The organism is Microbispora sp. ZYX-F-249 (assembly GCF_039649665.1).
Lineage (GTDB): Bacteria > Actinomycetota > Actinomycetes > Streptosporangiales > Streptosporangiaceae > Microbispora > Microbispora maris.
On sequence record NZ_JBDJAW010000004.1, the window covers coordinates 1 to 55,436 of the forward strand.

The window sequence follows — 55,436 nt, forward strand, 5'->3', positions numbered from 1 at the left end:
TGCGGGCCCTGCACCCGTAGTCTGATCACTGAACCCGGTACTCCCCGGTTTTCCGGGAGTGCCGGGTCTGATCACGCTTAGCCGGCAGTGAGAACAGGAGCACAGATGCCCGACGTGACGGGTCCCGAGCATCCCGAGCAGGTCCTGAAGCGGATCAACACCAAGGTCCCGCACCCCGCGCGCATCTACGACTACCTGCTCGGCGGCAAGGACAACTACGCGGCCGACCGCGAGGCGGCCGAGCAACTCGTCAAGGTCTCGCCGGGCACGCGCGAGGGCGTCCGCGCCCATCGCGCCTTCCTCCGCCGGGCGGTGCGTCATCTCGCCGTCGAAGCGGGGATGACGCAGTTCCTCGACCTCGGCACCGGCATCCCCACGCAGGGCAACACCCACGAGATCGCGCAGCAGGCCAACCCCGAGGCCCGGGTGGCGTACGTGGACAACGACCCCATCGTCCTGGTGCACGGTCGCGCCCTGCTGACCGGCACCGGGGTGACCACCGTGATCGAGGCCGACATCCGGGAGCCGGAGAAGATCCTCACCCATCCCGAGGTGCTGGCCGTGATCGACTTCACCCGTCCGGTGGCCGTCATCCTGGCGGGGGTCATGCACTTCATCACCGACCAGGAGGATCCGTACGGCCTGGTCGAGCGGTTCAAGGCCGCCGTGCCCTCGGGCAGCCATCTGCTGCTGTCGCACATCACGCTCGATTTCGCTCCCCAGGTGGGCGATGAGCTGACCAAGCCGTACGACAAGAGCACCGCGCCCATGGTGCCGCGCAGCCACGCCGAGGTGTCGAAGTTCTTCGAGGGCTGGCAGCCGGTCGACCCCGGCATCGTCGAGGTGGTGCGGTGGCGCCCGGACGCGGCCGAGCGTCAGGAGCACATCCCGGGCGGGGGGCACGCCTGGGCGTACGGCGGCATCGCGGTCAAGCCCTGACCGAGGAGCCCCGCGTTCATCCCTCCGCGACCGGCCGGTACGTGCACACCTGGACGCCGGTGCCGCCGGTGGTCGCGGAGACCAGTTCGAGCCTGCGCCGCAGGCCGTCGCCGGGGAAGATCGACTTCCCGCCGCCGAGGATGACCGGCATGACGATCAGCCGGAGCTCGTCGGCCAGGCCCTCGTGCAGGAGGGTGCGTACGAGGCTCGGGCTCCCCATCACGACCAGGTCGCCCTCGCCGGACTCGCGCAGCTCCCGGACGCGGGCGACGGCCCCCTCCCCGGGGATCCGCGTGGTGTTCCAGGCCAGCTCGTCGCCCAGCGTGTCCGACACCACATACTTCGGCAGCGCGTTCATCCGGTCGGCGAACGGGTCGCCGGCGCGCTCCGGCCACGCCGCCGCCATGTTCTGCCAGGTGCGGCGGCCGTAGAGCAGTCCTTCCGCCTTCTCCACCGTGTCGTCGAACGCGGCGCCGACGGTTTCGGCGTCGAAGAACGGGCCCACCCACCCGCCGTGGGCGAAGCCGCCGTCGGTGTCCTCTTCCGGACCGCCCGGCGCCTGCACGACGCCGTCCAGGCTCATGAACTCGATGACCACGATGCGCATCGCGCTCTCCTTCGCGGGTTTCCTCGATCGGATGGCTCCACCATAGTTACCGACAAATAAAATTGTCAAGGCAGTTAGAATGATCGGATGCTCTTCTGGGCATGCCCTGCTCATGGGGGGCGTACGGGTGGGACTCCTGGTGGACAGCGACGCCTACGGCGGCGCGGAAGTCTACGTACGGCAGCTGCTGCGCCGTCTTCCACCGTCGATCGAGCGTCATCTGGTCGTGGCCGAGCCGGTGGCGCCGCGGTTCCTCGACCTGGCGGACAGATGCGCGTCCCTGACGCGGATGCCGCTCGCGCGCGGCCGGACGCAGGCGTCCGAACTGCCGCCGCTGCTGCGCGGGATCGGCGCGGACGTGTGGTGCGTCAACCTCGTGGACCCGGCCGGCAACCGCGCCGCCCTCGGCGCCGCGTGCGCGGCGGCGCCGACCGTGGCGGTCCTGCACATGCCCGGCGAGGCGGACGGACTGCGGGAGCTGTACGCGAAGGCGGCCGCCGTCGTGACGGTGTCCGAGGAGATCACCGGGCTCCTGCGCGACGACCTGGGCCTGCCGGCCGACCGGGTGGTCCACGTGCGCAGCGGCGTCGACGTGCCCGAACGGGTGGTTCGACCCGCGCGAGACGGCGGGCCGCTCCGCGTCGGCGCGGTGGGCCGGCTGACCGGTCAGAAGGGGTTCGACCTTCTGATCCCGGCGGTGGCCGAACTGGTCCGCGGGGGGCATCGGCTCACCGTGGAGATCGCGGGCGAGGGACGCGACCACGCCGCGCTCGTCCGCGCCGCGGCGGGGCTGCCGATCCGGTTCGCGGGATTCGTCCGGGACGTGCCCGCCATGCTGTCGTGCCTGGACGTCTTCTGCCTGCCGTCCCGCCGGGAGGGTCTGCCGTTGGCCCTGCTGGAGGCCATGGCGCACGGCCTGCCCTGCGTCGCGACGGACGTCGGCGACGTCGCGGCGGCCGTGGGGGACGGCGCCCTCGTCGTGCCGCCGGGGGACGTGCCGGCGCTGACCAGGGCGTTGGAGGCGCTCCTGGCCGACGGGGAGGCACGGCGGCGGCTGGGGACCAGAGCCCGCGCGGTGGCGGTGCGCCGCTTCGACGCCGCCGCCATGGCGGAGACCGTGGCGCGGATCCTGCTCCGGATAGGCGGTGCGCCGTGAGCAGGCCCGCCATCTCCGTGATCATGCCGACGTACCGCCAGGCGGCGTTCCTCCCGCGCGCCGCCGGCAGCCTGCTGGCACAGACGACGCGCGACTGGGAACTGGTGATCGTCGACGACGGGTCGCCGGACGACACCCGGGAGGCCGCCGGGCGGCTTCTCCACGACCCCCGGGTGCGTTACCTGCGGCTGGCGCGCAACCGGGGGCTGGGCGCGGCGCTCAACAGCGGGCTCGCCCTGGCCGCCGCGCCGGTGATCGCCTATCTGCCGTCCGACGACCTGTACGACCCCGGCCACCTGGCGGCGCTGCTCGGCGTGCTGGCCGACCCCGCCGTCCTCATGGCCGTCTCGGGGGCCCGTGGCCGGCGGGACGGCCACCACCTCCAGCTGGTGCAGGTGGCCCACCGGGCCGTACCCGACCGGTGGACCGAACGCGCCGAACTGGAGAGCGACGACCTCGACCGGCTCTACTGGGCGCGGCTGCGCGCCCGGGGCGGCCTGCGCGTCACCGGCCGCGTCACCTGCACCTGGACCGACCACCCCGGCCAGCGGCACAAGGCCATCCGGGAGGCGTACGACGGCGGGCTCAACGTCTTCCGGTCGCGCTACGAGGTGGCGGCCCCGCTGCGCTTCCACTCGACCGACAGCGGCGAGGTCGACGAGGTCGCGTTGTACGACCGGTTCCGGCGCCGGAGCATGCCACCCGCGGCCGACGGCCTGACGATCCTGCTCGTCGGGGAGCTGGCCTACAACCCCGAGCGGGTGCTCGCCCTGGCCGAGCGCGGACACCGCTTGTACGGCCTGTGGACGCGGGACGGCCTCGGCTGCAACACCGTGGGCCCGTGCCGTTCGGGCACGTCACCGACCTGCCGCGGGACGACTGGCGGCGGGCGGCCCGCCGGGTCCGGCCGGATGTGGTCTACGCGCTGCTCAACTGGCGGGCGGTGCCCTTCTGCCACGAGGTCCTGCGCGCGCTGCCCGGGATCCCGTTCGTGTGGCACTTCAAGGAGGCGCCCCAGCACAGCATCCGCCGCGGGGAGTGGCCGCTGCTCGCCGAGCTGGCCACCCGGTCGGCCGCCCAGCTCTACTGCTCGCCGGAGGAGCGGGAGTGGTTCCTCGCGGCACTCCCCGGCGCCGTCGATCCCGGGCGCGCGTACGTCATGGACGGCGACCTGCCCAAGGCCGACTGGTTCGAGGGCGTGCCCGCCGGGCCGGGCGGCGACGGCGAGGTGCACACGGTCGTGCTCGGCCGCCCGCTCGGGCTCGACGCCGAGTCCGTCGCCGCGCTCGCCCGGCGCGGGGTCCACGTCCATCTGCACGGCCTGGTGACCGCGCCCGGCGTGAAGGGCGCCTGGGCGTCGTGGCTGCCGCGGGCCGTCGAGGCCGCCCCCGGCCGGGTCCACGTCCACCCTCATGTGGACCAGCGTGACTGGGTGCGCGTCCTGTCGCGCTACGACGCCGGCTGGCTGCACCGCGTCCGCAGCGCCAACGGCGGTGACCTGCGCGTGGCCACCTGGGACGACCTGAACCTCCCGGCCCGCATCCCGCCCCTGATGGCCGCCGGCGTGCCGCTCCTGCAGCAGCGCAGCCCCGGCTGCCGGGTGGCCGCCGACCGGCTGATCGAGGAGACCGGCGCCGGGCTGCTCTACGACGATCTCGACGGCCTCGCCGACCGGCTGCGGGATGCCGCCGCGCTCCGTCGCGCCCGGGACGCGGTGGCCGCGCACCGGTCCTCGTTCACCTTCGACGCCCACGCCGACCGGCTGGTCGGGCTGTTCCGCGAGGTGTGCCGCTGACGGCCTCGGCGTAGAGTCCGAGCAGCGCGGCCAGGTGACGGGCCGGGTCGTGCCTCCGGGCGACCTCGCGCCGGGCGGCGGCTCCGAGCTCGCGGGCGCGTACGGGATCGGCCGCGAGGCGGAGCATCGCCGCGGCCAGCGCGTCCGCGTCGCCCGGAGGCACGAGCAGGCCGGTACGCCCGTCGTCCACCAGCTCCGGCAGCCCGCCGATCCGCGAGGCCACCACGGGCACCCCGGCGACGGCCGCCTCCAGCACGCTCATCGGGCAGTTCTCGTACCAGAGCGCGGGCAGGAGAGCGGCGGTGGCACCGTCGTACGCCGCCGCCAGGGCACCCGGCCCGGCGAACCCGCGCAGCCGTACGGGCAGCGCCTCGCCGGCCACCCGGCGGCGCAGCGCTCCCTCGGCCCGGCCCGAGCCGTAGACGTCCACGGTCACGCCCGGCGGCAGGCCGCGGGCGGCGGTCAGCAGGACGTCCAGCCCCTTCTCGGGGACGAGCCGGCCGCAGTAGAGGAAGCGCGCGGGCCGGGTGGGCGCGGCCGCCGGGCGCCCGAGCGGCAGCACCGGGTTCGGCAGCACGACCAGGCGGTCCTCGGGCAGTCCCCCCTCGGCCATCCGGTCGCGGAGGAACGCGCTCGGCGCCAGGAACAGCCGCACCGGCCGCCACCAGCCGCACAACCGGCCCAGCCCGGCCTCGACGCCCGCCGCGGCGGCCCGCCAGGCCGAGCCCTCGCCCGCCAGGCAGCCGTGCCGCAGGGCGTTGGTCAGCCTGCCGCCGCGCAGGCACCGCTCACAGGGACGGCCCCCGGTGAACAGCCGGTAGTTCGGGCAGACGGCCTTGTAGTCGTGCAACGTCATCACGACCGGCACGCGGTGGCGGCGCAGCGCGGACAGCACCGACAGCGTCAGGAACTCGTGCACGTGGTGGACGTGCGCCACGTCCGGCCGTGCCACCGCCAGCAGGGACTCCAGCGCCCGGCGGGCGGGCCGGCTGTAGGCGCCCGCGAGCCGCCGCCCCGGCTCCGTACGCGCCGCCGCTCCGGCGGGCGGCGGGAACCAGGCCGCCCAGGGAGTCGCAAGCGTCCCGGGCTCGGCCGTCGCGAACGGCACCACCTCGTGGCCCGCGTCGCGCAGCAGCCGCTCGGTGAGCGCCACCACCGTCTCCGCGCCGCCCGGTCCCGGCGTGTAATGCCCCGTCACCAGCAGCACGCGCATCAGAACGTGAACACCGCCTGGATGACGTGCCGGCGGCGGGCCGCGAGGTCGCGCAGGAAGCCGGGTGCGTCCTCCAGTGGAAGAACGTCGGTCACGAGATGCCGGCGGATGGCGACGGAATGGGCCCGCAGGAGACCGAGGGCCGCGGCGGACAGGTCGGCGCGGGTCCACGGGCATCCGGGCGGCACACGGGAGATCTGCGCGCACCGCAGGGTCAGGCCGTTGTGGTGGAACTCCTCGCCCAGCCGCACCTCGGCCGCGCCGTCCTGGTAGAACGCCAGGTCGACCACGGTCCCCTGCGGCCGGAGCGCACGCAGCGCCGTACGCAGGGCCGCCGCCCGTCCCCGGCACTGGAACACGAGGTCGGCGCCGGGCTCGGGGCGGCGCCACCGCGTCTTGCACCACCGCGCGGCATCGTGCTCACCTTCGTCCACCACGGCGCAGCCCAGCGCCGCGGCGACGGCGAGCCGCCGGGGGTCGGGGTCGGCGACCGCCACGTCGGCCGCGCCGTGGTGCAGCGCGAACAGCGCGGTCAGCAGCCCCACCACACCGGCTCCCGTCACCAGGATCCGGCGGCCCGCGACCCCGGCCGCCGGTTCCCCCGCCCCGGACGCGTGGAGCAGCCCGTTGACGCAGATCGGCCCCATCTGCGCCGCGTAGACGCCGACCATCGGGTCGAGGTCGTCCGGCAGCGGCACGACGTGGTCACGCGCCGGGTGCGCGCGATGCGCGCTGCGGTGCCCGTACGCCATGGCCACCAGCGCCCCCGCCGGGACGGCGGCGCAGCGGCTGCGCCTCACCCGGCCCACCTCCATGTAGCCCAGGGCTCGGATCGGGTAGCGCGCGGTCGGGGCGCCCTCCTCGAACAGCCGCGTCTCCCGGTCGAAGCGGCGGTGCAGGAAGGGGCTCGTCCCTTTGACCGCGGCCAGTTCCGTGCCCGCCGACAGGCCGCTGAACAGGGTCTCCACGTCGAACTCGCCCTCGTGGGGCTCTCCCGGGGGCGCGGGCTCGGTGAAGACGCACGGCTCGCCGGCCGCCCGGACGCCGAGGGAGCGAACCTCATCCATGGCCGGCCTTCCCCGCGGCGGCGCAGGCGAGCCTGTGGGTCTTCAGCGCCTCGTCGTACGGCGCCCGGATGCGGCACGGACCCCCGCGTACCGCCTCGACGAAGTCGGCGTCCTCACGTTCGAACGGGTCGCGCTCGGCCCCGACCGACCAGCGCCGCCTGCCCTCGTCCACGGTCAGCTCCCGCTCGGACAACACACCGTGCGGCCCTGGCAGAAGAACTCGATCCCGATGCGGTAGCCCGCGGCGAGCACGGACGTCGCGGCGATCGCGCCGGTGGCCCCGGACGCGAACCGCAGCGTCGAGGTGACCGCCCGGTGGATCTCACCGGGCTCCGCGCCGGGCCGGTGGGCGCCCGTCGCGTGCGCCACCTCCACCTCTCCCGCCAGGAGCCGGGCCAGGTCGAACAGATGGGTGCCCTGCTCGACCAGCTGCCCGCCCGACTGGTCCTGCCGCGCCCACCAGCCGGTTCCCGGCGTACGGTCCAGCCAGAAGCCGAGCACCAGCAGCGGCGGGGTGTCGGCGAGGAGCCCGGCCGCCCGCTCCACCGTGTCGAGATAGCGCCAGTGGTAGCCGGTCGCCGTGACGACGCCCGCCGCCCGGACCGCCTCCGCGATCTCCTCGGCGGTCCGCAGGTCGCAGGCCACGGGCTTCTCGACGAAGAACGGCAGCCGTCGCGCCAGCACGGCCCGCTCGGGCTCGCCGTGCGCGCCGGGAGGGACGCAGATGTAGACCGCGTCGAGGCTCTCCCGGTCGAGCATCTCGCCGTACGACCCGTAGGGCCGGGCGCCGGTGGCCTCGGCGAACCGCAGCGCGCGGTCGGCTCGGGGGTCGGCGACCGCGCCGATCCGCACGTCCGGCAGCCGGGCGAGCGACCCGGCGTGCCGGCCGGCCACATAGCCCGCGCCGACGAATCCCAGCCTGACGGCCCGGTCTTTCCTCACATTCCGGTACCTACCCGAACAAAGACCCCAGAGCACGTGAGACGACCGTCTCGGCGGACCGGCCGAGCACCCGTTCCAGGTCGTCGGTCCGCCGCTCCAGCATCCCCGCGCGGATCTGGGCGTTGATCCAGCTCATCGGGCCCGGCCCGGCGTCGGGCACCTCGCGATAGGGGACGCCGAGCGCCTCGGCCACCTCGGGATAGCTCCACAGGGGCCCGGTGAAGTCGTAGGCCCGGCCCAGGTGTCCCTCACCGGTCAGCACGTTGGCCGCCGCCTCCGCGAGATCCGACCGGAACACCGTGTTCAGGCCGCGCCCGCCGGTGCTGCTGGTGATCTCACCATCGACGACCCGCGGGACGAACGCGTCGCTGTAGAAGGGATGGCGCAGGAACGTGTACGGCAGGCCGCTGCGGAGTATGGCCTGCTCGGTGGCGTGGTATGCCTCCGTCATGCCGGTGGCGGCGACGCCGGCCCCCAGGAAGCTGGTGAAGACGACCGCGCCGACACCGGCCTCCTTGGCCGCGGTCACCGCGTTCAGGTGCTGCCCGATCCTGCGGGCGGTGTCGAGCTCCGGAGAGGAGATCAGGAGCAGACGGGCGGCTCCGTCGAACGCCTCGCGCAGACTCGCCGGCTCGTCGTAGTCACCGCGGCGCGCCGGCACGCCCTCGGGCGCGCGGCCGGGGTCGCGCACCGCGGCCACCACCTCCGTACGGGTGCGTAGATGCTCGATGACGAGGCGGCCGAGCGCGCCGGAGGCGGCCGAAATAACGATCATGAGGCAAGTGAACTCCCGGCCATCGCCACCCTGCCACTGCTTTTCGGGCGGTAACGGGCGCGGTAGTCGTCCCAGTCCCAGGTGGACAGGAAGGCCGCCGCGGCCGTCCGGCCGTTGCGGTAGAGATGCGCCTTCCCCCGCTCGTCGAGGTCGAAGTCGACCACCCCCACGCTCGCGGTGTCGACCTGGATGGTCCTGGCGCTCACCCAGGGCTGGTTCAGATACGTCTGGTCGTGGCCGACGATCGCGGTCCCGACCAGGGACGTCAACAGCCGCAGGGCGGGCAGATGGGGAGTCCCGACGAACGGCAGCCTGAGCGTGTCCTCCCGGACCGCGGGGAGCAGCTTCACCCCGAACGTGGGCCAGCGCGGCTGCTCCCCGTCGGGCCGGTCAAGTGTGTCGATGGGGAAGTTGGACAGCACGCCGCCGTCCACGAGCGTCGACACCAGGCCGGTCTCCGGATTGGTGATCGTGACGGGCTCGAAGAAGAAGGGGATCGACATCGAGGCGCGGACCGCGTCGGCCACCCGCTGCCTGCCCGGCTCCGCCACGCCGTAGACGCTCCGGTAGTCCCACGGCAGGCGCACCAGCCGGCCCAGGGTGACGTCCGTGACCGTCACCACCAGGCTGTAGCGCTGGTCTTCGCCCATCCAGGGCGCCGGGTCGTCGAGCGCCAGGTCGTCGAACGTCTCGACGCCGAGGCCGGCCAGCTCGTCGCCCAGCCACTCCCGCAGGTAGTCGCCCTCGAACACGCCCCGTTCGAACAGCAGGGACAGCAGCGAGAACCCCCTGCCGACCAGCGGGACCCGCTCCGCGGCGGACCCGTCCCTGAACCTGCGGTAGTCGACGTCGAACAGCAGCTCGCGCATGCGCTGCGGCGGCATCCTGGCCGCTGCCAGTGCTCCCACCACCGCCCCCGCGGACGTTCCCGCGACACGGGTGCCGGCGGCCCGCCCGAACCGGTACCCGGCCGCGTGCAGTTCGTCCAGCGCGCCGGCCAGGCCCACGCCCTTGACGCCGCCGCCCTCCAGCACCAGGTCGGCCCGCATGTCTCCCCCGGCCATCGGCCCCGCCTCTCTCCCGTCCGTCCCCGCTGTTCGTGCCCGTCCGCGGGGAAAACGGTGGTCATGAGCCGGCCCGCACTCGCCTCGGTTCCGGCCGGGGGCGGCGCCGTTACGCCTGGTCCTGGGGATACCAGCGCAGCTCGATGACGTTGCCGTCGGGGTCCTTGACGTAGACGGAGGTGGCGACCCCGCGGGCCCCGAATCGGGGGCCGGGTCCGTCGACGACGGTGAGGACGCCGGAGTCGATGACCTCCTGCCAGTCCAGCGGGTCGACGACCATGCAGAAATGGTCGACGTTCGACTCCCCGCGGGAGCCGCGCAGCAGATCGATGATCGTGTCCGGCGACACCCGCACCGAGGGGAACGGCACCTTGCCGGCCCGCCACTCGTCGACGCGCACCGGCTCCAGGCCGAGGACGCCGCAGTAGAACGCCAGCGAGCGCTCGACGTCCTCCACGGTCAGCACCAGATGGTCGAAGCCCTTCACCCGCAAGTTCGCTTTGCTCATGGGCTCCACGATGCCAGGACCGGCCGACAATCCGAGGCCCTCCGCGCGTGACCTATTCGGTATGAGCCCTTCTGCAACACGTTGCGATTGCGGTAGAAGATCACTCGTACCATTTCTCCTCTTTTCGAGGTACATGTGAGAAAGATCCTGCGAGTCGCCGCGGCCCCGATGTTCGCCGCGGCCTTCCTCCTCGCCACCCTGTCCGCTCCCGCGAACGCCGACACGACCACCGGCACGACCACCGGCACGACCGAGAGCGACGCCGAGATCGCCCAGGAGTGGCAGACCGCCTGGGACACCTACAAGTTCTCCGACACCACGCCGCCCGCGCCCGATTCGGGCCGCAGCCGGGTCACGAACAGCATCTCCGTCGACATCGACGCACCGATGCCGGGCACCTTCTACAAGTACTCGGACTTCAACAACCACATGGGCAGGAACCCGTTCCTGAAGCGGGTCATCACCCACAAGCAGTGGACCGAGCCCCCGGCGCTCTATCGCAACCTCACCGCGATCGAGGAGATCCCGTACGAGGGCATGATCGTGGTCAGCAAGACGCACGCACAGCAGCGTCTGCACGCGGACGGGTTCTACTACGAGACCGACAGCTGGTCGGAGCCCAACGTGGTGACGCACCAGAAGATCACCTTCACGCCGATGTCCAACGGGAAGACCAGGGTCACCGAGAACCTCACCTTCGAGGCGGACACCGCGCTGATCGACTTCGTCGCCGCGAACGGCACCGCGTCGCACCAGCAGCTGCAGGCGGCCCTCAAGCAGGCGATCGAGAGCGGCGAGCTCTGATCCCGATCCGGCACCGAGTACCGGCACCGAGTACCGGCACTGAGTACCGGCACTGAGTACCGGCACTGAGAAGGGCGTCCTCCCGGTGGGAGGACGCCCTTTTCAATGTCGCCCGGCTTCATCGTCCGATGCCGCTTCTGCTCTCTTCGGCCCGCAGGGTCTGGTTGATCGAGCAGTTGTCGATCCCGTTCTGGCAGTTGCCGCTGAGGGAGTCGGTGAAGACGCTGACGCTCGACACCTGCTGGGTGCCGGCGAAGTCGACGGCGCTGTTGCCCGCGGGGGCGTTCACGTTCCGCTTGCCGGTGGACAACTGGTAGGGCGGGCTGCTGATCGTCGGCGCGTTGGCGGTGTTGACTCCGGTTGTGCGCTGTGTGCCGCCACCGTCGTCGCCGTCTCCGAACCCGCCGCCGAACCCGCCGCCGAAACCGGCCAGACGGGCACCGAGGCGGGCGCCGTCACCGTGGCCCTTGTTCCCCTTGTTCCCCTTGCCCTTCTTGCCGTTCTTCCCCTTCTTTCCCTTGCTGCCGTTCTTGCCCTTGCCGCCCTGACCGCCCTTGCCGCCCTGGCCGCCCTGGCCGTGCGGGCCGTGGGCGACCGCGGGGGCCGGCGCCGCCAGCACGTGCGGTGCCGGCACGACCGCCGGCACCACGACGAGGATCGCGGCGACGGCCAGACGCCGGGCGGTCACCGCCACCACGCGCGAGTTCCCTGCCCTTTTGTCGCCCATCCGATCCACACCTGCCTTGTCTCGTGTCATTCGCCTCCGGCACGTCCGCTTAGGGACACAAGCGGCGCATCCGCCTCATACCCCTCACTTCGCCTCTCTTTTCCCGCCGAAGGGTCAGGACGTGGCGATGGCGGTGAGCACGTCGAGCCTGGCCGCGCGGCGGGCGGGCAGCAGCCCGGCCAGCAGACCGGCGACGGCGGCCACCGCGACGACGAGCAGGAGCGGACCGACCGGCAGCGTGAGCGTGGCCTCGGTGGTGCGGCCCAGCGCCGTGACCGTGCCCGCGGCGAAGGCGACGCCCAGGCCGACCCCCGCGACGATCGCCAGGGCCGCCACGAGAACCGCCTCACCGCGGATCATCCAGCGCATCTGGGCGCCGGTCATCCCGACCGCCCGCAGCAGCCCGAGCTCCCGGGTCCGCTCGATGATCGAGAGGGCGAGGGTGTTGGTGATGCCCATCAGCGCGATGAGGACGGTGAGCATCAGCAGCGCGGTCACCAGCCCGAGGACCTGGTCGATCATGGCGTTCCGCCCGGCGACCGCCGCGGCCTGGTCGCGCACCTGCGCGGTCGGGGTGTCGGCGAGGGCCCGTTCGATGGCCCTCTTGGCCTCCGCGCTCCTCACGCCACCGGCCACCTTGACGAAGACGCTCGCGTCGACGTGCTCGCGGTAGTTCCGCTCGAAGGTGTCCAGCGAGATGACGTAGCCGGTCGACAGCGCCTGGGCGTCGCGGTCACGCAGCAGGCCGACCACCGGGAGACGCCGGACGCCGGTGCGGGAGAACGTCATCGCCAGGGTGTCGCCGATCTTGAGGTTCCGCTCCTTGGCGACGTTCGCGGCCAGGACGATCCCGCCGTTCGCGACGGCGTCCAGGCGGCCGGCGACCATGTGGAGCGAGGTGACGCGGGGCAGCGTGACCGGGTCGACCGCGGTGAGGGCCTCGGTCGACCGACCGTCCTTCCAGTGGCCGTAGCGCAGGCGGGAGGCCACGGCGACCTGCGGCAGCTCGCTGACGTGGTGGTAGGCGTGCGCGGGCAGACCGCCCAGCATCTCGTTGCGGGCGCTCTCCACCACGAAGTCGGCGGTGATCGCCTCGGTGTACGACCGCGCGGTCGAGTCCTTGATCGAGGTTCCCAGCACTGTCGTGAAGCTGATCAGCGCGAGGCCGAAGGCCAGGGCCAGGGCGGTCGCGGAGGTACGCCGGGGTGCCCGCGCGGCGGACTCGCGCGCCAGCCGTCCGGGGACACCGGCCGCACCGAGCGGCCGTCCGAGCAGCCGGATCAGAGCGGGAGTGACGGCGGGCCCGAGCAGGGCGAGCCCCACGACGGCGCAGACCCCCGCCTCGCCGAGCACGACGACCGACCCCGGCCCGGCCAGGACGATCGACAGCCCGGCCACGCCGAGCGCGGTGAGAACCGCTCCGACGACGGTACGGCCCCAGCCGGCCCGCCCGGGGACGTCGTCGGCCGACGAACGCCGCATCGCCTCGACCGGCGCCACCGAGGCGGCGCGGCGGGCCGGCCCGAGCGCCGACAGGACCGTGACGCCGACCCCGACCACGAACGCGACGACCAGGGTCCGGGACGTGACGACGAGCCCGCCGTCGGGCAGGGTCATCCCGAAGGCCCCGGCCAGGTCGCGCAGCCCCGCCGCGCAGGCGACGCCGAGACCCGCGCCCGCCGCGGAGGCGGCCAGCCCCACCAGCAGGGCCTCGCCGAGCACCGAGCGCATGACCTGGGCTCCGGTGGCCCCGGCCGCGCGCAGGACGGCCAGCTCACGCGTGCGCTGGGTGACGACGATCGAGAAGGTGTTGGCGATGAGGAACGCGCCGACGAGCAGGGCCGCCGCGGCCAGGGCGAACAGCATCACCTGCAGGTAGGAGATCTGCGTCTTGGCCGCCGCCGCGCTGGCCGCCGCGACGTCCCGGCTGGAGGAGACCTCGTACTCGGCGCCGATCGCGGCCGACACCGCCGACCGCAGCCGCTGGACATCCGCTCCGTCCGCGGCGACGACGGCGACCTCCGAGGCGTTCCCGCCGAGTGCGAGCAGACGTTGCGCCGCGGGCCGCGCGACCAGGGCGACCGTGGTCTCGGGCAGTCCCTCGCCCGGCCCGAACCCGGCCAGCCCCACCACGCGCAGCCGCTCCGTGCGCTCGGCCCGTACGGTCACCTCGGAGCCGAGGCCGATGCGGTGCCGCCGGGCGGTCGCCGCGTCGACCACGACCTCGCCCTCGGCGGCCGGGGCGCGCCCGGCGCGCAGGGTGAACGCGCCGACCGGGGCGGGCTCCCACGACAGCAGCAACGACGGGCCCGCGGGGACGATGGTCTTCCCACCGACGCCGATCAGTCCCTGGCCCCGGACGACGGGAGTGGCGGCGGCCACCCCCGGCACTGCGCGGACGCGGTCCACGACCTCGGCGGGCAGCGGGTCGCGCTCGACCTCGACGCCCATGGCCGAGTCGAACGCGGCGGCGTCGCGGACGGTCAGGTCGACCCCCGCGGTGGCCGTACGGAACTGGTCGTCGAGCAGCCGCTGTGAGGTGTCGGTGAGCACCAGGCTGCCGGTGACGAAGGTGACGCCGAGCAGGACGGCGAGCAGGGTCAGCGCCAGCCTGCCCCGGCGGGCGACGGTGTTGCGGACGATCAGGTGCCACATCGCGGTCACTTCTCCTTCGCGCCGAGACCCGTCATGCGGGCCAGGATGTCCGGGACCTCGGGGTTGTACAGCTCGCCGGCCACCCGGCCGTCGGCGAGGAACGCGACCTGGTCGGCGTACGCCGCGGCGTTCGCGTCGTGGGTCACCATGACGATGGTCTGGCCCAGCTCGTGGGCGGCGTGCCGGAGGAAGCCGAGCACCGCCTCCCCCGCCCGGGAGTCGAGGTTGCCGGTCGGCTCGTCGGCGAAGACGATCCGCGGGCGGGCGGCCAGCGCCCGGGCCACGGCGACCCGCTGCTGCTGCCCGCCGGACAGTTCGGCCGGCCGGTGCCGCAGCCGGTCGGCCAGCCCGAGCATCGCGACGATCTCGTCGATCCACGCCTGGTCCGCGCGCCGCCCGGCGAGGGTCAGCGGCAGCACGATGTTCTCGGCCGCGGTCAGCGTCGGAACCAGGTTGAAGCTCTGGAAGACGAAGCCCACGTGCTCGCGGCGCAGCAGCGTGCGCTGCCGCTCGCTCAGCCGGCCGAGGTCGGTGTCCCCGATGAGCACCTGCCCGTCGTCCACGGTGTCGAGGCCGGCCAGGGCGTGCATCAGCGTGGACTTGCCGGACCCGGACGGTCCCATTACGGCGGTGAACCGCCCGGCGGGGATCGACAGGGTCGCGCCGTCGAGGGCCCGGACGGCGGTGTCGCCGCGCCCGTAGATCTTCACGACGTCGCGGGCCAGCGCGGCGACGTCGGTTCGCGAAAGTGCGTGGGTGATGGTCATTTGGAGGGCTCCTGAGATGTCGTGATCAGGCGGGCGGGGACGGCCCGGTTCCGCCGGTGCTGCTCGGCCTGCCGCAGCAGCTCGTGGTGCCTCAGATGGATCAGCTCGGGGAGGACGGGGAGGATGAGGTTCATGACAGGAGCGTCGCGCTCCGGGCTGTCCGGGGGCTGGCCGCCGGCTTTGCCCGCTCCTTGCGGCCTCCCGCGGGCCCGGACAGCGGACGGACAGCGGGCCGCCAGACCGGGACGGCACGCTGGACGGCATGGCAGACCAGAGCCGTCAGGGGGCGGCGGAGGAGACGACCGTGTGGGTGCCGGCACTGCTGTGCCGCCGGTGCGTCCGCCTCCTGAGCAGGCACGTACGAGACGTAACCGGCGTCACCTCGTTCGAGGTCGACGCCGCCCGGGGCCTGCTGCGCGTACGCGGGGACGTGGACGCGGGGCACCTGCGGGCGGCGCTGGCGTCGGCGGGGTTCGCGGGCGACCGGTGCGAGCACCGGCGCCCCTGAGCCGGGACTGAGCTCAGTCCGTGAGCGCAGCGGCCGTCTCGCGGGCGCGGGCGGCCTCGTCGGGAAGTCCCGCCTCGGCGGCGCAGTCGGCCAGGAACGACCACAGGCGGGCCCTGGCCCAGGGGAACTCGCCCTCCTTCAGCAGGGCCACCGCGTCCCGGCATTCCTGGGCGGCGAGGTCGGCCTTCCCGCGCACGCGCGCAATGCGGGCGCGGCCCCACGCGGCCCACGCCTGGCAGCGGGGGTTGCGCGCCCGGCGAGCGACCTGCCGGGCCTCGGCGAGCAGCGCCGTCACGTCGTCGTGCTCGTCCAGGTCCAGCCGGGTGTGGGCCATGTGCACGAGGGCGAAGGCCAGCCCGTGGAGGGAGCCCTGGCCGCGCACGTCGTCCTCGGACTCCCGCAGGACGGCGAGAGCCTCCTCCCGCCGTCCGGACTCCCGCAGGGCGATGGCGAGGTGCGCGAGGATCGCGCTGCCGATGACCCGGTCACCCGTGAGCCGGGTCAGCTCGAGGCAGCGCCGCCACTCGACGGCCGCGGTCGCGAAGTCGCCCAGGCGAAGGGCCAGCAGGGCCTCCAGATACTGGCTCATGCCCAGCCACCAGCCGCCGTCGGCGTCACCCAGGTCGCGGCGGCTCCGCTCGATCATCGCCCGGTAGCGCCCGGCGTCTCCGCCGTACTGGCCGGCCCAGGCCACGACGAGCCGGGAGATCGCGGCATTGCGGACGTCGCCGATCTCCTCGAAGACCGCGAGGCTCTCCTCGGCGGCGGCGACGGATCGCGGGGTCGGGTAGTAGACGTGCAGGAACCCGATCCCCTGCAGCGCGCGGGCCCGTGCGACGGTGGAGCCGCCACCGGTGTCCAGCAACATGGTCAGCGCCCGCGTGCCCTCGTAGCGGATCCCGTAGTTCCAGAACCATACGAGCGCGCAGGCCAGCCGGAAGCCGTTCTCGACGTCGCCGCCGTTCACCGCGTGGTCCACGGCGGCGCGGAAGTTGTCGTGGTCGTCGTTCAGCCGGGCGAAGACGGCGGGGTCGCGGACGCCCAGCCCGTGCTCCTCGGCGAGGCGGACGAAGTGGGCCAGGTGGCGGTCGCGGCACTCCGCGACCTCGCCGGCCTCCTCCAGCCGGGTCCACGCGTAGTCGCGGACGGTGACGAGCAGCCGGAACCGCCCGGTGGCCGGCTCCGGCACCACGAGGGACCGGTCGACCAGCCGGAACAGCAGGTCGAGCACCTCCCCGCGGCTGACGCCGCCGCGTTCTCCGGGGAAGGCGCACACCTCCTCCGCCGCGGCCGGGGTCCAGCCGCCGCGGAACACCGCGAGGCGGCGCAGCAGCCGCCGCTCGGCCTCCGGCAGCAGATCGTGGCTCCAGTCGAGGGTGGCGCGCAGCGTGCGGTGGCGGGCCTCGCCGGTACGGGGTCCCGCCGTCAGCAGCGAGAACCTGTCCGCCAGCCGGGCCTCGATGTCGGCCGGAGACAGCGCCTTGACCCGGGCGGCGGCCAGTTCGATGGCGAGCGGCATGCCGTCGAGCCTGCGGCAGATGGACGCCACCACGGGAGCGGTCTCGGCGTCGAGCGTGAACGAGGGCCGTACGGCACGGGCCCGCTCCGCGAAGAGCCGGACGGCGGGATCGTCTCCGAGCGGGCCGACCGCGACCTGCACCTCGCCGGGTATCGCCAGCGCCTCCCTGCTGGTGGCCAGCACGCGCAGGCTCGGGCAGGCCGCGGCCAGCCGCTCCACGAGAACGGCCACATCGTCCACCACGTGCTCGCAGTTGTCGACCACGAGCAGCGTGCACCCGTCCCGCAGGTGCTCCTCGACCGCGTCGGCCGCGCCGGTGCCCTGTGTCATCACACCCAGCTCGGCGGCGAAGGCGCCGGCGACGTCCGTCCCCGGCTCCAGGGCGGCCAGGCGGACCAGCAGCACCCGGTCGAGCAGCGTTCCGACCGGTGTCTCGTCCGGCGTCTCGTTCACGCGGCGGGCGATCTCGAACGCGAGCGTCGTCTTGCCCATCCCGCCCGGGCCGGTGAGCGTCACCACCCGCGCCTCCGCGAGCCGCTCCAGCGCCGTCGTCACGTCGTCCTGGCGGCCGATCACCGACGTCAGCCGCCGTGGCAGCCGGTCGGCGCTCTCCGGCGCCCGTCCCCGGGCGGGGGCGGCGGGCGGCCCGCCGGCGGACGGGACCTGCTGGCGGAGGATCGCCTCGGCGAGCGCCTGCAGCTCCGGCGACGGGTCGATGCCGAGCTCGTCGGCGAGACCGCGGCGCAGCGCCTGGTAGGCGGCCAGCGCCTCCGCCTGCCGTCCGCCGCGGTACAGCGCGAGCATCAGCAGGCGGTGCAGCCGCTCGCGCAGCGGGTGCCGCGCCACCAGGCGTTCGATGTCGGCGACCGCCTCGTTGTGCCCGCCGGACTCCAGCAGGAGCTCGATCCGGTCCTCGACCGCGCCCAGCCGCAGCTCCTCCAGCCGGGCGCTTTCCGTCGTCGCCCACGTCGTCTGGCCGACGTCCGCCAGCGCGGGCCCCCGCCACAGCCGCAGCGCCTCGTCCAGGCAGCCGATGGCGGCGGTGACGTTCCCTGCGGCCGTCTCCTCGCGTGCGCGGACGAGCAGCCGCTCGAACACGTGCGCGTCGACGGCCTCGGCGGACGCGGCGAGCCGGTATCCGGGGGCCTGCGTGACCAGGACGTCCGTGCCGAGCCCGGCGGCGGCGAGGGCGCGGCGCAGCTTGGACACCCGGATCTGCAGGGCGTTCGCCGCGTCGGCCGGCAGGTCCTCGCCCTCGTCGCCCCACAACGCGTCCGTCAGGGCGTCCACCGGCACCACGCGGCCACGGGACAGGGCCAGCCGGGCCAGCAGCGCCCGCACGGACGGCGGCAGCGCCGCCGGGGAGCCGTCGGACCCCCGCACCTCTGTGGGCCCGAGAACCGCGAACGTCACGGCGGTGTTCGGCATGTCACTCCTCGTCATCCCCGGCCCCGCCGGGACTGCCCCATATTAAGGGGCGATGAGCGTTTTGCCGGGAATATCGGCGGCGGCCGTCAGCCGCTCGGCCAGGGCGTGCGCGTCGCGCCCCACCCATCCCAGCACGGACGAGCCGCGGGCCCGCTGCCAAGGCAGACCGAGGAAATACAGCCCCGGCCAGGCCGTGACGCCCTCGCGGTGCACCGGCGCCCCCTGCTCGTCCAGCACCGGCACGTGCAGCCAGGGATAGTGCGCGCGAAAGCCGGTGGCCCAGACGACGCCGTCGGGGCGGACGCGGCGGCCGTCCGCCAGGACGACGTCCCGCCCCTCGGCGTCCACGGCGCGGTCCACCCGCTCCACCCGCCGCAGCAGCCGCTTCACGTCGGTCCCGATGATCAGCTCCCGGCTTCTGACGCGGCGCCCGATCCGGCTGTCCCCGCGGATGTCCATGAAGCCCAGCTGGGAGAACCACCAGAACAGGTCACGGCCCAGCACGCGCTGCGGCAGCACCCGGCCCATCGACGAGACCGAAAGCCGGACCCGCCGTCCGCTGCCGGCGAGCTCCTCGGCGATCTGCACACCGGTGTTGCCCGCGCCGACGACCAGGATCTCGCCCATGGGGAGCTGCTCCGGACGGCGGTACGCCGTGCTGTGCAGCTGGGGGACGTTCGGGTCGAGGCCCGACGCGAAAGCGGGCGTCCGCGGCGTGTGGAACGCCCCCGCCGCGACCACGACCCGGGACGCCGTATAGGCCCCCGCCGAGGTCTCGACCAGGAACCGCTCCCCCTCGGGCCGCACGGCCGTGACGTGACGGCCGAGGTGCACCGGGAGGGCGAACCGCTCCGCGTACGCCTCCAGATAGCAGGCGACCTCGTCCTTGTCCGGATGGCCGTCCGGGTCTCCGGGGAACGGCAGGCCCGGCAGCCCGTCGTACCGGCGGGGCGTGAACAGCGTGAGCGAGTCCCACCGGTGGCGCCATGCGTCTCCGACCCGTTCGTGCGCGTCGAGGATGGCGAACCGCACACCCGCGCGGCGCAGGTGGTATCCCAGCGCCAGCCCGGCCTGCCCGCCACCGACGACCAGCGTGTCGTAGTCGGTGTGGCCGGTCACGCCGCCACCTCGTAGCCGGCCTCGGCGATGGCCGCGCAGACGGCGTCGCGGCCGGCGGGGCCGGTGACCACGACGGTCTTGGCGGTGAGGTCGACGGCCACCGAGCCGACGCCGGGCACCTCGCCGACGGACTCCGTGATCGCCTTGACGCAGTGGCCGCAGCTGATGGCCGGCACGGACAGCACGAGCTGGTTCATCGTTCGTTCCTTCGCGTCGCGGGCCGCTCCGTACGGCCCGGATGAGAAGACCATGCCGGGCGGCGCTGTCCGGCCCCTGTCCCGAGCCCGACACGGCCGACAGGTGCCGACAGGGGCCGACAGCAGACGGGCAGCGGGGGGAAAGCGCCGGGCGGGACCGTCGCCTCGAAGCATTCAACCAGGAGGTGAAGCGATGACGGTCATGACGACCGTGCGGGCGCTGGACATCGGCGGCATGACGTGCGCGTCCTGCGTCCGCAGGGTGGAGAAGGCCCTCACCCGCGTCGACGGCGTGGAGGCGGCCGAGGTGAACCTCGCCACCGAGGTCGCCACCGTCACCTACGACCCCGCCCGCGTCACTGTCGACATGCTCGCCGAGTCGGTCGTACGAGCCGGATACACCGCCCGGACCACCGAGCCGGAGCCGGGACCGGAACCTGACCCGGAGCCGGACGGCGAGCAGGACGGGGAGCAGGACGGGGAGGTCGTCCGGCTCAAGCGCACCTGGCAGGTCACCCTCGCCGCCGGGCTGTCGATGATGGTGCTGATGTATCTGCCGCTGCCCATCGACGCGATGGACTGGCTGATGCCGCTGCTGCTGGTCGTCGCGACGGTCGCGCAGTTCTGGGCGGGCCGTCCCTTCTACCGCGCCGCCTGGGCGGCCGGCCGGCACGGCGCGGTCAACATGCACACGCTCGTCGCCCTGGGCACGACGGTGGCGTACGGCTACAGCGCCTTCGTCACGCTGTGGCCGGCGGCGGCGGAGCGGCTGGGGCTGCCGCTGCACGTCTACTTCGAGATCTCCGTCGTCGTCATCGCGCTCGTCCTCATGGGCCGGTGGATGGAGGCGAGGGCCAAGAAGCGTACGACGTCGGCCATCAGGGAGCTGCTCGGGCTGCGGCCGAAGACGGCCCGCGTCCTGCGCGGGGACGCCGAGATCGAGGTCCCGGTCGAGGACGTCGCCGTCGGCGACCTCGTCCGGATCCGCCCGGGCGAGAAGATCCCCGTCGACGGCGTCGTCACCGCCGGCGTCTCCACCGTGGACGAGAGCATGATCACCGGCGAGAGCATGCCGGTGCGCCGGGGTGAGGGCGACCCGCTGATCGGCTCCACGATCAACCGGACCGGCTCGGTCGTGATGCGGGCCACCGCCGTCGGGCAGGACACGACGCTGGCGCAGATCGTGCGGCTGGTCGAGCGGGCACAGGGGTCGAAGGCGCCCCTGCAGCGCCTGGCCGACACCGTGTCCGGGTGGTTCGTGCCCGCCGTCATCGGCATCGCCGTGCTCACCTTCGCCGTCTGGGCGGTCTTCGGCCCCGACCAGGGACGGCTCACCTTCGGCATCGGCACCGCCATCGCCGTGCTGATCATCGCCTGTCCGTGCGCGCTCGGCCTGGCCACTCCCACGGCGATCATGGTCGGCACCGGGAAAGCGGCCGAGCTGGGCATCCTGATCTCCGGTGGCGACGCGCTCGAACAGGCCCGCCGCCTCACCACGGTCGTCCTGGACAAGACCGGCACGATCACCCGGGGCCGCCCCGAGGTGACCCACCTCGCCGCCGTCACGGGCGGGGACGCCGACGAGCTTCTCGCGTACGCCGCCGCGGCCGAGACGGGCTCCGAGCACCCTCTCGGCGAGGCGATCGTGACGCGCGCCCGGGACCGCGGGCTCCGCCTGCCCGGGGTTGAGGGGTTCGACGCCGTACCCGGTCACGGCATCGAGGCCCGGGTGGCGGGCCGGGCCGTGCTCATCGGCAACGCCGCGCTCATGCGCCGCCACGACGTGGGCGTCGGCGAGCTGGAGCAGGTGGCCGCCGCGGCGGCGGCCGAGGGAGCGACCCCCGTGTATGTCGCCCTCGACGGCCGCCTCGCCGGACTGATCGGAGTGGCCGACACGATCCGGCCCGAATCGCGCGAGGCCGTCGACCGGCTGCGCGCGCTCGGCCTGGAGGTGTGGATGCTGACCGGCGACAACCGGGTCACCGCCGACGTCGTCGCCCGGCAGGTCGGCATCGACCACGTCATCGCCGACGTACGGCCCGAGGACAAGGCGGTCCGCGTGGCCGCCCTGCGCGAGAACGGCGCGGTCGTCGCCATGGTCGGCGACGGGATCAACGACGCCCCCGCGCTGGCGACGGCCGACCTCGGCATCGCCATCGGCACCGGGACCGACGTCGCCATCGCCGCCTCCGACATCACCCTCGTGGGCGGAGACCTGCGCGGCATCGTCTCGGCCATCGACCTGTCCCGGCGCACCGTGACCACCATCAAGCAAGGCTTGGCCTGGGCGTTCGCGTACAACGTGCTGCTGATCCCGGTCGCCGCCGGTGTGCTGTACCCCTTCAACGGCGTGCTCCTCGACCCCTCCCTCGCCGCCGCCGCGATGGCGATGAGCTCGGTGAGCGTCGTCACCAACGCGCTGCGCCTGCGCCGCTTCCGGCCCGGCTCCGCCGTTTCCCGGCTCGCCGACTGGGGCTACCTCACCGGCATCGCCTGCCTCGCGCTGGCCGTGGGCGCCGGGTTCACCGCGCTCAGCCGTACGGAGGCGGCGCAGCGCGGCATGAACGGCGTGCTCGCCTGGGCGCAGGACACCGGCATGCCCATGCGGCCCGCCATGAGCGTGATGATGACGGCCGAGACCGAACCCGTTCCCGCCGAGGACGCCGGCGTCCGGATGGACATCCGGATCCCCCGGGACGTCACCCCCGGTGTCCCCGCCACCGTCCGCATCCAGCTGACCGATCCCGCGACCCGCCGTCCCGTCGACGACGTCGTACGCAGCCACGAGGCGTGGATGCACTTCATCACCACCCGCTCGGACCTGGGCACCTTCTCCCACGCCCACCCCGAGCCCACGGGCCGGCCCGGCGAGTTCTCCGTCCGGCTGACCTTCCCCACTGCCGGCCGCTACCTCGTCAACGCCGAGTTCCGGCGGCGCGGGGAGATGACCGACGTGCTCGACCACCAGGAGATCACGATCGGCCGCCCGGAGGCCTTCGTCACCTCCGGGATGACGGCTCCGTCTCCCCGCGAGCAGGTCGTCGGCGGCCTCCGGGTCACCCTCGACGGCGAGGCCGAAGCGGGCGGCAGGAGCGACCTCACCTTCCGCTTCGCGGACGCCTCGACCGGTAGGCCCGTCTCCGGCCTGCGCCCCTACCTGGCCGCCGCCGGGCACGTGGTGATCATGCCGCTCGACGGCGAGGGATTCGCCCACGAGCACGCGGAGGTCGAGGACGACCAGGGCCGCCCCGTCTTCGCCCTCCCGGGTCAGACCTTCGGGCCCGAACTCGGCCTGCACGCCCGGTTCCCCCGCCCCGGCCTGTACCGCCTGTGGGGACAGTTCCGCGACGCACAGGGCCGGGTCCTCACCACGACGTTCACCGTCGAGGCCCGCTAGTCGCGTGCACAGCACCTGACAGCACGTGCACAGCTCGCGCACTTTGCAGCCCGCCGGCTCCGCACAACCGTACGGCACCCCGCTCGGATGTGCGGAGCTTCAGCGTGTGCCTCAGCGTCAGGCTCACCGTTCGCGGGCCGCTATATCCGCAGCCGCCTGGTGCGGGCCGGGCGGGCCGGGTGGTAGGTGAAGGCCCAGCGGGCTGTGCCGACCTTGTGGCGGGTGTAGCGGTCGGGATTGTGGTAGCGGTCGCGGTTGTGGAACTGGCAGGCCGGGCCGAGCAATTTGAGGTCGGTCAGGCCGCCGGTGCTCCAGTTGTCGGCGTGGTCGACCTGGCACCTGGTGGCGGGCAGGGGGCAGCCGTCGATCCAGCAGGTGGCGTAGCGGGCGAAGATCGCCCGCCGCTGCGCCGGAGTCGCCAATCTGACCTCGCGGCCCATGTCCAGGACCTGTCCCTCGGCGTCCATGACCAGGCGCACGAGGGTGGAGGTGCGGGCCAGCCGGTGCACGGCGGAGATGGGCAGCACCTGCCCGGTCGCCAGCAGCAACCCCGGCGCCGTTCCCGACAGTGGGCCCGACAGCGCGCCCAGCCTCGCCCCTGGCAGCCCTCCGACCCCCGCAGGCCGAGGCCCGGCGTAGGTGTGAGCAGAGGTGTCTCCGGGAGGATCAGGCGACTGCCACTCGCCCCACCGCGACTGCCCCCACCGCGACTGGCACGACTGCGGCTCCTGCCGCTGTGGCGAGCTTCGCTGTGACTCCCACTGCTTCGGTGAGCTCTGCTGCGGCTCGCTCCGGTGGCTGGTCTCCGCCTGCGCGTCCTCGGCGTGCCGGGAGTCCCGGCTGGCCCCGGCCGCCTCGGCGTCCTGAGTGTTTGCGGCGCTTTCGGGGTGATCGGTGCCGGGGGTGGGACCGGCCACGGGGTCGGTGGGGAGGGATTCGGCGTTGACCAGCACCAGGAGCTCGGCGGCGATCTTCTCCTCCAGCAACGCCATGAACGCATCCGCCTGACGCACCCGCAGCGGACGGTCATCACCCTCCGCCCGCGGTCGGGCGTAGGCATCCAGCAACGCCTGCAACCGGGCGGCATGCTCACGCGGCAGATAGAACTCCCCTTCCAGCCCGCCGCCCTTACCCGGGCGGACCCGCAGGAACCGCCGCCCGTAGTCGGCCCGCTCATCGCGGTCCGCACCATCGGGGTCCAGCACCGCCCGCAGATAACGGCCCGCCTTGGCCACCTCCGCCGCACCCGCCCTGGCCGCCAGCTCCACCAGGACCGGCTCGGCCAGCGCGGCCTGCTCATCCGACAACCCGGAGATCGCCCCGCAGATGGCTTCGGCCGCCCCCGCCGCCAACGCACCCGTAGCGAACTTCTCCCGCACGAGGGGCAGGCGGGCCAGCTCCACCGCCAACGTCAGCAGCCGGCCCGCACCCGCCACCGTCATCCCGCCCGAGGTACGCAGCCAGCTACGGGTGGAGGCATGCCCGTGCTGCTTGGCCTGCCCCGCCCGATGCACCCGACCCACCCGATCCGCAAGAGCAGACGTGATGCGATCCCGGGCGAACAACAGGTCCTCGGCCTCGGCCAGGCAGATGTCCGCATCGTCGGGGACCGGCGCCAGCGCCAACGCCTGCGCCGACTCACGAACCGACCCCACCAGCACCCACGACGACCGGCCCCGGCCATCGGTGGTCCCACTGCCGACGGTCCCACTGCCGGTGGGCGGGTCGTTTTCCACATGCTCGTCGCGGGCCGCCGAGCCGTCGGACGACCATAAAGGAGAATCGGCAGTCAGCCGATCCCACCAGCCGTCATCACCATCATTCGAACGACGAGGAGGGACAGCATCCTGATCGAGCAGATCCATCACGCCTCCTCAATGAATTCGAAAACCTGTATGAATTTTCTCCCAGCCGACGCACCTTGAGCAACCTCACCAGGCGATTTGTTGGAGCTACAAGCTCGCGTCCCGTCACGGCCTCATGGGAAGAGCGGCAGGAGATCGAGCAGGGCGTGGAACACGTAAGAGAGCCCGACCGCGACAAGGATGGGGATCACCACACTGAGAAAGAGGGCCAGGCCGCAGCCGCGACCTCCGCTCATGGGGTTGGCGACCGGTTCCTGCGGCTCCAGCCCATTCCACAGGGATCGGGGTTCGAGGAGGAGGAACAGCATCGCGCCCACCTCGCCGACCGTGAACAGCCAGAACCAGGCCCATGTGTTCCCCAGCCTGCGCCGTCCCATGCCCAGCATGATGAGGAGCGTGGCGATCCAGGCGACGCCGACGGGCCAGGCCGCGCCGCGGACCGGCACCCGGAACGGCCAGCCCGAGAAGAACCCCCAGCGGGACTGAGCCGGCGCGGCCTCCGGGCGGGGAACAGCGGCATCGAGATCGTGAAAGAGGTGACTGCGGGTGTGGGGCTCGGACTGGTCGGCGTGGTACCAGAACAGGGGGCCCGTCGACCAGCGCAGGTCCACCGGGTCCCCCCGGTGGAGCACGTACGTGACCTGCCCGGCTCGCAGCGCCGTGTGGAAGTCCGCGAGGGTGCGCTCGCGCGGCGTCAGACTGAGCACGGTCACCAGAGCGCCCCACAGCAGGACGACGAGCAGCACCACGCGCACCCACAGCCCCGCGATCCGGTACGGCAGTCGCATGATCCGAGCTTCACACGGGCGCGCTCCCGGGAAAAGCGCTACAGCCGGTCCTGGCGGGGCAGCACCACCTCGCGGGCCAGGAGGAGCAGGGCCGCCGCCAGCGGGATGCCGAGCAGGGCTCCGACGATGCCGAGCAGCGCCCCGCCGAGAAGCGCCCCGACGATGGTCGCCACGGGTGGTACGTCGACCGACGACTTGAACACCTTCGGGGAGATCCAGTAGTTCTCGACCTGCTGATAGACGACGAAGAAGACCACGCAGGCGATGCCGACCTGCACCGAGGCGAGGAAGCCCACGCCCGAGGCCACCACCGCCCCGATGACCGCGCCCACCAGCGGGATCAGGTCCGTGACCGCGACGAAGATGGCCAGCGCGAGCGCGTACGGCACCTTCAGCATGGACAGGAACAGGAAGGTCACCACTCCGGCGATCAGCGAGATGATCAGGTTGCCCGCGACGTAGCCGCCGATCTGGTTGATGATCTCGTCCCCGAGCAGGCGGACCCGCGTACGGCGTGAGCGGGGCACGAACCGGTAGGCCGTCTCCTTGATGGAGTTGAGCGACCCCAGGAAGTAGAGCGTGAGCACGAGCACGGTGAAGCCGCTGAACAGCGCGCTGATCACGATGCTCGCCACGCCGAGGAGACCGCCGAACATCTGGGTGGCGAGCCCGCCGCCCGCGACGTACTGCTGGATCTTGTCGAGGATCTGGTAGCGCTCGTCCACCGAGCGGATCACCGGATGGTTCTGGAGCTGCTGCACGTAGTCGGGCAGCTGCCGGACGAACCCGGTGGTCTGCTCCGTGAGCGGCGGCACGACCGCGAGCCCGAAGACCACGAAGAACGCGATGACCGACCCGAACACGATCGTGATCGCGAGACGGCGCGACAGGTTGCGCCGCTGGAGCGCCTCGACCGCGGGATTGAGGCCGATGGCCAGGAACAGGGAGACCACGATCAGCACGATCGCCGAGCCCGCGCTGGCGATCGCCTGGACCAGGAGCCAGGCGGTGAGCACGCCCAGGGCGCCGATCAGGCCGAACATGAACGGGTTGCCACGCAGCGGGCGTCCCGGCAGGCCGAACGGCCGGTCGGCTGGCATGCCGTGGTCGTGGTCCTGCGGGTTCACGCCGTCCCGGGACCGGTCGGGGGCCGCCGGAGAGCCGGCCGGCTCCGGCGTCGTCTCGCTCTGGCCGGGGAGCGAGGGGAACACGCTGGAGATGCCGCTTCCTGGGGAAAGACCGCTGTCGGACACGCCCCCACTGCTGCCCAACCAAGGTCACTTGACACGGATTTATCAGGACAAGTCGCCCTACCCGGCGGGTGAGGCGCGCATGACCCGCGGCGCTCGCGCCATCCGCAGCAGCGCGGCTCCGGCGAGGTAGACCGGGAGCATCGGCGTGGGCAGACGGTCCGAGCCGATGAGCGCCGCGCCGAGGAGGCCCGCGACGACCAGACCGGCGCCCACGACGGTGACGGCCGCGGCGCCCACGCCGACGGGCCGGCCGGGCGCCGGGCAGGGACCCGCGCGCCGTTCGAACCGGCCGAACACGGCGACGAGGACCGCGAGGACCGCCGTCAGGAACGCGAGCCAGGGCACGCGCAGGAGCAGCCAGGCGGCCGATCCCGGCGGTGGCTGCGGCAGCAGGCCGGTGACGTAGAGGGCGGGCACGGCGATCACGACCGCGGTCATGTGCCAGAGGAACACCGTCATGATCACGGAGTTGGTCGCGACGACGGCCGTCCACGGGCGCCTGCGCCGCAGCATGCGCCCGCCGCGCTCGTGCAGCAGCAGGGCGACGCCCGTCTGCGCGACCGCCAGGGTGAGCAGCGCGAGCGTGGGCGGCGAGGTGTTCTGCAGGCGGTCGCCGGGGTCGGCCACCATGCTCACCGGGTACGGCCCCGGGACGGTGAGCAGCACGAGCGCCGCCAGCCCGCCCGCGACCATGGGCGCCGCGACCCGGGGACGGGCGGGCAGCGCCCCCTCCCGCCAGGCGATGCCGAGCTGGTAGACCGCCGCCCAGGCCAGCAGGTAGCCGGCCGCGCCGATCACGGCCGGGCCGCCGAGCAGCCGGGCCGCGTCTCCGAGCGCCACCGGCACCGCGAACACGACGGGCACCGCGAGACCCGCCCTGCGGTGCAGCGCGAGCAGGACAGGCGTGAGCAGGACGACCGTGACGTACGCGGCGAGGAACCACAGCGGCAGGCAGGCGAGCCAGACTCCCCGGCCGGCCGTGGCGGGGTCCGTCCCCAGGAGGACCGCGAGCAGGGCCGCGCCGCTCAGCGTGAGGACGAACGCCGTCGTCGGGCGGATCAACCGGTCGGTGCGGCCCAGGAACCATCCGATCGCGCCGCCGCCGCGGCGCCGGTGGGAGTCGTACGAGGCGGCGTTGGCGAAGCCGCCGACCAGGAAGAACACCGGCATGACCTGGAACAGCCAGGTGAGCGGCCGGGCCCAGGGGGCGAACGCGAGGACCGTGCCGCCGCCGACGCGCTCGCGGTACGTCACCACGACGGCCAGCCAGTGCCCGAGCACCACCAGGGCGATCGCGACGGCGCGCAGCAGGTCGACGTGACGATCGCGGCCGGGCGGCGTGCGCTCCGCCGTACGCCGCAGGGTCGTGAACATCTAGTCGCTCTGCCGCTGCGGTTCGCTGATCTCCTTCACCACGGGTGTGAGCAGGTCAGCCGTGAGCTGGTGCATCTGGAGGAGCAGGTCGTCGATCGTCAGCATGCCGACCACACCCGCCTCGTCGGCCACCGGCAGCCTGCGGAAGGCGTGGTGGCGGAACACGTCGAAGGCCACCTCGACCTCGTCCTCCGGCCGCACCACCACGGGACTTTCCGACATCACCCGGCCGACCGGCGTGTCCCCGTCCCCGCCCTGGGCGAGCACGCGCAGGGCGAGGTCCCGGTCGGTCACGACCCCCGCGACCCCCCGTCCTTCGGACACGACGACGCACCCGACCCCCGAGTAGTCCATGTGCCGCGCGACGTCCCGCACCGGCGTGATCGGCGGCACGACGACCACGGGCGTGGACATCAGATCTTTGATTCTCATGGCGGGCCCTCCCCCTCGTACGGAAGTCCGCCCTGCTTTGTGACCTAATGCCCTATTTATCCCTCTAAGTCCGAATAAACGTGGAGATGGAGGTGATCCGTATGATCACGCTGAGCATCATCAAGGCCGATACAGGGGGGTTCGTCGGCCACACCGCCGTCCATCCCCGGCTGATGGCCGAGGCCAGGCGGGAGATCGAGCGGGCCAAGTCCTCCGGGCTCCTCATCGACGGCCACGTGGACAGCTGCGGCGACGACATCTCGCTCATCATGACCCACACCTACGGCCAGGAGGCGGGGCTGATCCACTCCTTCGCCTGGGACACCTTCCAGGCGACCACCCACCTCGCCAAGGAACTCGGCCTGTACGGCGCCGGCCAGGACCTGCTGTCGGACGCCTTCTCCGGCAACCTGCGCGGCATGGGCCCGGGCTACGCCGAGCTGGAGTTCGAGGAGCGGCCATCCGAACCGGTTCTGTGCTTCCTGGCGGACAAGACCGAGCCGGGCGCCTGGAACCTCCCGCTCTACAAGATGTTCGCCGACCCGTCCAACACCGCCGGACTGGTCATCGACGAGAAGATGCACGCCGGGTTCGCCTTCGAGGTGTACGACCTGCGCGAGGACCGGCGCATCGTCTTCGACTGCCCGGCGGACCTGTACGACATGCTCATGTACATCGGCGCCCCGTCGCGTTACGTCATCCGCGGCGTGCGCTCCAAGACGCTGGGCACGACCGCGGCGGCCACCAGCACCCAGCGGCTGTCGCTGATCGCCGGCCGGTACGTCGGCAAGGACGATCCGGTGCTGATCGTGCGCTGCCAGTCGGGCCTGCCGGCCGTGGGAGAGGCGCTGGAGCCGTTCGCCTTCGCGTACTCGGTGGCCGGGTGCATGCGCGGCTCGCACCACGCGCCGTTCATGCCGGTGTCCGTCGGGCAGGCGCACCCGTCGCGGTTCGACGGCCCGCCGCGGGTGGTCGCGCTCGGCTTCCAGATCAAGGACGGCAGGCTGCTCGGCCCGCGCGACATGTTCGACGACCCGGCCTTCGACGGAGCCCGGCGGCAGGCCGTCGAGGTGATGGACTACCTGCGCCGTCACGGGCCGTTCGAGCCGCACCGGCTGCCGCTGGAGGACCTGGAGTACACCACCATGACCTCCCTCACCGCGCGCCTGGCGCACCGCTGGACGCCGATCACGACCGAGGTCGCGACCCCGGTGGGCGGCTGACGATGAAGGCGTTCGTCGGCGACCACCTGATCGTGGAGAGCATCCGCACGGGCAGGGCGGGCCGCATCGGGATCGTCGTGGCGCTCTACCACACGGACGGCTCGCCGCCCTACCTGGTGCGATGGCTCGACGAGGAGCGGGAGACCCTGTGCTACTACCCCGGGCCCGACGCCCGGGTCGAGCACAGCTGGGAGCGGCTGCCCGAGAGCCCCTGACGAGGCTGCCGATCAGCCCGCCGCCTGCCGCAGGCACTCGATCACGTCCTCGTCCCGCGTCTGGCTGAAGTCGTCGTACCAGGCGCCGATCGCGTAGAAGTGATCGGGCGTGTCGAGGCAGACGACCTCGTCCGCGTCCCTGCGCAGGCTCGCGATCGTCTCCGGGGCGCCGACCGGCACCGCGAGCACCACCCGGGAGGCTCCGTGGGCGCGGGCGACCTGGCAGGCGGCGCGCGCCGTCCCGCCCGTCGCGATGCCGTCGTCCACCACGATCACGGTACGGCCGGCCAGATCCACGGGCGTGCGGTCACCCCGGAAACGTCGTGCCCGGCGCTCCAGTTCGGCCCGCTCACGCCGCTCCACTTCTGCCATCTCGTCGCGGCTGACGTTGGCGAGCCGCAGGACGTCGGGGTTGAGCACCCGCACCCCGCCCTCGCCGATGGCGCCGAAGCCCAGCTCCGGCTGGTACGGCACGCCCAGCTTGCGTACGACGATCACGTCCAGAGGGGCGCCGAGGGCCCTGGCGACATGGAACGCGACCGGCACACCCCCGCGCGGCAGCCCGAGGACGACCGCGTCCTCCGCGCCGGGGAGTCCGCGCAACCGCTCGCCCAGGCGCAGCCCGGCGTCCCGACGATCGACGAACACGACAGTCACCCCTGACCTTCGCCCCTGTTTCTCACGGTCCGTCCCTTCCGGCGTCCGCGGTAGGGCCGAAGGACCCGGGGAAACAGCCCGGGGAAATAGACTGTCGCCGTGACCTCGACCGACCCGGCCCTCGACGGGGAGCTTCCGCGTCAGAGGCTGACCGTGGCCGAGATCGCCCACCTGGCCGGAGTCTCCGCGCCGACCGTCTCCCGGGTGCTCAACGGTCATGCGGGAGTCGCCCTGGCCACCCGGCAGCGGGTGGAGGCGGTGCTGCGGGAGCACGGCTACCGGCGGCGCGACAGCGAACCCGCGGCGATCCTCGAACTCGTCTTCCACGCCCTGGAGAGCCTGTGGGCACTGGAGATCATCCAGGGCGTCGAGCAGGTCGCGCGGGAGCACGAGCTGGCCGTGGTGCTGACCGAGATGGAGGGCAGGCTGACCCCGGGCAGGGCGTGGACCGAGCAGGTGCTCGCCCGCCGTCCCACCGGGGTCGTGGCGGTCTTCTCCGAGCTCACCGTGCAGCAGCAGTCGCAGCTGGCCACCCGCTCGATCCCCCTGGTCGTGCTCGATCCGACCGGTGAGCCGCTGCACCAGACCCCGTCGGTCGGCGCCACCAACTGGAGCGGCGGGATGGCCGCCACCCGCCACCTGCTCGATCTCGGCCACCGCCGCATCGCGATGCTGAGCGGGCCCACCCAGTGGCCGTGCTGCCGTGCGCGGCTCGACGGCTACCGTGCCGCGATGGACGCGGCGGGCGTGCCGGTGGACCCCGCGCTCGTGCGCGTGAGCACGCTCTACGTGGAGGGCGGCCTGCGTGACGGGACCGAGCTGCTGCGCCTGCCCGATCCCCCGACCGCCGTCTTCGCCGCCAACGACCTGCAGGCGCTCGGCGTGTACGAGGCGGCCAGGCGGGCCGGGCTGCGTATCCCGGAGGACCTGAGCGTCGTCGGGTTCGACGACCTGTCGTTCACGCAGTGGACCGGGCCGCCCATGACGACCGTACGGCAGCCGCTCGTGCAGATGGGGGCCGCCGCCGCGCGGATGGTCCTGGCCCTCGCGGACGGCGGGCACCTCGAACAGCACCGGGTCGAGCTCGCGACCACCCTCGTCGTCCGGGAGAGCACCGCGCCGCCGCGCTCCTGAGCGGCGTTCATCGCGCCCCTGCCCAGGTGGCCCGCCGCCACAGCCACTCCAGCGGGCCGTACGGGCGCCGGCGCAGCCAGAGCGTGGACCACAGCCACTGGACGGCGAGGACGGCGGCCGAGGTCAGGGCCACCCGCGCCGAGGACCAGGCGTCCGCCGGGCCGCCGCCGACGCGGGCGATCAGCAGGACGAGGACCGTCGCGGTCAGGTAGTTCGTCAGCGCCATCCGCCCCAGCGGCGCGAACAGGGCCGCCAACACCGGCCGCAGCGGCGTCGCGAGCAGCACCAGCAGGGCGCAGACGTACACCCCGGCGACCAGCAGCCCGCCGAGCGCCAGCACGCGGCTGAAGCCGGGGTCTCCGCCGCCCAGCCGGGTCTGCCACCACAGGACGGGCGCGGCGAGCGCCGCGAAGGTCAGGCCGAGGACGGCCGGCGCCCGGACGGACCGCTCGATCCGGGCGGTCACGCCGTACCGGGTCAGCGTGGACCCCAGCAGGAACAGCCCGGCGACCAGCAGGAACCTCTCGCCTCCGAGGATCAGCGACGCCGTGACGAGCGCGGGGGCGAGCACGGCGACGGCCGGGCGCGGCAGCCACGTTGAGGGCAGCAGCACCAGCAGCCCGACGACGGCGTACGTGCTGAGGATGTCGCCGGGCCACAGCAGGAAGAAGTGCGCCAGCCCGGCCGCGAGCAGCACGAGCAGCCGGCGGGCCAGGACCAGCCGCGGCCGGGCGACCCGGGCCGTGGCCGATTCCAGCAGCAGCGAGAACCCGACCCCGAACAGCAGGGAGAAGATCGGGAAGAAGCGCTGCTCGACCAGCAGCCCCATCCAGGCGTCGTCGGGGGTCGCGGGTTCGCCGGGCGACATGAGGTCGCCGAGGTGGGCGATCGGTTTGACGTTGGCCAGCAGGATCCCGCACAGCGCGAACCCGCGGACCACGTCGAGCGCGACGATGCGTTCACGTTTCATGGGGCCTCATGGTGCGCGGCGACCGCCCGGCTCCGGCACCGGCCGGAAGCGGGAATCAGGCCGGTCGCAACCGTACTTTCGGCCGGTTCTGCGCGAACGGCCGATCTCGTAGCCTCGCATCGTGCGGGTGCGGAGATGGGCGGCCGACATCGGGCTTGGTGTCGTGTTCGCGGTGGTGCTGGCCTTCTGGGCCTCCCGGGTCGCGGACAGCTGGGGCGGCGGCTACTGGCGGTTCGGCTGCGCCGCGGGGGCAGTGGTCTGCGCCGCCGCCCTCGCACGCCGGCTCGACCGCACACGGGCGGCCGTGGCCGGCCTGGCCGTCGCGGCGACCGCCGTCCTGGCCTCCCGGTTCGCCGGGCTGCCGAGCGAGCCCGGCCCCGGCATGGCTTTGGGCCTGTCGGTGCTGGTGGGTTCGGCGGTGCGGGTGCTGCCCGTGCACGTCGCCCGCGCCGTGGCGGGCGGCGGCCTCGCCGTGGCGGTGGGCAGCCTGCTGTCCGCGCACGCGCTCACCGCCGGGGTTCCCTCCGTCACCGCGCTGAACGTGGCGGCCTGGCTCGCGGGCGTCGTGGCCGGGCTGGTGCCGCGGCTGCTCGACGCCCGCCGGCGGGCCGCCGCCGAGGCCGTGCGCCGCGCCGAGCGGCTGGCGCTCGCCCGCGAGCTGCACGACGTCGTCGCGCATCACGTCACGGGCATCGTGGTGCAGGCCCAGGCCGCCCGGATCGTGGCGCGCAGGAGTCCCGAGAAGGTCGGCGGCGCCCTGGCGGACATCGAGGCCGCCGGTTCCGACGCGCTGGCCGCGATGCGCCGGGTCGTCGGCCTGCTGCGCGACCCCGGTGACCCCGCAGGCCCGGCCGCACCCGCGGGGCTGGACGAGCTGGTCGGACGCTTCGAGGCCGACGGCCGCGCCGTACGCGCGCGGCTGCCGGACGAGGAGGAGACGGCCGCGTGGCCGCCCGAGGTGACCGGCACGGTCTACCGGGTCGTGCAGGAGTCGCTGACCAACATCGCGCGCCACGCCCCGCAGGCCCGCTCGGTCACGGTCAGCGTGGAGCGGGACCGGGAGGCCGTCACCGTCGAGGTCGCCGACGACTCGCCGCGCGGCCCCGCGCGGCACCACCAGCGCGGCGGGTACGGCCTGCTCGGGATGCGCGAGCGGGTCGAGGCCCTCGGCGGCACGCTGCGGGCCGGGCCGCGTCCCGGGTCCGGCTGGTCGGTGCTCGCGACTCTGCCGGTCCCCGGGCGTGACCAGCGATGTGACCAGCGATGACGATCAGGGTGCTGGTGGCCGACGACCAGGCGATGGTCCGCGGCGGCCTGCGGCTGATCCTGGAAGACCAGCCCGACATCGAGGTGGTCGCCGAGGCGGCCGACGGAGCCGAGGCCGTCGAGGCGGCCCGGCGGCTGCGGCCGGACGTGTGCCTGGTGGACGTGCGGATGCCCCGGCTCGACGGCATCGCGGTCACCCGCGCCCTGGCCGGGCCGGGCGTCCCCGAGCCGCTGCGGGTAGTCGTGGTCACCACCTTCGACCTGGACGAGTACGTCCACGGCGCGCTGCGGGCGGGCGCGACCGGCTTCGTGCTCAAGGACTGCGGCCCCGCCCTGCTGGTGGAGGCCGTGCGGGCCGCCCACCACGGGGACGCGCTGGTCTCCCCGTCGGTCACCCTGCGGCTGCTGCGTCACCTGACGGCCGCCGCGGCGGCCGCGAGGCCGTCCGCGGACCATCCGCTCTCGAAGCGGGAGATCGAGGTCGTCAGGGCGGTCGCGAGGGGGCGCACCAATCAGGAGATCGCCGCCGAACTGTTCATCTCGCTGAGCACGGTCAAGAGCCACGTGGCCGGCGTCCAGGCCAAACTCGGCCTGCGCAACCGGGTCGAGATCGCCGCGTGGGCCTGGGAGAACCACATCGCGGACGGCACGTGACCCTCCCTATTTGTCGGGTTTTGTCCGGTTTTGGCTGGGCAGAAGGGAGGCACCGAACACTAGGGAGGATGGCAGCATGGCCGTCAGCGGCATCATCTCCGCCATAATCATCGGACTCATCATCGGCGCGCTCGGCCGGCTGGTCGTCCCCGGACGCCAGGCCATCCCGATCTGGCTGACCGTGATCATCGGCATCATCGCCGCTCTCATCGGCACGGCGATCGCCCGAGGCCTGGGAGTCGCCACCACTCCCGGGATCGACTGGATCGAACTGATCATCCAGGTGGTCCTCGCCGCCGTCGGCGTCATGGCCGCGGTGGCGTTGTACCGCCGCAAGAGCGTCGGATAGACCGTGCCCGCCGACGGCCCCGGCCCGGCCGGGGCCGTCGGCGTGTGCGGACTGTAGTGATGTTTACGAAATCACCGACATCTGTTGATTCCCCCCGTCCCGGCTCGGCGTACGGTCGTTAACCAGGGGTTTTCCCTATGGGATGACGCGATCCGGGGGAAGTGGTCCGGGATGGACCAGGCGGTCCTTGCACGTGTTCCGGAGGTCTTCGCGCGCCGCGTGGGCCCGGCGCTCGGCCTGGCCGACGAGGCCGACGCGGTGGCCAGGGCCTGCCACGCGATGGCGACGCGCTTCCACGGCGGCGGCAGGCTCATCGTCTTCGGCAACGGCGAGGCCGCCACCGACGCCCAGCACATCTCGGTGGAGTTCGTCCATCCGGTGATCGTGGGCAAACGGGCGCTCCCGTCGTTCTCGCTCACGAGCGACGTGGCGACGATCACGGGAGTGGCCGCGGCGGCGGGCCTGGAGGAGGTCTTCGCCCACCAGCTTCGCCGTCTCGCCGCGCCGCGGGACATCGCCCTCGGCGTCTCGCCCGACGGCCGCTGCGTGAACGTGCTCCGTGGCCTGGAGGCGGCACACCGGCTCGGCCTGCTCACGCTGGCGCTGACCGGCGGCGACGACGGCGGGCCGATCGGCCGCAGCCCGGCCGTGGACCATGTCCTGATCGCCCGCTCCGCCGATCCCCGCGTGGTCAAGGAGGTGCACGTCACCACCTACCACATCCTCTGGGAGCTGGTGCACGTGTTCTTCGAGCAGCCGGGTGTGCTCGACCCGCGGGTGATCTCGTGAACTGCCCCGGCGAGACCTGCGTCACCTGCTCCGACGAGGCGGTCGCGGTGACCGTCGTACGGCTCCTGGAGCAGGACCTCGCGCTCGTCGACACCGGCCCCAGCAGGGAACACGGCCGGGAGGTGGTCAGCGTCGCCCTGGTGGACGCCGGGGTCGGCGACACGATCCTGGTCCACGCCAAGGAGGCCATCGCGGTCATCGCGGTGGCGCGGGAGGTGGAGCGGCCGTGACCGACGACATGGAGGCGCTCTACCCCTTCCTCTACTCGGAGTCCACCGACCTCGACGCGGTCATGACCTCCGTACGTCAGTCGACGGTGGAGAAGGTCGACGAGATCGTCACCCTGCGCCGGACGGTGCTGGAGCGCGACGGCGACCGGATCGCCGCCTGCGCGCAGGCCATGGCGGAGTCGTTCGCGGCGGGGGCCCGGTTGTTCGCCTTCGGCAACGGTGGCAGCTCGACCGACGCCCAGGACGTGGCCACGCTCTTCATGAATCCCGGCTTCCTCAACCACGGGGGTCCTGCCCGGCCTCTTCCCGCGTTCGCCCTCACGGCGGACATCGCGGTCGTGACGGCGCTGGCCAACGACATCGGCTTCGAGGTGGTCTTCGCCCGGCAGCTCGCGGCGTCCGCCTTCGCGGGGGACATCGCGCTCGGCCTGTCGACCAGCGGGAACTCCCGCAACCTCATCGCCGCGTTCGAGGAGGCCGAGCGGCGCGGCATGCTCACGGTCGGGCTGGCCGGCTACGGCGGCGGCCAGATGGCCGAGCTCGGCACCATCGACCACCTGTTCGTGGTGCCCTCGGCCTCGGTCCACCGGATCCAGGAGGCCCAGACCACCGTCTACCACGCGCTCTGGGAGCTCACCCAGCAAGCCCTGGCGAAGGCCGGTGACAACGATGACGGCTGACGGACAGAACGAGCCCGTCGTCCACATCCTGTGGATAAACGCCGGGCTGAGCTGCGACGGCGACTCGGTCGCGCTCACCGCCGCGACCCAGCCGAGCATCGAGGAGATCGTGCTCGGCGCGCTGCCCGGCCTGCCCAAGGTCGCGGTCCACTGGCCGCTGATCGACTTCGAGTGCGGCCCGATGCAGGGCGCGGACACCTTCATCGAGTGGTACTTCAAGGCAGACCGGGGTGAGCTCGACCCGTTCGTGCTGGTCATCGAGGGATCGATCCCCAACGAGTCGATCAAGCGTGAGGGCTACTGGTGCGGGTTCGGCAACAACCCCGACACCGGCCAGCCGATGACGACCAGCGAGTGGCTCGATCGGCTCGCGCCGAAGGCGACCGCCGTGCTCGCCGCCGGCACCTGCGCGACGTACGGCGGCATCCACGCGATGGCGGGCAACCCGACCGGGGCGATGGGCGTGGCCGACTACCTGGGCTGGGACTGGCGGTCGAAGGCCGGGCTGCCCATCGTCAACGTGCCCGGCTGCCCGATCCACCCGGACAACCTGTCGGAGACGATCCTCTACCTGCTCTACCAGCTCGCCGGGCAGGCGCCGATGATCCCGCTGGACCACGCGCTGCGCCCGACGTGGCTGTTCGGTCAGACCGTGCACGAGGGCTGCGACCGGGCCGGCTACTACGAGCAGGGCCAGTTCGCCACCGAGTACGGCTCGCCGAAGTGCCTGGTGAAGATCGGCTGCTGGGGGCCGGTCGTCAAGTGCAACGTGCCCAAGCGCGGCTGGATCAACGGCGTCGGCGGCTGCCCCAACGTGGGCGGCATCTGCATCGCGTGCACGATGCCCGGCTTCCCCGACAAGTTCATGCCGTTCATGGACGAGCCGCCCGGCGCCCGCGTCTCGTCGACCGCGAGCGCGGCGTACGGCACGGTGATCCGCACGCTGCGGAGCATCACGTTCAAGACGGTCGACAAAGAGCCGAAGTGGCGCGCGAAGGGCCGCCGACTGCTCACCGGTTACAAGGCCCCCTGGAGCTGACGATGACGACCCGGGAACGCGAACTGGTCGAGATGGCCTGGGACCCGATCACCAGGATCGTCGGCAGTCTCGGCATCTACGCGAAGGTCGACTTCGCCAACCGCGAGGTCGCGGAGTGCTACAGCACCTCGTCGGTGTTCCGTGGCTACAGCATCTTCATGAAGGGCAAGGACCCGCGCGACGCCCACTTCATCACCAGCAGGATCTGCGGGATCTGCGGCGACAACCACGCCACCTGCTCGGTTTACGCCCAGAACATGGCGTACGGCGTGCGCCCGCCGCACATCGGCGAGTGGATCATCAACCTCGGCGAGGCGGCCGAGTACATGTTCGACCACAACATCTTCCAGGAGAACCTGGTCGGGGTCGACTACTGCGAGAAGATGGTCCGCGAGACGAACCCGGGCGTGCTGGCGCGGGCCGAGCGGACCGAGGCGCCGCACGCGGCCGACCACGGCTACCGCACGATCGCCGACATCATGCGCTCGCTGAACCCGCTGGAGGGCGGGTTCTACCGCGAGGCGCTGGCGATGAGCCGCACCACCCGGGAGATGTTCTGCCTGATGGAGGGCAGGCACGTGCACCCCTCCACGCTCTACCCCGGCGGGGTGGGCACGGTCGCGACCGTGCAGGTGTTCACCGACTACCTCACCCGCCTGATGCGGTACGTCGAGTTCATGAAGCGGGTCGTCCCCATGCACGACGACCTGTTCGACTTCGTCTACGAGGCGATGCCCGGCTACGAGCAGGTGGGCCGGCGACGGGTCATGCTCGGCTGCTGGGGCAGCTTCCAGGACCCCGAGCACTGCGACTTCGACTACCGGAACATGAACGACTGGGGCCGCAGGATGTTCGTCACCCCGGGAATCGTGGTGGACGGAAAGCTCGTCACCAACGACCTGGTGGACATCAACCTCGGCATCCGCATCCTGCTCGGCAGCTCCTACTACGACGACTGGGCCGACCAGGAGCCGTTCGTCACCGAGGACCCGCTGGGCAACCCGGTGGACATCCGCCATCCGTGGAACCAGCACACGATCCCGCATCCGCAGAAGCGGGACTTCGGCGACAAGTACAGCTGGGTGATGTCGCCCCGCTGGTTCGACGGGCGGGACCTGCTCGCGCTCGACACCGGCGGCGGGCCGCTCGCCCGCCTGTGGGTCACCGCGCTGTCGGAGCTGGTGGACATCGGCTACGTCAGGTCCACCGGGCACAGCGTGGAGATCAACCTGCCGAAGACGGCGAGCCTGCCGGACAAGACCTTCGAGTGGCGGATTCCCCGGCGCGACGGGGAGCTGCTGTCCAACGCCGTCGAGCGCAACCGGGCCAGGACGTACTTCCAGGCGTACGCCGCCGCGTGCGCGCTGCACTTCGCGGAGCAGGCGCTGGGCGAGGTCCGTCAGGGGCACACCCAGACGTGGTCGCCGTTCACCGTGCCCGACGAGGCGATCTCCTGCGGCTTCACCGAGGCCGTGCGGGGCGTCCTGTCCCACCACATGGTGATCAGGGACGGGAAGATCGCCAACTACCACCCGTACCCGCCGACGCCGTGGAACGCGAGCGTGCGCGACTTCAACGGCACCCCGGGGCCGTACGAGGACGCGGTGCAGAACACGCCGATCTTCGAGGAGAACCCGCCGGAGACCTTCAAGGGCATCGACATCATGCGCACTGTGCGCAGCTTCGACCCCTGCCTGCCCTGCGGCGTCCACATGTACCTGGGCCGGGGCAGGCAGCTGCGCGTGGTGCACAGCCCGCACGCCTTCACGGGGACGCCATGACCCACGACGTCGCCGCCACCGGCGAGCGGATCGAGCGGCTCATCGCGGAGCTGACCGGCGAAGGAGCCCGGGCCGGGGCCGAGGAGCTCGTGCGGGAGGTCGTCGGCCTGTACGGCGCGGGTCTCGAACGGGTCATGGCGATCGTCACCGAGGCCGGGGCGGCCGGCGCGCTGCGCGGGCTGGTGGAGGACCCGCTGGTCTCGGGCCTGCTCGTGCTGCACGACCTGCACCCGCTGACCACGGCCGAGCGGGTGCGGGCCGCCCTCGACGGCCACCCCGCCGAGCTGGTGAGCGTCGAGGACGGCGTCGTACGGCTGCGCCTGGAGGGGTCCTGCGGCTGTCCCTCGTCGCGGGTCACGGTCACCGAGTCGATCGAGCGCGCCATCGCCCGGGCGGCCCCCGAGGTGACGCGGGTGGACGTCGAGAGCGCCGTGACGCTGCTGCAGATAGGCAGGCGCCCGTCATGAGCACCGGCCTTCGCCGCTTCCGCGAACCGGCCGGAGTGCCGGAGCTGTGCGAGATGTGCGCCGACCCGGTGGAGGCGGAGCACGGGCACGTCGTGGACCTGGAGACCAGGGCGCTGATGTGCGTCTGCCGGGGCTGCCGCCTGTTGTTCGTCCGGCCGGGCGGGGGACGCTACCGCGCCGTTCCCGACCGCTACCTCTACGCGCCGGCCTTCCGGGTCTCCCCCGCCGACTGGGACGAGCTGGGCATCCCGGTGCGTACGGCGTTCTTCTTCCGCAACTCCTCGCTGGACCGGACCGTGGCCTTCTATCCCAGCCCGGCCGGGGCGACCGAGTCGCTGCTCCCGCTCGCGACCTGGGAGCGCGTGCTCGCGGCCAACCCGGCGCTGGCGGACGCCGAGCCCGACGTCGAGGCGCTGCTGGTGGACCGGGCGCCGGACGGGTCGTTCTCCTGCCATCTCGTGCCGATCGACGCCTGCTACCGGCTCGTCGGCCTCGTACGGCTGCACTGGAAGGGCTTCGACGGCGGGCGGGAGGCGTGGGAGGCCATCGACGGCTTCTTCGCCGCCCTGCGCCGGCGGGCCCGCGTTCTTAAGGAGGTTTGACCTTGGACGATGGTCTCCGCTTCGACTGCCTGGACGTCCGGCCGGAGCCGTACGCGGCCTCGCCCACGCTCGTCTTCCGCCTGCGCGTGACCGACCCCTCCCCCGAGGGCGTCCACGCCATCGCGCTGCGCTGCCAGATCAGGATCGAGCCGCGCCGCAGGCCGTACGGCCCGCGGGAGGCGGCGCTGCTCGCGGACCTGTTCGGCGAGCCGGCCCGGTGGGGCGACACGCTGCGGCCGGTGCAGTTCGCCATGGCGCAGGCGATGGTGCCCGGCTTCACCGGGAGCACGGTGATCGACATGCCCGTGCCGTGCGGCTACGACCTGGAGGTGGCCGCGGGCCGCTACTTCGCCTCCCTCGACGAGGGCGAGATCCCGCTGCTGCTGCTGTTCAGCGGGACCGTGCTGGCGCGCTCCGGCGGGGGCGTGAGCATGCGGCAGGTCCCCTGGCACTGCGAGACCCGCCATCGCCTGCCGGTCGCGGTGTGGCGGGAGACGATCGACACCGCCTTCCCCGGCTCCGGCTGGCTGCGGCTGCGCCGCGACACCGTACGCGAGCTCCTCCGCTTCAAGTCCGAACGCGTGCTCGCCACCGTCGACGAGGCCGTCGAACTGCTCATGAAGGAGGCAGGCCGGTGACCGCGCCGATGGAGGCGGCCCGCCGCGTCGCGGACGCCGTGCTGTACGAGGGCTACCTGCTCTACCCCTACCGCGCCTCGGCGGCCAAGAACCGCATGCGCTGGCAGTTCGGCGTGCTCGTGCCGCCGGACTACCCCGGCGAGCCGTCCGCCAGCGTGACCGAGTGCCTGCTCGAGGCCCCCGGCGAGGCCCGCCTCGACGTGCGCCTGCGGTTCCTGCACGTCAGGGGCAAGACGGTCGAGCGGCGAGAGGACGACGGCTACTGGCCTGTGCCGCGGCTGACCGTCGGCGGGCGCGACTACATCAGCTTCGACGAGGCCGCCGAGCGGGAGGCCAGAACCACCCTGTCCCTGCCGGACGTGACACGCGGGCGGCGCACGATCGAGGTCCGGGTGCCCGGCGAGCGGGTCATCGAGCCCATCACCGGGCCGGACGGCGAGCGGACGGGCCGGGTCGTCTGCGAGCACCAGCCGCTCGACGCGGAGATGCGGGTCTCCGCCGAACGGCTGCCCGGGCCGTACGGGCTGGTGCGCCTGCGGGTCGAGGTGGCGAACACCGCCCACTGGGAGCGGGCGGACGCGCCGCGTGAGGAGGCCCTGCGCCGCTCGCTGGTCGCCACCCACCTGCTGATCGGGGTGAGCGGAGGCGCCTTCGTCTCGCTGCTCGACCCGCCGCTGTGGGCCGAGGCGGCGGCGCGGGAGTGCCGCAACGAGAACACCTGGCCGGTCCTGGTGGGCGAGCCCGGACGCCGCGACGTCGTGCTGTCCTCACCGATCATCCTGTACGACCACCCGGCCATCGCCCCGGAGAGCCCCGGCGACCTGTTCGACTCGACCGAGATCGACGAGCTCCTCACGCTGCGCACGCAGACGCTGACCGAGGAGGAGAGGCGGGAGGCCAGGGTCACCGACCCGCGCGCCGCAGAGATCCTCGAACGGGCCGCCGACCTGCCGCCGGAGCTGCTCGAACGCCTCCACGGCGCCATCCGTCACCTGCAGGTGCCCGCCAGGACCGCGCCGGAGGACGACGCGGTGACCGTGTCCGGGGTGCGGATCGGCAAGGGGAGCCGGGTGCGGCTGCGGCCCGGCGCCCGGCGCGCCGACGCGCACGACATGTTCCTGACCGGGCGGACCGCCCGGGTCGAGGCGGTTTTCCTCGACGTGGACGGGGTGCGCCACCTGGCCGTGACGCTGGAGGACGATCCCGGCTCCGATCTCCAGCGCGAGCAGGGACGCTTCCTCTACTTCGCACCGGACGAGGTCGAACCCGCATGAGAACCGGCAGGAGAACCCTGGTGGCCGGCGTGGGCAACGTCTTCCTCGGCGACGACGGTTTCGGCGTGGCGGTGGCCCGTCACCTCGCCGCCACCGGGGTTCCCGCCGGCGTGGAGGTCGGCGACTTCGGCATCCGGGGCATCCATCTCGCCTACGAGCTGACCTCGGGGTACGACCTCGCGATCCTCGTGGACGCGGTCCCGGCGGGGCGGGCTCCCGGCACGCTGTACGTCCTGGAGCCCGCGTCCCCGGAACCGGCTCCGGCCCTCGTGGACGCGCACGCGATGACCCCCGACGCGGTGCTCACGCTGGCCTCCGGCCTCGATCTCCCCCGGGGAGGCAGAGTCCTGCTGGTCGGCTGCGAACCCGCCGACGTGTCTCCGGGGATGGATCTGAGTCCGCCTGTCGCCGCCGCCGTCCCCGAGGCCGCCGTCCTCGTGCTCGAACTAATCGAGAAGGAGGCGGACCCATGCTGAAACGCGTGGTCCTCGTGCTGCTGGTGGCCGGGATGACCATCCTGGTCGTCCAGTCGCTGCCCGACATCCGACGTTATCTGCGGATCAGAAGGATGTGATTCCGGTGCACGAGTTCGGGATCGCCGAGGCGGTGCTGGAGACCGTCGAGCACCGGGCGGACGGCAGGCGGGTGCGCCGGGCCCGGGTGCGGGCCGGCGCCCTGCTGCGCATCGCGCCCGCGGCTCTGGACCAGGCGTTCTGCCTGGCCGCCGCCGGAACGGTCGCCGAAGGAGCGACGCTCGACCTGGTCATCGAGCCCGCCCGGCTCATCTGCCGGGGCTGCGGCCACTCCGCGATGTGCGCGGATCCGCTGACGATCTGCGGACTGTGCGGGGGGATCGACATCGACACGGAGGGCGGCGACAGCCTCGTCCTCGAATCCATCCAGCTCGACCCCGACACCACTGCGGAGGCGTCCCATGTGCCTGGGCATTCCCGGCGAGATCGTGGAGATCCCACCGGACCAGACTGACCTCGCCAAGGTCGACGTGAGCGGGGTGCGGCGGGCCGTCAACATCGGCCTGCTCGACGGCCAGCCCTTGGGGCCCGGCGACTGGGTCCTGATCCACGTCGGCTTCGCGCTGTCGAAGATCGACGAGGCCGAGGCCCGGGCCGCGCTGGAGTTCCTCGAAGGCATCGGCCAGGCGTACGAGGACGAGCTGGCCGCGCTGCGCGACTCCTCGATAGAGAGGTGAGGGACCCATGCGCTTCGTCGACGAGTACCGCGACGCGGACAAGGCGCGGGCGCTGTCCGCCAGGATCGCGAGCCTGTGCGAACCGGGCCGGGCGTACAAGTTCATGGAGGTGTGCGGCGGCCACACCCACACCATCTACAAGCACGGGCTGGAGGACTACCTGCCCGATACGATCACGCTGGTGCACGGCCCCGGCTGCCCGGTCTGCGTCATCCCGATGGGCCGCGTGGACGACGCGATCCACATCGCGGAGCAGCCGGATGTGATCATGACGTCGTTCGGCGACATGATGCGGGTGCCCGGCGGGCACGGGTCGTTCTTCGACTCCACCGCCCGGGGCGCCGACATCCGCATGGTCTACTCACCGCTGGACGCCCTGAAGATCGCCCGGCGCGACCCGGACCGCCGGGTGGTCTTCATGGCCATCGGGTTCGAGACCACCGCGCCGTCGACCGCCATGACCGTCCTGCGGGCGGCGGCCGAGGGCGTGCGCAACTTCTCGGTCTTCTGCAACCACGTGACGATCATTCCCGCGATCAAGGCCATCCTGGACTCGCCCGACCTGCGCCTCGACGGCTTCATCGGCCCCGGCCACGTGTCCACGATCATCGGCTGCCGGCCGTACGAGTTCATCGCCCGCGGGTACGGCAAACCGCTGGTGGTGGCGGGCTTCGAGCCGCTGGACATCCTGCAGTCGGTCGACATGCTGCTGCGCCAGCTCGCCGAGGGACGCTCGGAGGTCGAGAACCAGTACGCCCGGGTCGTGCCGTGGGCGGGCAACGTCAGGGCCCTGCGGGCGATCAACGAGGTGATGGAGCTGCGGCCGTACTTCGAGTGGCGCGGCCTCGGGTTCATCTCCCACTCGGCCCTGCGGATGCGGGAAAAGTACGCGGCGTACGACGCGGAGCGCCTGTTCGCGATCCCCGGCGGCCGGGTGGCCGACCCGAAGGCGTGCCAGTGCGGCGAGGTGCTCAAGGGCGTCCTCAAGCCGTGGGAGTGCAAGGTCTTCGGCACGGCGTGCACGCCGGAGACGCCGATCGGCACCTGCATGGTGTCCTCCGAGGGCGCCTGCGCGGCCTACTACAACTTCGGCCGCTTCTCGCGGCAGCGGGTGAGGGAGGCGACGCGGTGACCGAGACGGCCCGTGAGCGGCAGGTCCTCGAACGCATCGACCGCGCGCGGCAGCGGAAGGCCCGGGTGCGCGAGGAGCACGTCACGATGGCCCATGGCGCGGGCGGCAAGGCGACCCAGACCCTGATCGAGGCGGTCTTCCTCGACGCGTTCCGCAACCCGCTGCTCGAGCCGCTGGAGGACGGCGCGGTGTTCGGCGCGGGCGGCGCGCGGCTCGCGTTCACCACCGACTCCTACGTGGTCTCCCCGCTGTTCTTCCCCGGCGGCGACATCGGCGACCTCGCCGTCAACGGGACCGTCAACGACCTGTCGGTGTGCGGGGCCCGGCCGATGTACCTGTCCGCCGGCTTCGTCCTGGAGGAGGGTTTCCCGGTCGAGGACCTGCGGCGGATCACGGCGTCGATGGCGAGGGCGGCCGAGGCGGCGCGGGTGTCGATCGTCACCGGGGACACCAAGGTGGTGCAGCGCGGCAAGGCCGACGGCTGCTACGTCACCACCGCGGGCGTGGGACTGCTGGAGCGGGACGCCCGTCTCGGGGTCGCGCACGCGCGTCCCGGCGACGCCGTCCTCGTGTCCGGCCCGATCGGCGAGCACGGCGTCACGATCATGCTGGCCCGGGGCGAGCTCGACATCGAGGCCGACGTGACCTCGGACACCGCCCCGCTCAACGGGCTCATCGCCGCCCTCCTGGCCGCCGCCGGCGAGAACGTGCGGTGCCTGCGGGACGCCACCCGGGGCGGCGTCGCGACGATACTCAACGAGATCGCCCGGGCCTCCGGTGTCGCCGTCGTGGTCGAGGAGGACGCGGTGCCCGTACGGCCCGCCGTGCGCGGAGCGTGCGAGCTGCTGGGCATCGACCCCCTCTACGTCGCCTGCGAGGGCCGGATGGTCGCGGTCGTCGACGGGGACGCGGCCGGGGCGGCGCTCGCCGCCCTGCGGGGCCATCCGCTCGGCGAGGGCGCCGCGATCGTCGGCCGCGTCGGGGACGACCCACCGGGCCTGGTGCTGCTCAAGACCGCCTTCGGCGGCACCCGGATCATCGACGTGCTGGTCGGCGACCCGCTGCCGCGGATCTGCTGACCGGGAGGTGACTTCATCATGAGCGAGACCGAGCGACCGGACAGCGAGGTCAAGCGGGCCGGCGACCTGGCGTTCCGGCCGGAGGCCGCGGGCGGGCCCGGGCCCGGGCGGGAGCCGTCCGCCGAGGAGGAGACGGGTGTGCCCGCGGGCGAGTCGCTCACCCGGGGCGGCGAGGAGCTCGCCAAGCAGAAGCAGGAGCCCGGCCGTGACCAGGTGGGCGTGCAGGGCGAGACCGACCGTCCGCACGGCCGCTCCACCCTCGAGGACTCCACCGGCATCGCGCCGGAGGGGCCCATCGACGAGGAGAGTCCGTCGCTGCCCGCGGGCGACCAGGGCGGCTGATTCAGGCGCGGTCCAGCGCCGCGGCGACCGCGGCCTGGCCGAGGCTGACGCCGCCGTCGTTCGGGGGCACGCGGTGGTGGGTGAGCACCGTGAAGCCGCGCTCCTCGAGCAGGGTCACGGCCCGGCCGAGCAGCAGCAGGTTCTGGAACACGCCGCCGGACAACGCGACCGTGGACAGGCCGCGGGCCTGCCTGATGAGGGTGCAGCCGTCGGCGACGACGCGGGCCACGGTGTTGTGGAAGCGCGCGGCGACGACGTCGCGCGGGACACGCGCGCGCAGGTCCTCGGCGGCCGCGCGGACCAGCGCCACGCCCGGCACGGTGAACCGCGTGCCCGTTGCGGCGAGGGCGCAGGGATACGCCTCGTCCACCGCGGGGTCGGCCAGCTGCTCGAACTCGACCGCGGCCTGACCCTCGTAGGTGATCACGTCGCGCACCCCGGCGACCGCCGCCACCGCGTCGAACAGGCGGCCCATGCTGGAGGTGACGGGCGGGTTGAGAAGCGCGTTCCCGCCCCGGCGGGCCAGCGCGACGACGGCCGCCCACCGCTCGGCGTTGCGCCGTACGACGTCGAGGTCCTCCGGGACGTCCCCGCCGTAGGCGAGGTCGAGGTAGGCCGCCGCCATGCGCCAGGGCTGCCGGATCGCGGTCGCGCCCCCGGGCAGCGGCACCGGCGCCAGGTGTCCCGCCCGTTCGAACCCCGCCAGGTCGGCCACGAGGAACTCGCCGCCCCACAGCGTGCCGTCCGGGCCGTAGCCGAGGCCGTCGAAGGCCACTCCCGCGACCGGCCCGGCGACGCCGTTGTCGGCCAGGCAGGAGGCGATGTGGGCGTGGTGGTGCTGCACGCCGACCAGGTCCGCGTCCTGGTCGAGGGCCCACTTCGTGGACAGGTACTCGGGGTGCAGGTCGTGGGCGACCACCTCGGGCGTGATGTCGAACAGCCGCCGGAAATGATCGACGCCCTCGGTGAACGACCGCAGGGTCTCGTAGTTCTCCAGGTCGCCGATGTGGTGGGAGACGACCGCGCGGTCACCCTTGAGCAGGCAGAACGTGTGCTTCAGCTCGGCGCCGCAGGCGAGCACGGGCCGGGGGGCCGCCCGGGCGAGCGCCAGCGGTCGCGGCACGTACCCCCGCGACCGCCTGATCGGCAGGTCGCGGCCCCGGAAGACCCGTACGACCGAGTCGTCCGTGCGGATGTGGATGGGGCGGTCGTGGGTGAGGAAGGCGTCGGCGATGCCGCCGAGCCGTTCCAGCGCGTCCTCGTCGCGGTAGGCAATCGGCTCGTCGGACACGTTGCCGCTGGTCAGCACGATGGGCTGCCCGAGCGCCCGGAGCAGCAGGTGGTGCAGCGGGGTGTAGGGCAGCAGCACGCCCAGCCACCGGTTGCCCGGTGCCACGGACGGTGCGACGGGAGCGTCGGGCAGGCGCCGCAGCAGCACGACGGGGCGGGCGGGCCCGGTCAGCAGGCGCTCCTCGGCCGGGTCCACCACGCACAGCCGCCGCGCCTCGTCCAGGTCGCCCGCCATCACCGCGAACGGCTTGTCCTCGCGGTGCTTGCGCGACCGCAGCGCCGCCACGGCGGGCTCGTCCGCCGCGAGCGCCGCCAGGTGGTAACCGCCGAGCCCCTTGACCGCCAGCACCCCGCCCGCCCGCAGCAGCCGTACGGCCCGCGCGAGTGGGTCGCCGGCGTTCCCGGGACCGGCGAAGCGCAGCCGGGGCCCGCAGGCGGGACAGCACACGGGCTGGGCGTGGAAGCGCCGGTCGGCGGGGTCGTGGTACTCCCGGGCGCAGTCCGCGCACATCCGGAAGCCGGCCATCGTCGTGTTGGCCCGGTCGTACGGCACGTCGCGGACGATGGTGAAACGCGGCCCGCAGCCGGTGCAGTTGGTGAAGGCGTAGCCGTGCCTGCGGTCGGCGGGGTCGGTCAGCTCGCGCAGGCAGGCGGCGCAGGTCGCCACGTCCGGTGAGACGAGCGCGCGCCGGTCCCCGCAGGCCGCGCTGGGTGCGATCACGAAAGTCCTGCGGCCGGTGACCGGCGCCGGGCCCGTGCTGATCCGCTCGATCACCGCCAGCGGCGGCGGGTCGCCGGCCAGCGCGGCGAGGAACTGCTCGACCGGCGCGCTGCCGCCCTCGACCTCGATGAAGACACCGCGCTCGTCGTTGCCGACGACCCCGGCGAGGCCGAGCCGCGTGGCGAGGCCGTACACGAAGGGCCGGAAGCCGACCCCCTGCACGATCCCCTCGACCCGGACGGCGACGGCACGCCTGCTCACCCGCCCATTGTCTCAGCCGGGCGAGATCTCAATCGGGCAGGCCCAGCACGTCGTCGAGGGCGACGACCTCGATCAGGTGGCGCAGATAGGGGGTGAGCGCGACGATCCGGAAGCCGGCCCCGCGCTCCCCCGCCCCCATGTAGGCGTTCATCATGACGGCCATGCCCGAGGAGTCGATGAACTTCAGCCCGGACAGGTCGAGTTCGAGCAGGCGCAGGTCTTCGGCGAGCGCCTTGTCCACCGCGGCGGACGCCTCGTCCGCCGCGCTGAAATCGAGCTCACCGGTCATCACGAGGCGCACGGCGCCGGGCTCGGAAACAAGCGACTCGACCTGGAACGGGGGCGTGTCCTGCATCAAACGCTCGTCTCTGTTCGTCGGACCGCGCAACACGACCGTGCCGCGGTGACGCCCTCGGTCAGCAGCACCCGGGCGCGGGGGCAGTCCGCCAGTACATCACGGAAAATGTTCAGCCCGAGCACGACGGACTCCGCCGGCACGTTCCGGGCCGCCAGGACCCGGCAGGTCCAGGTGACGAAGTCGGTGAACAGCGAAGCGTCGTGGACGTAGATCGCGGCGATGAGGAAGTCGGCGAGGTGACCGAGGTCCTCGCCGGTGTGCTCCCCGAGCGTGTCCATGACGCGGGACAGCAGTTCGGCGCGGTGCCGGGTCAGGTACGCGTACTCCTCGTCGCCAAGTTGGACCGCACCGTCATGGGCGGCGGGAAAGGACGGCAGCCCGGCGGCGAGCCGGTCGGCCGCCGCGTCGGCCGTGGGCGCCCACGCGTCCGCGCCGAGCAGCCGGGCGTAGCGGCCGTCGGCGCCGAAACCCGCCCCGCCGGCCAGCACGGGGATGCCCACGGCCTGGCAGGCCGCGATGGTGGCGTGCGCCCGGGGCAGCCGGGTCGGCAGCGTGCAGCCGAGCGCGACCACATCGGGTCCCGTCTGATGCAGATGAGAGATCAGGTGCGGCCCGGGCACGCTGGCGCCCAGGAAGTCGACGTCCCACCCCCGCAGGCGCAGCACCTCCGCCATGATGCGGGTGGGCAGCGCGTGATACTCGCCGTCGGCGCAGGCCACGGCCACCCGGCCGCGTGTCGGCGCGGGCCGGACGTGCCCGCTGACGGCGGCCACCGCGCGCTCGCTGACCGCGGTGGCGGCGTGCTCGCGCGCCACCGACCACTCGTTCGACGCCCACAGCTCGCCCACCCGGCGCTGGCCCGGCGCGATGACCCTCAGCAGCACGTCCTCGGCGGGGACGCCCCCGTCGATCAGGTTCACGACCAGGTCGACCGCGCCGTACTCGTCGGCCCGGCCGATCAGCTTCAGGTAGCGCCCGGTGGCGGCCTCCAGGTCCGGCGTCATCGCGACGTCCCCCTCCCCGCGCTCACGGCGAGCAGCGCCCGGTCGTCCTGCTGCCCGCCCCGCAACCACTCGGTGCTGAGCTGCTCCAGCCGCTCCACCAGCGCGTCGACCGGCATGCCCGCGCAGGTCGCCAGCGCCCGCTTCAGCCGCTCGTCGCCGAACATCTCCCGGCCGCTCGGGCCGCCGAACGCCTCGGTGATCCCGTCGCTGTACAGCAGGCACACATCGCCGGGCGCCAGGTCGAGCGTGACGGGCCACAGGCTGATCTTCTTCAGTGCGCCGAGGAGCGAGCCGCGGACGGCGACCTCCTCCACCGTGCCGTCCCGGCGCAGGACCAGCGGCGGCGGGTGCCCGGCGACGGACAGGTCCACCAGCACGTGATCGCCGGGGGCGCTCCGCAGCGCCGCGAGGATCATCGTGACGTAGGAGTTCGGCGACGGGGACGCGAGCAGCGACCGGTTGAGCAGTTCCAGCAGCCGTTCGGGACGGCTTTCCAGCAGCAGCAGCGTACGCAGGCTGTGGCGGACCTGACCGGCCAGGACCGCCGCGCGGGCGCCCTTGCCGCAGACGTCGCCCAGGATGACCAGCGGAGGCCGCTCCACGATCCCGCTCTCCGGCGCGGCCTCGGGCAGGTAGACGTCGTAGAAGTCGCCGCCGATGGCGCCCGCCTGCTGTGAGGCCCGCAGCCGGCCGGCCAGCCGCATGCCCTCGATCTCCGGCAGGTCCGGCGGCAGCAGGTCGCCGGTCAGGATGGCGTTGACCGTGCTCTGCTCCCGGAACAGGGAGGCCGCCGAGATCGCGGCGCCCGCCCGGGTCGCGAGATCGCACACCATCACCTGGTCGTCCTCGTCGAACGGCGGCCGCCCGGCGCGGCGGGCGAGCACGATCGCTCCGGCCGGCACGCCGTTGCCGGGCAGCGGGAGCACCAGCAGGTGGCCGACCGGGCCGAAGCCCTCCGGCAGCAGCCAGCCCGGCGTGCCGGCCGGGTCCTGCCGTCCCGCGGCGTCCTCCCGCAGGCCCGCGAGCGCGTCGGTCAGGCCGGGCACCTCCGCCGCGGCGGCGGCCGGCACGACGCCCTCGTCCGGGCCGGAGCGGCCGGAGACGGCGCGCACCCACTCCATCCGGCGGCGGGCGGTGGGCGGCAGCAGCACGACCGCCGCGTCGCACAGGAAGTCGGTGCCCAGCTCCGTCGCGGCCCGGGCGCACCGGTGCGGGTTGAGCGAGGCGGACAGGCGCCGCGCGGCCTCCAGCAGGAACGTCGTACGCTGCGTCTGCCGGGGTTCCGGGGGCGTTTCCGCGGTCAGATACCAGGCGATCCGGCCTCCGCCCAACTCCTCGGCGCGGACCCGGATGTCCCGGCCGCCGTGCGTCAGGGTCCGTTCCTCCGGGGCGGACTGGACGGCGCCGAACAGGGCGGGCAGGGGCAGCCCCGGCTCGAGCCGCGGCACCAGTCGGACCGCGGCCGGGTTGGCCAGCGTCACGACGCCGTCGGCGTCGCACAGCACGACGCCCTCGCCGCCGCGCTCGAGCAGCGCCGCTATGACGTCGGGGGCGATGGCCCCTTTCACCTGTGCGTCCCCGTCATGGCCGCGTCCCCCGATTCCCGATTCGATCCTCCAGACTACCTTTGCCCCATTGATGGAAATATCGCACTAATTTCGGTCAGCCCGGCACGCCGACGTCCTGGATCAGGACGAGGGCGGCGGCGCCGAACAGCCCGGCGTCACGGCCCAGAGAGGTCGGGTCCACCCGCAGTCGCCGCAGGAAGCCGAGCCCGGCGTTCCTCTCGATCGCCCGCCTGAGCGGGTCGAAGAGAATCGGCCCCGCCGCGGCGACGCCTCCCCCGATGACGACGTGGTCCAGGTCGACCAGGGCGGACGCCGTGAGCACGGCGGTGGCCAGCGCGCCGGCGGCGCGCCGGAAGGCGAGTGCGGCGGTGGGGTGCCCGGCCCGGGCGTCGGCGGCCAGCGCCCGCGCGTCCGCGCCCGACCAGCCGTTCGCGGCGGCCCACCGGACCATGCCGGGCCCGCTCGCGATGGTCTCCACGCACCCGGCGCCGCCGCAGGGGCACGGCTCGCCGCCGGGGTCGACCGTGATGTGCCCGATGTGCCCGGCGTTGCCGGTCGGGCCGACGTACGGCACGCCGTCGAGGACGAAGCCCCCGCCGACGCCGGTGGAGACCACCATGCCGAGCATGGCCCGGCTCCGCGCCGAGCGGTCCTCGCCGAGGCCGCGCCACCACTCTCCGAGCGCCATGCACTGGGCGTCGCCCGCGAGCCGTACGGGCCGGCCGGGAAGCACCTCGCCCAGCGCGTCCACCAGCGGGAACTCCCGCCAGGTGGGGATGTTCACCGGGCTGACCGTGCCCCGGAGGGGGTCGAGCGGCCCGGCCGAGCCCACGCCGATCCCGTCCAGTCGCGCGGGCGCGACGCGCTCGGTGATCCGGCCCACGACCTCCGACAGCGTCTCGCCGGCCGAGGCCGGGCCGCGCAGCGGGACCTCGGCGCGGGCCAGCATCTCGCCGCCGGGGGCGACGGCCGCCGCGGCGAACTTCGTGCCGCCGATGTCCACCGCGAGGACGGCCACTGGTCACTCCCTACTTAACCGGATAAGTCCGGGCAACGGTATGCGTTCGATGACCATCGCGTCAACGGTCGCCGCCCCGGGGGTATCCGTATTTCCGATGGGTTTGGTAGGGTAAATGAGTGGATTTCGACTACACCATGGCGATCGGCTCCTTCCTGGTCGCCGTCGTCGTCGGCCTGACCGGGATGGGCGGCGGCGCCCTGATGACGCCCATGCTCGTGACCTTCTTCGGCGTGCCGCCTCTCGCCGCCGTCTCGAGCGACCTCGTCGCCGCCGCCGTGATGAAACCGGTGGGGAGCTTCGTGCACCTGCGCCGGGGGACGGTCAACCTGCGGCTCGTCGCCTGGCTGTGCGCCGGCTCGGTCCCCGCGGCGTTCTGCGGCGTGCTCCTCGCCCGCGCGCTCGGCGACGGCGAGGGCGTGCAGAACGTGATCCAGAAGGGCCTCGGCATCGCGCTGCTCATCGCGGCGGCGGGCCTGGCCGTACGCGGCTATCTCGCCATGCGCGACCGCGCCGAGGGCCGCACCCCCGAGACCGGCCGGCGCACCGCCGCCCCCGGCGAGCCGGCCGCGACCGAGATGCCCGCCGTCACCGTACGGCCGCTGCCGACCGCGCTGGTCGGGGCCGTGGGCGGGCTGGTGGTCGGCATCACCTCGGTCGGCTCCGGCTCGCTGATCATCGTGGCCCTGCTGGCGCTCTATCCCGCGTTGAAGGCCAACCAGCTCGTCGGGACCGACCTGGTCCAGGCCGTGCCGCTGGTCATGTCGGCCGCGCTCGGTCATCTGATGTTCGGCGAGTTCACGCTGTCGGTCACGGTCGCGCTGCTGGCCGGGTCGATCCCGGGCGTCTACCTCGGCTCGCGGATCTCCTCGCGCGCCCCCGGCGGGCTGATCCGCCGCGTCCTCGCGTTCGTGCTGCTCGCCTCCGCGCTGAAGATGTTCGGCGTCGGCAACACCGAGACCGTCTGGACGCTGCTCGCCGTGCTGCTGCTCGCCCCGGTCTTCTGGATGCTCCTGCGCGTGCGGTGCGGCCTGCCCGCGCTCCCCTGGAAGCGGGAGGCGCGGGAGGCTCAGACCGCCGGGAGGTGACGGCGCAGGAAGTCCACGGCCAGCGCCCACGCCGTACGGCCCGCCTCGGGGTTGTGGAACATCGGCGCGTAGAAGTTGTGGAAGGCGTGACCGGCCTCCTCCTGCACGTGGACCTCCACGTCCGGCCGCCCGGCCGCCGCCTCCTCCACGATCGCCACCCGGTCCCGGGGGATGTAGGGGTCCCGCCCCCCGAAGTGGAACTGGATCGGGCAGCGGATGTCGTTCATCAGCTCCGGCGCGTCCGGGACGGCCGAGCCGTAGAAGGACAGCACGGCCGACAGGCCGCTTCCGTCACCGCGGGCCGCCACCGCGTAGGCCAGCGAGCCGCCGAGGCAGAAGCCGAGCGCGCCGGTCCCGCCCGTCACCTCGGGCCGCGCGGCGAGCGCGCCGAGCGCGGCGGCGCAGTCGTCCGCGGCCTTTTCGGGGTCGAGGTCCGTCACCTGCGCCAGCGAGGCGCGCAGCCCCTCCTCGTCGTGCGCGGCCGCCCAGCCGGGGTTCAGCCGCCAGAAGAGGTCCGGCACGCCCACGACGTAGCCGAGCCCGGCGAGGTCGGCGGCGACGGCCCGGATGTAGTCGCTCACGCCGAAGATCTCGGGAATGAGCAGCAGCCCCGGGCCGCTCCCCCGCTCGGGAATCCACAGGCGCAGGTCGAACCCGCCGTCCACGCCACCGTCCGTGACCGTCACCTTCTGCGTGCGCTCGGACACTCGTTCCTCCCCATCGACGAAGCCGAGCGCGATCATCTCACGGCCGTGCGGGCTTCCTACAGGTCGCGCAGCGCGGGGAGGAGCTCCTTCTCCGACCACTCGAAGAACTCCCGCTGCCGCTCCCGCCCGACCTGCACGAGCGCGAGATGGGTGAAGCCGGCCTCGGTGTACTGCCGCACGGCCTCGACCACGGCGTCCACGTCCGCGCCGCAGGGCACCTTCTCCGCCACGTCCTGCGGCCGTACGGTCTCGGTCGCGGCGGCGAAGTTGACCGGCGCGGGCAGCTCCGACATGACCTTCCAGCCGGTCACCGCCCAGCGCCACATGCGGTGCGCCCGCTCGATCGCGGCGTCCCTGTCGGGGTCGTAGCAGACGGCGAGCTGGCCGTAGACGGGCTTGCCTTCTCCGCCGGACGCGGCGTACTTCTCCACCAGCGACCTGTCCGGGTCGGTCGACACGAGGCCGTCGCCGAGCTCGGCCGCGATGTCCACCGACTGCTCGCCGGACGCGGCCACCGCGATGGGCACCGGCCGCTCGGGCAGGTCGAACAGCCGGGCCGAGTCGAGGTCGAAGTACTCGCCGCGGTAGTTGCGGTAGCCGCCCTGGAAGAGCTCCTTGATGACCTCGATGGCCTCGCGGAACATCTCGTGCCGGGTGTTGACCGGCGGCCAGCCGTGCCCGACGACGTGCTCGTTCAGGTTCTCGCCCGCGCCCACGCCGAGGGTGAACCTGCCGTCGCTGAGCACGCCCATCGTGGCCGCCTTCTGCGCCACCACGGCCGGGTGGTACCG

58 protein-coding genes and 1 pseudogene (1 of these 59 running past the window's edge) are annotated in these 55,436 nt (G+C 73.1%); 30 read left to right on the plus strand and 29 right to left on the minus strand.

The window, feature by feature from the left end; translation table 11 throughout:
• Positions 1–105: 105 nt before the first annotated feature.
• Complete coding sequence (locus tag AAH991_RS06310) at positions 106–939, plus strand: SAM-dependent methyltransferase (protein ID WP_346224789.1); 834 nt, start codon at positions 106–108, stop codon at positions 937–939.
• Between the two features lie 16 nt (positions 940–955).
• Here the strand turns inward: AAH991_RS06310 and AAH991_RS06315 are convergent, their stop codons facing one another.
• Positions 956–1,546 carry a dihydrofolate reductase family protein gene (locus tag AAH991_RS06315; protein WP_346224790.1) on the minus strand — a complete coding sequence of 197 codons (591 nt, stop codon included), beginning with the start codon at positions 1,544–1,546 and terminating at the stop codon, positions 956–958.
• Positions 1,547–1,673: 127 nt separating this feature from the next.
• Between AAH991_RS06315 and AAH991_RS06320 the strand changes: the two genes are divergently transcribed.
• The 3 genes and pseudogenes from AAH991_RS06320 to AAH991_RS06325 all read left to right on the plus strand — a co-directional run bounded on the left by AAH991_RS06320 (position 1,674) and on the right by AAH991_RS06325 (position 4,497).
• Positions 1,674–2,702 (plus strand): glycosyltransferase family 4 protein, encoded by a 1,029-nt coding sequence (locus AAH991_RS06320; protein ID WP_346224791.1) that lies wholly within the window; start codon positions 1,674–1,676, stop codon positions 2,700–2,702.
• Between the two features lie 23 nt (positions 2,703–2,725).
• Positions 2,726–3,040 (plus strand): annotated as a pseudogene (locus AAH991_RS40450) (glycosyltransferase family 2 protein); the annotation flags it as partial.
• Positions 3,041–3,543: 503 nt separating this feature from the next.
• Entirely contained in the window at positions 3,544–4,497 is a 954-nt protein-coding gene (locus AAH991_RS06325; protein ID WP_346224792.1) for a glycosyltransferase family protein, read from the plus strand.
• Here AAH991_RS06325 and AAH991_RS06330 read toward each other — a convergent pair.
• From AAH991_RS06330 to AAH991_RS06360, 7 genes are all read right to left on the minus strand, one after another.
• A complete protein-coding gene (locus AAH991_RS06330; RefSeq protein WP_346224793.1) occupies positions 4,439–5,710 on the minus strand; it encodes a glycosyltransferase in 1,272 nt (423 codons plus the stop codon). The two genes, AAH991_RS06325 and AAH991_RS06330, sit on opposite strands and share 59 nt — an antisense overlap.
• Positions 5,710–6,777: a zinc-dependent alcohol dehydrogenase gene (locus AAH991_RS06335; protein ID WP_346224794.1), complete on the minus strand. Its 1,068-nt coding sequence runs from the start codon at positions 6,775–6,777 to the stop codon at positions 5,710–5,712. Before AAH991_RS06335 ends, AAH991_RS06330 begins: the two co-directional genes overlap by 1 nt.
• Positions 6,770–6,970, minus strand: a complete 201-nt coding sequence (locus AAH991_RS06340) for a hypothetical protein (protein WP_346224795.1) — start codon at positions 6,968–6,970, stop codon at positions 6,770–6,772. The genes AAH991_RS06335 and AAH991_RS06340 overlap by 8 nt, the downstream gene beginning before the upstream one ends.
• Positions 6,952–7,719 (minus strand): Gfo/Idh/MocA family protein, encoded by a 768-nt coding sequence (locus AAH991_RS06345; RefSeq protein WP_346224796.1) that lies wholly within the window; start codon positions 7,717–7,719, stop codon positions 6,952–6,954. The genes AAH991_RS06340 and AAH991_RS06345 overlap by 19 nt, the downstream gene beginning before the upstream one ends.
• A gap of 10 nt (positions 7,720–7,729) precedes the next feature.
• Positions 7,730–8,494 carry an NAD(P)H-binding protein gene (locus AAH991_RS06350; protein ID WP_346224797.1) on the minus strand — a complete coding sequence of 255 codons (765 nt, stop codon included), beginning with the start codon at positions 8,492–8,494 and terminating at the stop codon, positions 7,730–7,732.
• Positions 8,491–9,558: a patatin-like phospholipase family protein gene (locus AAH991_RS06355; protein ID WP_346224798.1), complete on the minus strand. Its 1,068-nt coding sequence runs from the start codon at positions 9,556–9,558 to the stop codon at positions 8,491–8,493. Before AAH991_RS06355 ends, AAH991_RS06350 begins: the two co-directional genes overlap by 4 nt.
• A 109-nt stretch (positions 9,559–9,667) precedes the next feature.
• A complete protein-coding gene (locus AAH991_RS06360) occupies positions 9,668–10,066 on the minus strand; it encodes a VOC family protein (RefSeq protein ID WP_346224799.1) in 399 nt (132 codons plus the stop codon).
• A gap of 135 nt (positions 10,067–10,201) precedes the next feature.
• On the opposite strand from AAH991_RS06360, the gene AAH991_RS06365 reads away from it, so the two are divergent.
• Positions 10,202–10,870, plus strand: a complete 669-nt coding sequence (locus AAH991_RS06365; protein ID WP_346224800.1) for a hypothetical protein — start codon at positions 10,202–10,204, stop codon at positions 10,868–10,870.
• Between the two features lie 118 nt (positions 10,871–10,988).
• Here AAH991_RS06365 and AAH991_RS06370 read toward each other — a convergent pair whose 3' ends face one another.
• The 4 genes from AAH991_RS06370 to AAH991_RS06385 form a co-directional block, all read right to left on the minus strand.
• Positions 10,989–11,567: a hypothetical protein gene (locus tag AAH991_RS06370; protein ID WP_346224801.1), complete on the minus strand. Its 579-nt coding sequence runs from the start codon at positions 11,565–11,567 to the stop codon at positions 10,989–10,991.
• A gap of 144 nt (positions 11,568–11,711) precedes the next feature.
• Complete coding sequence (locus tag AAH991_RS06375; RefSeq protein WP_346225146.1) at positions 11,712–14,252, minus strand: FtsX-like permease family protein; 2,541 nt, start codon at positions 14,250–14,252, stop codon at positions 11,712–11,714.
• A 5-nt stretch (positions 14,253–14,257) separates the two neighbouring features.
• Positions 14,258–15,019, minus strand: a complete 762-nt coding sequence (locus tag AAH991_RS06380) for an ABC transporter ATP-binding protein (RefSeq protein ID WP_346224802.1) — start codon at positions 15,017–15,019, stop codon at positions 14,258–14,260.
• Positions 15,016–15,153 (minus strand): hypothetical protein, encoded by a 138-nt coding sequence (locus AAH991_RS06385; protein WP_346224803.1) that lies wholly within the window; start codon positions 15,151–15,153, stop codon positions 15,016–15,018. The genes AAH991_RS06380 and AAH991_RS06385 overlap by 4 nt, the downstream gene beginning before the upstream one ends.
• A gap of 128 nt (positions 15,154–15,281) precedes the next feature.
• On the opposite strand from AAH991_RS06385, the gene AAH991_RS06390 reads away from it, so the two are divergent.
• Positions 15,282–15,527, plus strand: coding sequence for a heavy-metal-associated domain-containing protein (locus AAH991_RS06390; RefSeq protein WP_346224804.1), 246 nt, complete (start codon positions 15,282–15,284; stop codon positions 15,525–15,527).
• Positions 15,528–15,540: 13 nt separating this feature from the next.
• Here AAH991_RS06390 and AAH991_RS06395 read toward each other — a convergent pair whose 3' ends face one another.
• From AAH991_RS06395 to AAH991_RS06405, 3 genes are read right to left on the minus strand one after another with little or no spacing between them, the layout of a single operon-like run.
• On the minus strand, positions 15,541–18,474 hold the full coding sequence (locus AAH991_RS06395) for an AfsR/SARP family transcriptional regulator (protein WP_346224805.1): 2,934 nt from the start codon (positions 18,472–18,474) through the stop codon (positions 15,541–15,543).
• A 42-nt stretch (positions 18,475–18,516) separates the two neighbouring features.
• Positions 18,517–19,593: a flavin-containing monooxygenase gene (locus AAH991_RS06400; protein ID WP_346224806.1), complete on the minus strand. Its 1,077-nt coding sequence runs from the start codon at positions 19,591–19,593 to the stop codon at positions 18,517–18,519.
• Positions 19,590–19,790: a heavy-metal-associated domain-containing protein gene (locus AAH991_RS06405; protein ID WP_346224807.1), complete on the minus strand. Its 201-nt coding sequence runs from the start codon at positions 19,788–19,790 to the stop codon at positions 19,590–19,592. The genes AAH991_RS06400 and AAH991_RS06405 overlap by 4 nt, the downstream gene beginning before the upstream one ends.
• A 193-nt stretch (positions 19,791–19,983) precedes the next feature.
• Between AAH991_RS06405 and AAH991_RS06410 the strand changes: the two genes are divergently transcribed.
• Positions 19,984–23,187: a heavy metal translocating P-type ATPase gene (locus AAH991_RS06410; RefSeq protein WP_346224808.1), complete on the plus strand. Its 3,204-nt coding sequence runs from the start codon at positions 19,984–19,986 to the stop codon at positions 23,185–23,187.
• 140 nt (positions 23,188–23,327) lie between these two features.
• Here the strand turns inward: AAH991_RS06410 and AAH991_RS06415 are convergent, their stop codons facing one another.
• The 5 genes from AAH991_RS06415 to AAH991_RS06435 all read right to left on the minus strand — a co-directional run bounded on the left by AAH991_RS06415 (position 23,328) and on the right by AAH991_RS06435 (position 28,899).
• A complete protein-coding gene (locus tag AAH991_RS06415) occupies positions 23,328–24,923 on the minus strand; it encodes an HNH endonuclease signature motif containing protein (protein WP_346224809.1) in 1,596 nt (531 codons plus the stop codon).
• A gap of 242 nt (positions 24,924–25,165) precedes the next feature.
• On the minus strand, positions 25,166–25,840 hold the full coding sequence (locus AAH991_RS06420) for a hypothetical protein (RefSeq protein ID WP_346224810.1): 675 nt from the start codon (positions 25,838–25,840) through the stop codon (positions 25,166–25,168).
• A gap of 38 nt (positions 25,841–25,878) precedes the next feature.
• Positions 25,879–27,093, minus strand: a complete 1,215-nt coding sequence (locus AAH991_RS06425) for an AI-2E family transporter (RefSeq protein WP_346224811.1) — start codon at positions 27,091–27,093, stop codon at positions 25,879–25,881.
• Between the two features lie 57 nt (positions 27,094–27,150).
• Positions 27,151–28,467, minus strand: coding sequence for an acyltransferase family protein (locus AAH991_RS06430; protein WP_346224812.1), 1,317 nt, complete (start codon positions 28,465–28,467; stop codon positions 27,151–27,153).
• Entirely contained in the window at positions 28,468–28,899 is a 432-nt protein-coding gene (locus AAH991_RS06435; protein ID WP_346224813.1) for a CBS domain-containing protein, read from the minus strand.
• Between the two features lie 101 nt (positions 28,900–29,000).
• On the opposite strand from AAH991_RS06435, the gene fbp reads away from it, so the two are divergent.
• Together fbp and AAH991_RS06445 are read left to right on the plus strand one after the other, a co-directional pair.
• Complete coding sequence (fbp, locus tag AAH991_RS06440) at positions 29,001–30,122, plus strand: fructose-1,6-bisphosphate aldolase/phosphatase (protein ID WP_346224814.1); 1,122 nt, start codon at positions 29,001–29,003, stop codon at positions 30,120–30,122.
• Positions 30,123–30,124: 2 nt separating this feature from the next.
• Positions 30,125–30,337, plus strand: a complete 213-nt coding sequence (locus AAH991_RS06445; RefSeq protein WP_346224815.1) for a DUF1918 domain-containing protein — start codon at positions 30,125–30,127, stop codon at positions 30,335–30,337.
• A 12-nt stretch (positions 30,338–30,349) separates the two neighbouring features.
• Here the strand turns inward: AAH991_RS06445 and AAH991_RS06450 are convergent, their stop codons facing one another.
• Positions 30,350–30,985 (minus strand): phosphoribosyltransferase, encoded by a 636-nt coding sequence (locus AAH991_RS06450; protein WP_346224816.1) that lies wholly within the window; start codon positions 30,983–30,985, stop codon positions 30,350–30,352.
• A 108-nt stretch (positions 30,986–31,093) separates the two neighbouring features.
• On the opposite strand from AAH991_RS06450, the gene AAH991_RS06455 reads away from it, so the two are divergent.
• Positions 31,094–32,128 carry a LacI family DNA-binding transcriptional regulator gene (locus AAH991_RS06455; RefSeq protein ID WP_346224817.1) on the plus strand — a complete coding sequence of 345 codons (1,035 nt, stop codon included), beginning with the start codon at positions 31,094–31,096 and terminating at the stop codon, positions 32,126–32,128.
• Positions 32,129–32,135: 7 nt separating this feature from the next.
• Here the strand turns inward: AAH991_RS06455 and AAH991_RS06460 are convergent, their stop codons facing one another.
• Entirely contained in the window at positions 32,136–33,098 is a 963-nt protein-coding gene (locus AAH991_RS06460; protein WP_346224818.1) for a DUF418 domain-containing protein, read from the minus strand.
• A 121-nt stretch (positions 33,099–33,219) separates the two neighbouring features.
• Between AAH991_RS06460 and AAH991_RS06465 the strand changes: the two genes are divergently transcribed.
• The 19 genes from AAH991_RS06465 to AAH991_RS06550 all read left to right on the plus strand — a co-directional run bounded on the left by AAH991_RS06465 (position 33,220) and on the right by AAH991_RS06550 (position 46,630).
• Positions 33,220–34,365, plus strand: coding sequence for a sensor histidine kinase (locus tag AAH991_RS06465; protein WP_346224819.1), 1,146 nt, complete (start codon positions 33,220–33,222; stop codon positions 34,363–34,365).
• The gene (locus tag AAH991_RS06470; RefSeq protein WP_346224820.1) at positions 34,362–35,018 is read left to right on the plus strand and encodes a response regulator; all 657 of its coding nucleotides are present in this window, start codon (positions 34,362–34,364) and stop codon (positions 35,016–35,018) included. The genes AAH991_RS06465 and AAH991_RS06470 overlap by 4 nt, the downstream gene beginning before the upstream one ends.
• A gap of 76 nt (positions 35,019–35,094) precedes the next feature.
• Entirely contained in the window at positions 35,095–35,367 is a 273-nt protein-coding gene (locus tag AAH991_RS06475) for a GlsB/YeaQ/YmgE family stress response membrane protein (protein ID WP_346224821.1), read from the plus strand.
• Positions 35,368–35,538: 171 nt separating this feature from the next.
• Positions 35,539–36,156, plus strand: a complete 618-nt coding sequence (locus AAH991_RS06480; RefSeq protein ID WP_346224822.1) for a D-sedoheptulose-7-phosphate isomerase — start codon at positions 35,539–35,541, stop codon at positions 36,154–36,156.
• Positions 36,153–36,386, plus strand: a complete 234-nt coding sequence (locus AAH991_RS06485; protein ID WP_346224823.1) for a hydrogenase assembly protein HupF — start codon at positions 36,153–36,155, stop codon at positions 36,384–36,386. The genes AAH991_RS06480 and AAH991_RS06485 overlap by 4 nt, the downstream gene beginning before the upstream one ends.
• Positions 36,383–37,066, plus strand: a complete 684-nt coding sequence (locus AAH991_RS06490; protein ID WP_346224824.1) for a D-sedoheptulose-7-phosphate isomerase — start codon at positions 36,383–36,385, stop codon at positions 37,064–37,066. Before AAH991_RS06485 ends, AAH991_RS06490 begins: the two co-directional genes overlap by 4 nt.
• Positions 37,056–38,105: an NADH-quinone oxidoreductase subunit B family protein gene (locus AAH991_RS06495; RefSeq protein WP_346224825.1), complete on the plus strand. Its 1,050-nt coding sequence runs from the start codon at positions 37,056–37,058 to the stop codon at positions 38,103–38,105. The genes AAH991_RS06490 and AAH991_RS06495 overlap by 11 nt, the downstream gene beginning before the upstream one ends.
• Positions 38,106–38,107: 2 nt before the next feature.
• Positions 38,108–39,886 carry a nickel-dependent hydrogenase large subunit gene (locus AAH991_RS06500; protein WP_346224826.1) on the plus strand — a complete coding sequence of 593 codons (1,779 nt, stop codon included), beginning with the start codon at positions 38,108–38,110 and terminating at the stop codon, positions 39,884–39,886.
• Positions 39,883–40,353 (plus strand): NifU-related iron-sulfur-binding protein, encoded by a 471-nt coding sequence (locus AAH991_RS06505; RefSeq protein ID WP_346224827.1) that lies wholly within the window; start codon positions 39,883–39,885, stop codon positions 40,351–40,353. Before AAH991_RS06500 ends, AAH991_RS06505 begins: the two co-directional genes overlap by 4 nt.
• Complete coding sequence (locus AAH991_RS06510; protein WP_346224828.1) at positions 40,350–40,955, plus strand: DUF5947 family protein; 606 nt, start codon at positions 40,350–40,352, stop codon at positions 40,953–40,955. The genes AAH991_RS06505 and AAH991_RS06510 overlap by 4 nt, the downstream gene beginning before the upstream one ends.
• A 2-nt stretch (positions 40,956–40,957) precedes the next feature.
• On the plus strand, positions 40,958–41,593 hold the full coding sequence (locus tag AAH991_RS06515) for a DUF6084 family protein (RefSeq protein ID WP_346224829.1): 636 nt from the start codon (positions 40,958–40,960) through the stop codon (positions 41,591–41,593).
• A complete protein-coding gene (locus AAH991_RS06520) occupies positions 41,590–42,867 on the plus strand; it encodes a hypothetical protein (RefSeq protein WP_346224830.1) in 1,278 nt (425 codons plus the stop codon). Before AAH991_RS06515 ends, AAH991_RS06520 begins: the two co-directional genes overlap by 4 nt.
• Positions 42,864–43,343, plus strand: coding sequence for a hydrogenase maturation protease (locus AAH991_RS06525; protein ID WP_346224831.1), 480 nt, complete (start codon positions 42,864–42,866; stop codon positions 43,341–43,343). The genes AAH991_RS06520 and AAH991_RS06525 overlap by 4 nt, the downstream gene beginning before the upstream one ends.
• Positions 43,337–43,441 carry a DUF6893 family small protein gene (locus tag AAH991_RS40455; RefSeq protein ID WP_428833952.1) on the plus strand — a complete coding sequence of 35 codons (105 nt, stop codon included), beginning with the start codon at positions 43,337–43,339 and terminating at the stop codon, positions 43,439–43,441. Before AAH991_RS06525 ends, AAH991_RS40455 begins: the two co-directional genes overlap by 7 nt.
• Positions 43,442–43,446: 5 nt before the next feature.
• Entirely contained in the window at positions 43,447–43,854 is a 408-nt protein-coding gene (locus AAH991_RS06530) for a hydrogenase maturation nickel metallochaperone HypA/HybF (RefSeq protein ID WP_346224832.1), read from the plus strand.
• The gene (locus AAH991_RS06535) at positions 43,829–44,077 is read left to right on the plus strand and encodes a HypC/HybG/HupF family hydrogenase formation chaperone (RefSeq protein ID WP_346224833.1); all 249 of its coding nucleotides are present in this window, start codon (positions 43,829–43,831) and stop codon (positions 44,075–44,077) included. The genes AAH991_RS06530 and AAH991_RS06535 overlap by 26 nt, the downstream gene beginning before the upstream one ends.
• 7 nt (positions 44,078–44,084) lie before the next feature.
• Positions 44,085–45,209: a hydrogenase formation protein HypD gene (hypD, locus tag AAH991_RS06540; protein ID WP_346224834.1), complete on the plus strand. Its 1,125-nt coding sequence runs from the start codon at positions 44,085–44,087 to the stop codon at positions 45,207–45,209.
• Complete coding sequence (gene hypE / locus AAH991_RS06545) at positions 45,206–46,288, plus strand: hydrogenase expression/formation protein HypE (protein WP_346224835.1); 1,083 nt, start codon at positions 45,206–45,208, stop codon at positions 46,286–46,288. Before hypD ends, hypE begins: the two co-directional genes overlap by 4 nt.
• Positions 46,289–46,306: 18 nt before the next feature.
• A complete protein-coding gene (locus AAH991_RS06550; RefSeq protein ID WP_346224836.1) occupies positions 46,307–46,630 on the plus strand; it encodes a hypothetical protein in 324 nt (107 codons plus the stop codon).
• Between the two features lies 1 nt (position 46,631).
• Here the strand turns inward: AAH991_RS06550 and hypF are convergent, their stop codons facing one another.
• From hypF to AAH991_RS06575, 5 genes are all read right to left on the minus strand, one after another.
• Positions 46,632–48,902 carry a carbamoyltransferase HypF gene (gene hypF, locus AAH991_RS06555; protein ID WP_346224837.1) on the minus strand — a complete coding sequence of 757 codons (2,271 nt, stop codon included), beginning with the start codon at positions 48,900–48,902 and terminating at the stop codon, positions 46,632–46,634.
• Between the two features lie 28 nt (positions 48,903–48,930).
• Complete coding sequence (locus AAH991_RS06560; protein WP_346224838.1) at positions 48,931–49,257, minus strand: STAS domain-containing protein; 327 nt, start codon at positions 49,255–49,257, stop codon at positions 48,931–48,933.
• A complete protein-coding gene (locus AAH991_RS06565; RefSeq protein WP_346224839.1) occupies positions 49,257–50,264 on the minus strand; it encodes a cobalamin B12-binding domain-containing protein in 1,008 nt (335 codons plus the stop codon). Before AAH991_RS06565 ends, AAH991_RS06560 begins: the two co-directional genes overlap by 1 nt.
• Positions 50,261–51,832, minus strand: coding sequence for a PP2C family protein-serine/threonine phosphatase (locus tag AAH991_RS06570; RefSeq protein WP_346224840.1), 1,572 nt, complete (start codon positions 51,830–51,832; stop codon positions 50,261–50,263). Before AAH991_RS06570 ends, AAH991_RS06565 begins: the two co-directional genes overlap by 4 nt.
• Positions 51,833–51,926: 94 nt before the next feature.
• Entirely contained in the window at positions 51,927–52,850 is a 924-nt protein-coding gene (locus AAH991_RS06575) for an ROK family protein (RefSeq protein WP_346224841.1), read from the minus strand.
• A gap of 137 nt (positions 52,851–52,987) precedes the next feature.
• Between AAH991_RS06575 and AAH991_RS06580 the strand changes: the two genes are divergently transcribed.
• Positions 52,988–53,938, plus strand: a complete 951-nt coding sequence (locus tag AAH991_RS06580) for a sulfite exporter TauE/SafE family protein (RefSeq protein WP_428833958.1) — start codon at positions 52,988–52,990, stop codon at positions 53,936–53,938.
• Here the strand turns inward: AAH991_RS06580 and AAH991_RS06585 are convergent.
• Positions 53,920–54,645, minus strand: a complete 726-nt coding sequence (locus tag AAH991_RS06585) for a dienelactone hydrolase family protein (RefSeq protein WP_346224843.1) — start codon at positions 54,643–54,645, stop codon at positions 53,920–53,922. The two genes, AAH991_RS06580 and AAH991_RS06585, sit on opposite strands and share 19 nt — an antisense overlap.
• A 56-nt stretch (positions 54,646–54,701) precedes the next feature.
• Positions 54,702–55,436, minus strand: partial view of an LLM class F420-dependent oxidoreductase gene (locus AAH991_RS06590; protein WP_346224844.1) — the 3' portion only. The gene runs 231 nt beyond the window's last position; 735 of the gene's 966 nt are visible here — the last part of the coding sequence; the start codon falls outside the window, past its right edge — the gene reads right to left on this strand; its stop codon occupies positions 54,702–54,704.

Bases quoted from the DNA above. Each gene is read 5' to 3' on its own strand.
- AAH991_RS06385 (WP_346224803.1), bottom strand. From the start codon at position 15,153: ATGAACCTCATCCTCCCCGTCCTCCCCGAGCTGATCCATCTGAGGCAC.
- AAH991_RS06435 (WP_346224813.1), bottom strand. From the start codon at position 28,899: ATGAGAATCAAAGATCTGATGTCCACGCCCGTGGTCGTCGTGCCGCCG.
- AAH991_RS06480 (WP_346224822.1), top strand. From the start codon at position 35,539: ATGGACCAGGCGGTCCTTGCACGTGTTCCGGAGGTCTTCGCGCGCCGC.
- AAH991_RS06460 (WP_346224818.1), bottom strand. From the start codon at position 33,098: ATGAAACGTGAACGCATCGTCGCGCTCGACGTGGTCCGCGGGTTCGCG.
- fbp (WP_346224814.1), top strand. From the start codon at position 29,001: ATGATCACGCTGAGCATCATCAAGGCCGATACAGGGGGGTTCGTCGGC.
- AAH991_RS40455 (WP_428833952.1), top strand. From the start codon at position 43,337: ATGCTGAAACGCGTGGTCCTCGTGCTGCTGGTGGCCGGGATGACCATC.
- AAH991_RS06310 (WP_346224789.1), top strand. From the start codon at position 106: ATGCCCGACGTGACGGGTCCCGAGCATCCCGAGCAGGTCCTGAAGCGG.
- AAH991_RS06445 (WP_346224815.1), top strand. From the start codon at position 30,125: ATGAAGGCGTTCGTCGGCGACCACCTGATCGTGGAGAGCATCCGCACG.
- hypD (WP_346224834.1), top strand. From the start codon at position 44,085: ATGCGCTTCGTCGACGAGTACCGCGACGCGGACAAGGCGCGGGCGCTG.
- AAH991_RS06405 (WP_346224807.1), bottom strand. From the start codon at position 19,790: ATGAACCAGCTCGTGCTGTCCGTGCCGGCCATCAGCTGCGGCCACTGC.
- AAH991_RS06470 (WP_346224820.1), top strand. From the start codon at position 34,362: ATGACGATCAGGGTGCTGGTGGCCGACGACCAGGCGATGGTCCGCGGC.
- AAH991_RS06525 (WP_346224831.1), top strand. From the start codon at position 42,864: ATGAGAACCGGCAGGAGAACCCTGGTGGCCGGCGTGGGCAACGTCTTC.
- AAH991_RS06330 (WP_346224793.1), bottom strand. From the start codon at position 5,710: ATGCGCGTGCTGCTGGTGACGGGGCATTACACGCCGGGACCGGGCGGC.
- AAH991_RS06420 (WP_346224810.1), bottom strand. From the start codon at position 25,840: ATGCGACTGCCGTACCGGATCGCGGGGCTGTGGGTGCGCGTGGTGCTG.
- AAH991_RS06495 (WP_346224825.1), top strand. From the start codon at position 37,056: ATGACGGCTGACGGACAGAACGAGCCCGTCGTCCACATCCTGTGGATA.
- AAH991_RS06390 (WP_346224804.1), top strand. From the start codon at position 15,282: ATGGCAGACCAGAGCCGTCAGGGGGCGGCGGAGGAGACGACCGTGTGG.
- AAH991_RS06375 (WP_346225146.1), bottom strand. From the start codon at position 14,252: ATGTGGCACCTGATCGTCCGCAACACCGTCGCCCGCCGGGGCAGGCTG.
- AAH991_RS06395 (WP_346224805.1), bottom strand. From the start codon at position 18,474: ATGCCGAACACCGCCGTGACGTTCGCGGTTCTCGGGCCCACAGAGGTG.
- AAH991_RS06560 (WP_346224838.1), bottom strand. From the start codon at position 49,257: ATGCAGGACACGCCCCCGTTCCAGGTCGAGTCGCTTGTTTCCGAGCCC.
- AAH991_RS06510 (WP_346224828.1), top strand. From the start codon at position 40,350: ATGAGCACCGGCCTTCGCCGCTTCCGCGAACCGGCCGGAGTGCCGGAG.
- AAH991_RS06565 (WP_346224839.1), bottom strand. From the start codon at position 50,264: ATGACGCCGGACCTGGAGGCCGCCACCGGGCGCTACCTGAAGCTGATC.
- AAH991_RS06475 (WP_346224821.1), top strand. From the start codon at position 35,095: ATGGCCGTCAGCGGCATCATCTCCGCCATAATCATCGGACTCATCATC.
- AAH991_RS06410 (WP_346224808.1), top strand. From the start codon at position 19,984: ATGACGGTCATGACGACCGTGCGGGCGCTGGACATCGGCGGCATGACG.
- AAH991_RS06580 (WP_428833958.1), top strand. From the start codon at position 52,988: ATGGCGATCGGCTCCTTCCTGGTCGCCGTCGTCGTCGGCCTGACCGGG.
- AAH991_RS06360 (WP_346224799.1), bottom strand. From the start codon at position 10,066: ATGAGCAAAGCGAACTTGCGGGTGAAGGGCTTCGACCATCTGGTGCTG.
- AAH991_RS06315 (WP_346224790.1), bottom strand. From the start codon at position 1,546: ATGCGCATCGTGGTCATCGAGTTCATGAGCCTGGACGGCGTCGTGCAG.
- AAH991_RS06355 (WP_346224798.1), bottom strand. From the start codon at position 9,558: ATGGCCGGGGGAGACATGCGGGCCGACCTGGTGCTGGAGGGCGGCGGC.
- AAH991_RS06505 (WP_346224827.1), top strand. From the start codon at position 39,883: ATGACCCACGACGTCGCCGCCACCGGCGAGCGGATCGAGCGGCTCATC.
- AAH991_RS06430 (WP_346224812.1), bottom strand. From the start codon at position 28,467: ATGTTCACGACCCTGCGGCGTACGGCGGAGCGCACGCCGCCCGGCCGC.
- AAH991_RS06500 (WP_346224826.1), top strand. From the start codon at position 38,108: ATGACGACCCGGGAACGCGAACTGGTCGAGATGGCCTGGGACCCGATC.
- AAH991_RS06550 (WP_346224836.1), top strand. From the start codon at position 46,307: ATGAGCGAGACCGAGCGACCGGACAGCGAGGTCAAGCGGGCCGGCGAC.
- AAH991_RS06350 (WP_346224797.1), bottom strand. From the start codon at position 8,494: ATGATCGTTATTTCGGCCGCCTCCGGCGCGCTCGGCCGCCTCGTCATC.
- AAH991_RS06335 (WP_346224794.1), bottom strand. From the start codon at position 6,777: ATGGATGAGGTTCGCTCCCTCGGCGTCCGGGCGGCCGGCGAGCCGTGC.
- AAH991_RS06380 (WP_346224802.1), bottom strand. From the start codon at position 15,019: ATGACCATCACCCACGCACTTTCGCGAACCGACGTCGCCGCGCTGGCC.